Genomic DNA, 55,568 nt, shown 5'->3' on the forward strand with positions numbered 1-55,568 from the left:
TGCCCTGGGCCCCGCCGCCTTCGGCCTTGCCCTGAACATTGCCCTGGACATTGCCCTGGGCCCCGCCACCAGCGGCGTTGCCCTGCACATTGCCCTGAGCGTTGCCCTGGGCCCCGCCGCCTTCGGCCTTGCCCTGAACATTGCCCTGGACATTGCCCTGGGCCCCGCCACCAGCGGCGTTGCCCTGCACATTGCCCTGGGCGTTGCCCTGGGCCCCGCCGCCTTCGGCCTTGCCCTGAACATTGCCCTGGACATTGCCCTGGGCCCCGCCACCAGCGGCGTTGCCCTGAACATTGCCCTGAGCGTTGCCCTGCGCATTGCCTTGGGCGTTGCCCTGGACGTTCCCCTGGACGTTGCCCTGGGCGTTGCCCTGCACGTTGCCCTGCGTGTTCCCCTGGGCGTTGCCCTGCGTGTTCCCTTGCGTGTTGCCCTGGGTGTTGCCCTGCGCTCCGCCGCCCTGGGCCTTGCCCTGGACGTTGCCCTGCACGTTGCCCTGGGCTCCGCCGGTCTTCCCGCCCGTAACCATCCTGCAGTTGGAGAAGGTAGGAGTCTGACCCTCGTTGACGGCGACGACGGTGAAGGACTCGGCCTTGGGGCGGGTCACCTTGAACGCCCCTCCCACGGGGTTCACGGTGATGTTCGTTCCACCGCCTTGGAGCTTTCGCGGAGCCGTGAAACCTTCACCGGTGACGGTGACGTCGTTTCCGGGACCGGGCGTCACCGTGCAGCTTGCGGAGGGCACCGCCTGGGCGGTGCTCGCGAAAGCGAACGCGCCGGACAGTACGAACGAGGACGCGATCAACGCAATCGAGGCGCGTCTGGTGGACAGATGCATGATGGTGCTCCCATCAGGGACTGGCGGGAGAGGCGGGCCGCCGGAAAGCCGCCTCTGCTCATCGCCGGGGCACAGAGCTGTGACCTGGGGGCGGACGGGTGCGCTTTCCCCTGAACCCCGGCCGTCGCTTCATTCCGGCGGCAACCTGAAGGCCGGACGATGCCCTGCCCTTCCCATGCTCCCCCTCCCTTCCCGGGGTGTCGACCGGGGGCACGCTCATGCGGACGGCCCCCGGTCGCGGATCCCGGCCCCGCCTCAGCCCGGCCAGACGATCGACTGGACCTCGCTGTAGGCGTGCAGGGCGTACGAGCCCACGTCACGGCCCACGCCCGACTGCTTGAAGCCGCCGAACGGCGCCTCCATGTTCCGGCCGATCGTGTTGATGCCGACGCCGCCCGCCCGGAGCCGCCCCGCCACCCGGAAGGCGCGCGCCGAGTCCCCGGACCAGACGTAGGACAGCAGCCCGAAGTCGCTGTCGTTGGCCAGCGCGACGGCCTCGTCCTCGCCGCCGTCGAAGGGGACGACCACGACGACCGGGCCGAAGATCTCCTCGCGCACCACGCGCATGTCGTTCGTGCAGTCCACCAGCAGGGTCGGCGCCACCCAGAAGCCACGACCGGCCCCCACCACGGGGCGTTCCCCGCCGTGGACGATCCGAGCCCCTTCCTTGCGGCCGAGTTCGACGTACGACTCCACCCGGTCGCGGTGCGCCGCCGAGATCACCGGCCCGACGACGGTGCCGCGTTCGGCCGGGTCGCCGACCTTCATGAAGGCCAGGTAGCCGGTCAGTTTCTCCACGAGCTCCGCGTACACGGAGCGGTGCACGATGACCCGGGTCGGGGCGGTGCAGATCTGTCCGCTGTAGAAGGAGAAGGTGGTGCCGATGCCCAGGACGGCGGAGTCCAGGTCGGCGTCGTCCAGGACGATCGCCGCGCCCTTGCCGCCGAGCTCCATCAGCTGCCGTTTCATCGTCCGTCCGCACACCTCGGCGATGCGCTGCCCGACGGCGGTGGAGCCGGTGAAGGACACCATGTCCACGTCCGGGGAGTCCACGGCGGCCTCGCCGACCTCCACCGACGTGCCGGAGACCACGTTGACGACGCCGGCGGGGACCCCGGCCTCGTGGAGGGCCTCGGCCATCTTGAACACGGACAGCGGGTCCTGCGGCGCCGGCTTCACCACGACCGTGTTGCCCATGGCCAGGGCCGGGGCGACCTTGCCCGCCGGGTTGGCCCACGGGTTGTTGTACGAGGTGACGCAGGTGACGACCCCGACGGGCCGGCGGACCTCCAGGGCGCCGAGGATAGCCGCCCGCCCCATCGGTCCGGCCTCGGTGACCTGCGGGGGCAGTGCCTTCTCGACGGGTTCCAGGGCGCCCCGGGCGTACCGCCGGAACCGGGACACCCCCACGCCGACCTGCATGCCGCGCGCGATGCCGGTGGGCGCCCCGGTCTCGGCCCGCGCGAGCGCCGCCCAGGGTTCGTACTCCCGCTGCATGATGTCGGCGGCCCGGTCGAGGATCGCCGCCCGCGCCTCGGGCGTCGTGCGGGACCAGGCGCCGAAGGCCTCCGCCGCCGCCCGGCAGGCCTCCGCCACCTGGGCGCGGCCCGCCTCGGGGGCGAGGCCGACGACGGATTCGTCCGCCGGGTTGATGACCTCGTAGTGCCCGCCGGCGGGCTCGACCCGTTCGCCGCCGATCCAGAGCCGCTGGGGCGTCCCGCTCGCGTCCGCGCTCATCGGGTGCTCACCGTCCTGGTGTGCCGGCCGGAACGGAGCACGGTGCCGGGGACGGCGCCCGTCACCTCGTCGTCGCGGATGGTCTCCACGCCGTTGACGCGTACGGAGACGATGCCGATGGCCCGGGCGTCCAGGCGCGGGCTGTCCCCGGGCAGGTCGTGCACGAGCGTGGCCGGGCCGGCCTCGATGCGTTCGGGGTCGAACAGCACCAGGTCGGCGTGCCAGCCCTCGGTGACGCGGCCGCGTTCGCGCAGCCCGAAGAGCTGCGCGGGGTCGTCGGTGAGCATCTTGACGGCCTGTTCCAGGGGGACGAGCTTGCGGCCGCGCAGGCAGTCACCGAGGAAGCGGGTCGTGTACGGGGCGCCGCACATCCGGTCCAGGTGGGCGCCGGCGTCCGAGCCGCCGAGCATGACGTCCTCGTGCTGCCAGGTTTCGGCGCGCAGGGTCCAGCTGGCCGGGTCGTTGTCGGTGGGCATCGGCCACAGGACGGTGCGCAGGTCGTCGTTGGCGCAGATCTCGACCAGGCAGTGGAAGGCGTCCAGGCCGCGTTCGGCGGCGATGTCGTCGACGACGCGGCCGGACAGGCCCTCGTTCTCCTTGCTGTACGTGTCGCCGATGACGTAGCGGCCGAAGTGTGCGAGCCGGCGGAAGACGCCGGCCTCCTTGCTGTCGGCGCGGCGCAGCATCTCGGCGCGTACGTCGGCGTCGCGGAGCTTCGCGATCCGTTCGGGGACGGGCAGGCCGAGGACCTCGCCCCAGCCGGGGATGAGGTTCAGGGCGCAGAAGGTGCCGAGCGACATGTTCATCGGGGTGAGGATCGGCATGGTCAGCGCGACGATGCGGCCGCCGGCCTGCCGGGCGCGGGTGCTGGGGACGAGCTGGCGGGGGACGCGTTCGGGGACGGAGGCGTCGATGGTCAGGACGTTCCAGTTGAGGGGCCTGCCGGCGGCCGCGCTCATGTCGACGAAGAGGTCGATCTCCTCGTCGGAGAACTGGTCGAGGCAGCCCGCGACGATGGCTTCGAGCTGGGTGCCCTCGTGCTCGGCGACGGCGCGGGACAGCGCGAGGAGTTCGGCGGGTCCGGCGTGCCGGGAGGCGACGGGCTCGCCGGCGCCGTCGGAGTGCGTGGAGGACTGGGTGGTCGACAGGCCCCAGGCGCCGGCGTTCATGGCGTCGTGGAAGAGGTCGAGCATCTGCCGGAGCTGCTCGGGGGTGGGTTGGCCGCCGACGGCGTCGGCGCCCATGACGTGCCGGCGCAGGGCGCAGTGGCCGACCATGAAGCCGGCGTTGACGGCGATGCGCCCTTCGAGGGCGTCGAGGTATTCGCCGAAGGTGGACCAGGTCCAGTCGACGCCCTCTTCGAGGGCCTTGAGGGCCATGCCCTCGACCTTGCTCATCATGCGGCGGGTGTAGTCGGCGTCCTCGGGGCGGTCCGGGTTCAGCGGCGCCAGGGTGAAGCCGCAGTTGCCGCCGGCGACGGTGGTGACGCCGTGGTTCATGGAGGGCGTGGCGTACGGGTCCCAGAACAGCTGGGCGTCGTAGTGGGTGTGCGGGTCGATGAAGCCGGGCGTCAGCACGAGGCCGGTCGCGTCCTCGGTGGTGCGGGCCTCTTCGGTGACGGTGCCGGGGGCGCCGATGGCGGCGATCCGGCCGTCCCGTATGCCGACGTCGGCTACGCGCGCGGGGGCGCCGGTGCCGTCCACGACGGTGGCGCCCTTGATCAGGTGGTCGAGCATGGCGTCCCTTCAGCGGGTGCGGTGTGGTCGCGGCGTGCGCCGCCGCCGGAGCGGCGGGGTGCGCGTGCGGCGTGCGCGCCGCTGCCCCGGCCGGAGGGCGCCGGGCCGGCCGCGGCCCGTGGCGACCTCCGGCCGGGGCCGGTGCGGGGTGGCGGTCCGGGAAGACGCCGCCCCCGTGCGGTGGGTGCCGTCAGGAGCCGGCGGCCTCGCGGAAGCGGGTGGTGCGGTGGACGGGGTCGGTGTCGATCTCGGGGATGACGTGTTCGCCGAGGAGCTTGATGGTGGTCATCGTGTCCTCGTACGACACCCCGGTCGGCAGTCCGAAGGACAGCTGGTCGGCGCCGGCCTGTTCCCAGCGCTTGCACTGCTGGAGGACCTCGGAGGGGTCTCCGCAGATCATCAGCTCTTCGGCGATCAGCAGCTCGATGATCTCCGCGTTGTACTCGGGGAGCAGCTCGGGCCACTGCGGTATGGCCTCGGGCCGCGGGAAGGTGTCGTGGTAGCGGAAGACCAGCGACTGGAAGCGGTTCATGTTCGCGTTGACGGCGATCTCGACGGCCTTGTCGTGGGTCTCGGCGCAGATCGCGGTGGAGGTGACCATGACGTTGTCGTTGACGAAGGCGCCGATGGCCTTCGCCTCCTGGATGGCCGTCTTGTACTGCTCCAGCACCCACTCCATGTCGGAGACCTTCTGGACGCTGAACCCGAGGACGCCGAGGCCCTTCTTCGCCGCCATGGCGTACGAGGAGGGGGAGCCGGCGGCGTACCACATGGCCGGGTGCGCCTTGCCGTACGGCTTGGGGAAGATCTTGCGCGGCGGCAGCGACCAGTGCTTGCCCTGGAACCCCTCGTACTCCTCCTGGAGGAACATCTTGGGGAATTCCGCGATGGTCTCCTCCCAGATCTCCTTGGTGCCGTTCATGTCCTCGATGCCGGGCAGGAAGCCGAGGATCTCGTGGCTGCCGGCGCCGCGGCCGGTGCCGAACTCGAAACGGCCCTTGGAGAGGTGGTCGAGCATGGCGACCTTCTCCGCGACCTTCACCGGGTGGTTCACCGGGGCGAGGGGGTTGAAGATGCCGGAGCCGAGGTGGATGCGCTCGGTGGCGTGCGCGAGGTAGCCGAGGAACACCTCGTTCGCGGAGAGGTGGGAGTACTCCTCCAGGAAGTGGTGTTCGGAGGCCCAGGCGTACTTGAAGCCCGACTTGTCGGCCTGGATGACGTACTCGGTCTCCTCGATCAGCGCCTTGTGCTCTGCCTCGGGGTCGACCCTGGACCGTGACTCGGCCACGTATCCCTGCACGAAGAGCCCGAATTCCAAGGGGGTTCACCGTCCTTTAATTTCTGACGCTGCGTCAGATTCGATGTCCCGACTGTTCCACCGCCGGGGCGTGAGCGTCAATACCTGACGCTCCATCAGATACGGGGGCCGTGGCTAGAGGATGCTGACGCCCGCCATCCAGCCGCCGTCGATGACGAACGGCTGGCCGGTGATGTACGAGGAGTCCTCACCGGTCAGGAACAGCGCCAGCCGGGCCACCTCCTCCGGCCGCCCCACCCGGCCCATCGGCACGACCCGCTTGTACAGCTCGGCCATCGCGTCCCTGGCCTCGTCCGTGATCCCGGCCGGGTCCAGCAGGCCCGGATTGGCCATCGGGGTGTCCACCGCCCCCGGGCACATGGCGTTCACCCGTATCCCCTTGGCCGCCAGCTCCAGCGCCGCCACCCGGGTCAGGCCGAGGATCGCCGCCTTCGTCGCCGCGTACGTGCCGACGTACGCCATGCCCGTCAGCCCCGTGTACGACGAGGTGTTGACGATGGTCCCGCCGCCCGCCGCCGCGATCTCCGGGGCGACCGTCTTGATGCCGAGGAAGGCCCCGACCTGGTTGACCTGGACGACCTGCTGGAACTCCTCCAGCGGGGTCGCCGTCAGCTCGTTGAACCGCAGGATGCCCGCGTTGTTGACCAAGCCGCTCACCGGCCCGAACGCCTCCTTCGCGGCGGCGATCGCGGCCGCCCAGTCCCCCTCGCGGCTCACGTCCAACCTGACGTAGCGCGCCCGGTCCTCCCCGATCTCCTTGGCGACGGCCGCCCCCTGCTCGTCGAGCACGTCGCCCAGCAGCACCTTGGCGCCCTCGGCGGCGAAGAGCCGCGCCTCCTGCTCGCCCTGTCCGCGCGCCGCACCCGTGATGATGACGACGCGCCCGTCCAGCTTGCCCATGCCCGTGCCCCTAGTCGTTGAGGAGCGGAGCCACCTCGGCCCCGAAAGCGGTGATCTGGTCCACGAGTTCGTTCCGGTCACGGCTGCGGAAACGGACCTGGATCTGGTCCACGCCGAGCGCCGCGTACTCGCGGAGGGACTCCGCGAGCGCCTCCGCCTTACCGGTGAGGGCCCGCCGGCCGGTGTCCCAGCCGGGCTCGCCGACGTAGAGCGCCTCGGTGATCGCCCCGATCTCCAAGGGCCCGGTGACGCCGGCTGCCTCCCTCAGCTCGCGGATGCGGGCGACCTGCCCCGGGATCTTCTCCCGCGGGTCCCCCTGCGGGAGCCAGCCGTCGCCGCGCACGGCGGCCCGGCGCACCGCGGCCGGCGAGGAGCCGCCGATCCACACGGGGATCCGCGCCTGGGCGGGCCGGGGCAGCTGGCCGAGGTCGCGGAAGGAGAACCGCTCGCCCGCGAACTCCGGGTACTCCTCGGGGCCCAGGGCGGCGCGCAGGGCGTCCAGGGTCTCGTCGAGCACCGCGCCGCGGCGCTCGAAGTCGACGCCGAGCACCTCGAACTCCTCCTGGACGTGACCGGCCCCCACCCCGAGGATGAGCCGGCCCCCGCTGAGGTGGTCGAGCGTCGCGTACTGCTTGGCGGTGACCAGCGGGTGGCGCAGGCCGACGATCGCGACGTGGCTCAGCAGCCGCACCCGCTCGGTGATCCCGGCGAGGAAGGCCAGGGTGGCCACCGGGTCGTACCAGACGGTGCTCATCGGGCCGGCGAGGCGCCGCGGGACGGCCACGTGGTCGCAGGTGGCCACGTACCCGAACCCGGACCGGTCCGCCGCTCGGGCCACCTCGGCGAGGTCGACCGCGCCGGCGGAGGCCTCCCAGGGTTCGGCGTAGATGGTGCTCTGCGACTGGATCGGGAGCTGCATCCCGTACGCCAGCCGGCCTTCCGGAAACACGCGTGTCATGCCGGACCCGCCTCGCCTTCGTCTGCCGGTTGTCTGCCGGCGCCTGCCGGTCGTCCGCCGGTCGTCCGCCCCGGCGCGCTGTCGACGCGGACGGCGACGCGCGCGGCGAAGCGGACGGCGACGCGCGCGGCGAAGCGCGCCGTCGACGCGCCCGGGGGCTGCGGGGCCATCGTCGTAGCTGACGGTTCGTCAGGCAAGAGGGGCGGCGCGGTCCCGGCGGAAACGGAGGGGGCCGCGGAGGTGCCGGCGTACGGGTGCGCGGGCTCGGCGCGGTGGTGCGATCGGGGCGGGCGCGGGGCGCGGACGGAGCAGGCGGAGCGGGCGGAGCGGGCGGAGCGGGCGGAGCGGGCGGAGCGGGAAACGGACGGGCCGGGTGCGGCGTCGCGCGACGCCGCACCCGGCCCGTCCGTACGGTCAGAAGCCCTCGGGGCCCATCGCGATGATCGGCTTCGCCGCCGGGTCCAAGGTCGTCAGGAGGGTCCGCATCGCGTCCTTCGGGATGCCGACGCAGCCCTGCGAGGGGCCGTCGTGGTCCACGTGCAGCCAGATGTTGCCGCCCTTGCCCTCGCCGTCCGGCTTCTCCGGGTCCAGCGGGGACACGCCCTGCTTGCGGTTGAAGTCGATCGCCACGACGTAGTCGAAGGAACCCGCCAGGGACTCGCCGTTCACGCCCCGGCCCGACGCGACGAACGAGGCGTCCCGGTCGTACGGCAGCCGGGTGCCGGGCGGGGCGGGCAGCAGACCGCCCGCGTCGGTGAGGGAGAACACGCCCTGCGGGGACGTCAGGTCCCCGTACGCGCGCTCCGTCGACCAGCCCTTCGCGCCGTTGCGGCCCGCCCACTGCGCGGACCGCGTCCAGTCCGCGCCCGGCGCGGGCCGCGTGTACAGGGCGACCGCCGACTCCGAGGAGCCCTTCGCCTTGCCCGTGACCAGCACCAGCTGCCGGGAGTCCGCCGGGATCCGGGCGCGGGTGTCCGCGCTGATGCCGGGCAATCCCTGGAACGGGTCGGTCCGCTGCACGGTCCGCGCCGCCCGGTCGGCGGTCTGCGGGCGCGCGTCCGAGCGGGTCTGCGGAGCCGGGGCGCCGGGCGGCTCGTGCAGCGCGTACAGCCAGCCGGCGCCGAAGGCCAACAGTCCGAGGAACGCGGCCACGGTGACGGCCCGTTGCGGTCGGCCTGCGGCGGACGGACGCGTACGGGTGCGGGAGCGGGCTCGGGCGTGCTTGCTCATTGAACCGACCGTACATCAGGTGATCTTCAGATCCGCCGAACGCCCGCCCTCCCGGGTCCCGGTGCCACCGGAAAGCGGACCCGTACCGTCAGCCCGCCCTCGGGCTCCGGGTTGGCCCGCGCGAGCAGCTCCGCGCCGTGCGCCCGCGCGATCGAGGCGACGATCGACAGACCCAGACCGGCGCCCTCACCAGCGGTATGACGCCGCTCGGCCCGCCGCCGGAACGGCTCCAGCAGCCGCGGCACGTCCGCCGCCGCGATCCGCGGCCCGGTGTTCGACACCGTCAACACCCCGTCGGCGGAGGTCGCCACGACCACCCGACCGCCCGCCCGGTTGTGACGTACGGCATTCGCCACCAGGTTCCGCACCAGGTGCCCGAGCAACGCCCCGTCCCCGCTCACGGTGAGCGGCGCGAGGTCCCGTACGAGGACCAGGGCGGGCGGGGCGTTCCCCGGCCCGGTGGCGGCGGCCGGCGGCCCGTCGGAGGTGCTCGGCGCGGCGTCCGGGACGTCCCCCGGCCCGGGGCCCGGGGCGGGGGCGGGCGGGGCATTCCGGGTGGTGCCCTGCGCCGTGCCCGGGTCCGCGCCGGCCGGCTCGCCCGGGAAGGCCGCCGCCAGTTCCGTCGTCGCGAGCGCCGCCAGGTCCACCGGCTGCGCCGACTCCAGGCCCTCCTCGGAGACCGCCAACAGCAGCAGCGACTCGATCAGGTGCTCGCTGGAGTCGGCCACCGCGATGAGCCGCTCGCGGATCCGGGCCACCTTCTGCGGCTCCGGATCCCCCGCCAGCCCGATCTCGGCGGCCGCCCGCTGCACCGCGACCGGCGTCCGCAGCTCGTGCGCCGCGTTCGCGGCGAACCGGCGCTGCGCCGTGACCAGACCCTCCATCCGGTCCAGCATCCCGTCGAACGTGTCCGCCAGCCGCTTCAGCTCGCCCGGCGGGCCCCGCAGGGCGATCCGCTCGTGCAGGTTCGCCCCCGACAGCCGGCGCGCCTTCTCGGTGATCACGCCGACGGGGCGCAGCACCCGGCCCGCCATCCACCAGGCCAGCCACACCGACAGCACCGCGAACAGCGCGAGCGCGACCAGGGACACCACCGTCAGCTCGTGCAGCGCGGCCTGTTCGGCGGCGCGGGACACGTTGCGCGTCGCCGCCCACCGCGCGAGCTGCGCCTCGGTCGGGGCGACGCCCGGCGGCAGCTTCTGCGCCGGTACGAACACCGTCTCGCCCGTGGCGGGGTCCCGGCCGTCGACCGGGATGCCGGGCATCACGGTGGTGACGGCGCCGCTGACCCGCGATCCGAGCCCCTTGCGCAGCAGCACGTTGACCAGCGCGACCAGCCCGCCGCCCGCGAGCACGAGCAGCGTGCCGTAGAGCGCGGTGAGACGGGCGCGCTCGGAGTGGAGCACCGCTCTCATCGCGGACCGGTGATCCGGTAGCCCGCGCCCGGGACCGTCTCGATCAGCGGCGGCTCGCCCAACTTGGCACGCAGCTTGCTGAGGGTGACCCGGACCGCGTTCGTGCTGTAGCCCGTGCCCTCCTCCCACACCCGCTCGATCAGGTCGTCGCTGCTCAGCACCGCGCCCTCGGCGCGCAGCAGCGCCTCCAGCACGGCGAACTCCTTGCGCGAGAGCGCCAGCCGGTGCCCGTCGCGGGCGGCGGAGCGGCGGGCCGTGTCCAAAGCCAGCCCGGCCCGTTCCAGGACCGGCGGCAGCGCCGGCCGGGCGCGCCGGCCGAGCGCCAGGACCCGGGCGAGGAGCTCGTCGTAGGCGAACGGCTTGGTGAGGTAGTCGTCGGCGCCCAGCCCCAGACCCTCTACGCGGTCGCGGACGGTCCCGGAGGCGGTGAGCATCAGCACCCGCGTCAACAACCGTTCGCGCACCACCTGACGGCAGACCTCGTCGCCGTGCAGCCCGGGCAGGTCGCGGTCCAGGACGAGGACGTCGTAGTCCCCCAGTCGCAGGCGGTTCAGCGCCTCCAGGCCGTCGGCCGCCTCGTCGACGGCCAGCGCGTCACGGCGCAGCCCCTCGGCGATCATCTCCCGGAGGAACGCCTCGTCCTCCACCACCAGAACTCGCATGGCGTCCTCTCTACAGGAGGAGAACATTTCGCCGTTGTAAGCGGACTGCGAGAGAGAAGCGAAATCCCCCTTTCCCGCACGCTCGGGCCATGAAGCGATCCCTGACCATGACCACGGCCGCCGCGCTGACCGGCCTGACCCTCCTCGTCACCGCCTGCACGAACGGCGGCACGTCCGGCGGGAGCGACGGCAAGGACGGCGACGGCAAGGGCGGTTCCGCGAGCGGCGGCAGCGCAGGCGCGGGCGTCGGCAGGACCAACGGCGGGGCCGACGCGGACGCGGCCGTGAAGATGCGCCAGTGCCTGCGCGAGCACGGCATCGACGCGCCGGACCCGGAGCCGGGCCAGAACCCGAACGGCATGACGGTCGGCGGCGGCGCGGACCCGCAGAAGATGGAAGAGGCGATGAAGGCCTGCGGGATGAACGCCCCCGGCGCCGGCAAGGAGCCGACGCAGGAGGAGAAGGACAAGGAACTGCGCTGGATCCAGTGCATGCGCGGGAACGGCGTGGACCTCAAGGACCCCGAGTACCTGCCCGGCGGCATGAAGTCGGGCATCGAGATCCCCAAAGGACAGGAGAAGGCCTTCGAGGAGGCCCAGAAGAAGTGCGAAGCGGCCTGATGGCGCGGCGCGGCAGGTGGCTGACGGGCACCCTGGCGGTCGTCCTGGCCGCCTCGGGCGGCGGGTACGCCGTCCTCGCCCAGCCCCGGGACGACGGCGGACGGCAGGAGCGCGCCGACGGGCTTCCCCCGGCGACCGCCCCCGTACAGCGCGGCGACCTCGGCGCGGGCCTCCAGGTGGAGGGCACCCTCGGCTACGCGCTGGAACGCAAGCTGAGCGCGCCCGGCCCGGGCGTGCTGACCTGGACCTCCCCGGAGGGCTCGGCGGTCGAGCGGGACGCGAAGCTGTACGAGATCAACGGGAAGCCGGTGCGGCTGATGTACGGGTCCACGCCCATGTACCGGCCGTTGAAGGCGGGCGACAGGGGCGACGACGTCAAGCAGCTGAAGCGGAACCTGATCGCCCTCGGCTGGGGGACCGGTCTCGACGCCTCGGACGGCACCTTCACCACGGGCACGACGGCTGCGGTGAAGCGCTGGCAGAAGGCCCACAAGGTGCCGGAGACGGGCGAGGTCGCGAGGGAGGACATCGCCTTCGCGAGCGGCCCCCAGCGCATCAAGCGGAACGACTCGGCCGTCGGCGACGAGGCGGGACCGGGCAAGCCGGTGCTGACCGTGACCGGGACCGAGCGGATCGCCCGCTTCCAGTTGGAGGCGGCGAAGGCGGAAGCGGCGCGGATCGGCGACAAGGTGACCGTACGGCTGCCCGGCGGCGCCGGCGCCTCCGGGAAGATCGACGCCGTCGGCGGCACGGCCGGCACCGACGACCCGAACGGCGGCGCGGGCGGCGGCGGGGGCGGGGGCGGTGCGGGCGGCGGCGACAAGAAGGCCAAGGTCGAGGTGAGCGTCACCTTCGACAGCCCGGGCGACGTCAAGGGCCCCGACCAGTCGCCCGTGTCGGTGCGGCTCACCGGGGAGACCCGCAAGGGCGTCCTGTCCGTACCGGTCAACGCGCTGCTGGCGCTGCCCGGCGGAGGCTTCGGCGTCCAGGTCGTCGAGGACGGGCGCGCCCGCGACGTCAAGGTCGAACTCGGCATGTTCGGCAACGGCCGCGTCGAGGTGACCGGCGACGCCCTCAAGGAGGGCATGCGGGTGGGGGTGCCGAAGCTGTGACGGAACCGATCACCGAAGCGGTCCCGGGGGCCGGGGCCGTCCGGGCGGGGGAGGCGCACGCGCACCCCGTCGTCGAACTGGCCGGGGTGACCAAGGAATACCCCGGCGGGGTCACCGCCCTGCGAGGCATCGACCTGACCGTCATGAACGGTGAACTCCTCGCCCTCGTCGGCCCGTCCGGCTCCGGCAAGTCCACCCTGCTGCACATCGTCGGCACCCTGGACCGGCCCACCGCCGGCCGCGTCGCCATCGCGGGCCACGACATCGCGACCCTGTCCGACCGGGCCCTGTCGGCGCTGCGCTCGCGCCACGTCGGGTTCGTCTTCCAGTCCTTCCACCTCGTACCGGGCCTCAGCGCCCTCGCGAACGTCGCCGAGGGCCTGCTCTACTCCGGCCTGCCCCGGGCCGAACGCGGCCGCCGCGCGGCGGCCGCCCTGGAGCGGGTCGGCCTCGGCGACCGTACGGACCACCGGCCGCACGAACTGTCCGGCGGGCAGAAGCAGCGCGTGGCCATCGCCCGCGCGGTGGCGGGCCGGCCCGACCTGCTGCTCGCCGACGAACCGACCGGCGCCCTGGACACGGCGTCCGGCCGGTCGGTGATGGAGCTGCTGCGCGAACTGAACGAGGACGGGGCCACCATCGCCGTGATCACCCACGACCACGGGATCGCGGCGAGCCTGCCCCGCCAGGTCCGCATCCGCGACGGCGGGATCGTCGCCGACGTGTGGAACCCGTCCGGGACGGAGGCCGCCTGATGGGCTCCCTTACGAGGACCCGTGCGGGCCGGCGCGCCCGACTCGTCCCGCCCCGACTCACCCCGCGGGACGTCCTGCACGCGGGCTCGACGGGGCTGCGCTCGCGGCCGATGCGGGTGTTCCTGTCGGCGCTCGGCATCGCGATCGGCATCGCGACGATGATCGCGGTGGTCGGGATCTCCTCGTCCAGCCAGGCGAAGCTGCTGCGCGAGCTCGACAAGCTGGGGACGAACATGCTCGTCGCGACCCCGGGGCAGGGCATGTTCACGGGTCAGGACACCACGCTCCCCCCGGACGCCCCCGCCATGATCGGCCGGATCGACGGGGTCCTGTCGGTCGGGACGACCGGTGACGTGGCGCAGTCCGTCCGCCGGTCGGAGAACATCCCGGCCGGTGAAACGGGCGGCATCGCGGTCAAGGCCGTCAAGGACGACCTGCTCGGCACCCTGCGGGCCCGCACGGGCAGCGGCGCCTGGCTGAACGGCGCCACCGGCCGCTACCCGTCGGTGGTCCTCGGACACGTCTCGGCGCAGCGGCTGGGCATCACCGCGCCGGGGCAGCAGGTCTTCATCGGCGGCCGCTACTTCACGGTGACCGGCATCCTCGAACCGGTGCCGCTGGCCCCGGAGATCGAACGCTCGGCCCTGGTCGGCTGGACGGCGGCGGAGGAGCTCCTCGGCTTCGACGGCAACCCGACGGCGGTGTACGAACGCTCGGCGGACGACCGGGTGGCGGAGGTCCGCGACCTCATCGCCCGGACGGCGAACCCCAAGACCCCGAGCGCGGTGTCGGTGACGGACCCGTCGGCCGCGCTCCAGGCGAAGGCCGCCACCGAGGGCGCCTTCAGCACCCTCCTGCTCGGCCTGGGCGGCATCGCCCTCCTGGTGGGCGGGGTCGGGGTGGCCAACACCATGATCATCTCGGTGCTGGAACGCCGCCACGAGATCGGCCTGCGCCGCTCGCTCGGCGCCACGAAGGGCCACATCCGGATCCAGTTCGTCACCGAATCCCTCCTCCTGTCCGGCCTCGGCGGCCTCGCGGGCATCGCCCTGGGCGCAGCCGCGACGGCCGCATACGCCCGCGCGGGCGACCTCCCCTGGGTGCTCCCCCCCTGGGCCGTGACGGGCGGCTTCGCCGCCACCCTGGCGATAGGCACCCTGGCCGGCCTCTACCCGGCGGTCCGCGCCTCCCGCCTCTCCCCGACGCTGGCCCTCCGGACGGGGTAGGGGCGGCGGCACGTGGGGTGGCGGGGTCGGGGGTGGGGTCGCTCGGGGCGGGGCCCCCTCCCCCAAGACCCCGCCCACGCCCCCCACCCACCGCACCCCGCGACCGCACACCCCTCCCTCTCCCCGGCCCCCCGGTCGTACGCTGAACCGATGAGAACTCCACGTCAGGCGGCCCGCATTGTCGTTCTCTCCCCGAGCGGATCGGTGTTCCTGTTCCGGGAGAACAACATCGAGGTCGGTATCCACTGGCTGCCGCCGGGCGGGGGGATCGATCCGGGCGAGACGCCCGAGGAGTGCGTGCGGCGCGAGTTGCGCGAGGAGACCGGGTGGACCGATCTGGAGCCGCAGCGGCTGCTGTGCACCTGGGAGCACGACTTCACCCACCAGGGCGTTCCGGTGCGCCAGCACGAGTACATCTACGTCACCACCGGCCCCACCCGTGAACCCGTGCTCGAAGCCCCCGACATCCACTGGCAGTGGGTATCCCCGGAGCGCCTGGCCACCCTCGGCGAGCCCCTCTGGCCCCCGCTGCTGCCGGCCCTGCTCTCCGACCGGGCCCTGGAGCCCGTCCATTTGGGCCTGTTGGCCTGATCGGCGGAGCCGTCACGCACCCCGTCCGCTCCGGCACCCCGCCGGACCGGTACCGGGCCCCGCCGCGCATCGACCCATCCACCCGCCCACCCGTGTCAGGTCGGGCGGCGGGCGGGTCAGCCGGTCGTGTTGGTGGCCTTCTCGTAGAGCTGGGCGGCGTAGTCGCCCAGGATGGTGCTCGTCGAGACGTCGTCGGTGTCGCCGCCCGTCAGGATCCCGATGATCTCGCTGTCGCGGCTGATCCAGGCGCTGCCGCTGGTGCCGCCCGGGAAGTCGGCGCAGTCGAAGCGCTGTTCCGTCGGGCTGAGCCGGACGGTGGTCGACGTGCAGGTGCGGGGCACCTTGCGGTCGGACGGGTAGCCCGTCACCGTGACTTCCTCGCCGGCGCGGCCGGAGGCGTCCAGGGCGGCGGCGCCGGTGACGTCCTCGATGGAGCGACCCTTGTCGTCGGGGGCGAGGCGGGCGAAGGCGAGGTCGTAGTCGTCGTTCGTGTCCTCGGCCCAACGGTCGTCCTCGAAGACCTCTTCGATCTTCCACGTCCCGTACGGGGCAACGCCGTTCGCGTACGCGGGTGCGAAGACGGCTCCGCCGGCGCTGTCGCGCTGCTTGCCCGCGAGGAGGCAGTGTCCGGCGGTGACGATCAGGTTCCTGCCGGGGCTCCGGACCACGGTCGCGGTGCAGAAGTGCTGGCCGTCCAGGCCACCGGTGAACAGGGCGCCGGTGTAGGCGGCGGGTCCGCCCGGCTGCGGGGTCACGGCCGGCGGCAGTTGGTCCGCCAGCAACGGTTTCGACGCTTGCGATCGCGACGGCCCGGTCGGGGTTCCCGAGGGCGCGCCCGAAGGCGCGGCCGCCTTGGCCCGGGCGGACGGTGCCGCTTCGGGTGGTGGCGCCAACTCCGCCACCGCCGCGGAGGCGCCCAGCGCCGCCAACGCGCACAGCACCGCAGTCACCACGGTCCGCTTGTCCACCGCCACGATCCCTCCCCGCTTTGCCCCGGCGAAGCATGCCCCGGGGGCGGCCCGAGGTGCAAGATCGGAGGCCTGCGGCCGGCCCGATCCCGCCGCCACGGCCGGAACGGCCGCCCCATGACGGCCGACACCCGGCCGTCACCCGACACCCCGAGAAGGTCAGTCCGCCGTGCCCGCCGGGACGACCCAGCGCGTGGGCTGGCCGGTGACGGCGGCGATCATGTCGAAGTCGCCGTCGTAGTGCAGGACGGTGGCTCCATGACGCTCGGCGGTGGCCGCGATGATCAGGTCGGGGAGCGATACGGCCTTCCAGTTCCCCGCCACGATCAGCTGTTCCCGCACCCTCAGCGCCCGGTCCCAGGCCTCGTCCGGCGTCGACAGCCAGTCGAAGGCGCCGAGACCGGCGCGGACGCGGTCCGCGTCGGCCTTGGACCGGGCGCTGGACATCACCTCCAGCTCGACCGCACCACAAACGGCAAGGACGCCGGCCGTATGGAGCGGATGGATGACCTCGTTGACGGGCGGCTTGGGATACCGGGCAAGGGCTGACTTGTCGATCAGGAAGCGCTCGGTCATGCCGCCCTGTCCCGCACGCGCTCGGTCTCGACGACCGCCTCTTCCACCGGGCCGGTCAGGTCCGGCAGCCCGCCCTCGGCGAGCCAATTGAGGAACTCCTCGCGCTTGCGGCGCTTGACCGCGTCCTCCAGGGCCGCGTTCACCGTGGCGACCTTCGTCTTCGTGCCGAAGATCTTCGCGGCCTCCGCCAGCAGGTCGTCATTGACGTCGATCACGGTTCGGGCCACGGGGAACCTCTTCCGTAGGGGCGGACCTGACCGGCCACACTTAAACGATATCAAGATCTACGTCAAGAGATATCGTTTCTGCAGCCCGACCCGGCCGCCCCCAGCCCGCCCCCTCGCCCGAGCCCCCTACGCCCCCGGACCCGCCCACAACCCGTCCGGGGTCAGCCCCAGCAGGTCGATAGCGTTGCCGCGCACGATGCGGTCCACGACGTCCGGGTCCAGGTGGCCCATCTGGGCTTCGCCCACCTCGCGGGACTTCGGCCAGGTGGAGTCCGAGTGGGGGTAGTCCGTCTCGTAGAGGACGTTGCCGACGCCGATGGAGTCCAGGTTCTTCAAGCCGAACGCGTCGTCGAAGAAGCAGCCGTGGACGTGCTCGGCGAACAACTCGGACGGCGGGCGCAGCACCTTGTCGGCGACCCCGCCCCAGCCGCGGTTCTCCTCCCAGACCACGTTCGCGCGCTCCAGGATGTACGGGATCCATCCGATCTGGCCCTCGGCGTACATGATCCTGAGTCGGGGGAAGCGTTCGAACTTGCCGCTCATCAGCCAGTCGACCATCGAGAAGCAGCAGTTGGCGAAGGTGATGGTGGAGCCGACGGCCGGCGGCGCGTCCGCCGAGGTGGACGGCATCCGCGACGAGGAGCCGATGTGCATGGCGATGACGGTGCCGGTCTCGTCGCACGCTTCGAGGAACGGGTCCCAGTCGTCGGTGTGGATCGACGGCAGGCCCAGGTGCGGCGGTATCTCGGAGAAGGCGACGGCGCGCACCCCGCGGGCCGCGTTGCGGCGGACCTCGGCGGCGGCGAGGCGGGCGTCCCACAGCGGGACGAGGGTCAGCGGGATCAGTCGGCCCCGGGCTTCGGGGCCGCACCACTCCTCCACCATCCAGTCGTTGTAGGCCCGTACGCCGAGCAGGCCCAGCTCACGGTCCTTGGCCTCGGTGAAGGTCTGGCCGCAGAAGCGGGGGAAGGTGGGGAAGCAGAGGGCGGACTGGACGTGGTTGACGTCCATGTCCGCGAGGCGTTCGGGAACCGAGAAGGAGCCCGGGCGCATCTGGTCGTAGGTGATGACTTCCAGCTTGATCTCGTCACGGTCGTACCCGACGGCGGTGTCGAGGCGGGTGAGCGGCCGGTGCAGGTCCTCGTACACCCACCAGTCGCCGACGGGTCCGTCGTCGCCGGGGGCTCCCATGACGGGGGCGAACTTGCCGCCGAGGAAGGTCATTTCCTTGAGGGGGGCGCGGACGATCCGGGGGCCGATGTCCCGGTACTTGGACGGGAGCCTGTCCCGCCAGACGTGCGGGGGCTCCACCGTGTGGTCGTCCACCGAGATGATCTTCGGGAAGGTCTCCATGCCTCACACCGTAGCGCCGATCTGACGAACCGTCAGCTAGTTGGCGGCGGAACGGTCCGCTGCGGACTGACGTGTACGCGCAAGACAGGGCAGACTGGCCCCCAAACGACGGAAGGCAGGGGGACGACCGATGGACGGCATACCGGCCATCCCGCACCAGCGGAACCACCCCGAGGCGGCCCGGACGACCTCCGGCCCGGCCGGACCCGCGCCGTCCGGCCCGGCGCCGGCCGCCTCCGCCCCCTCCCCCGCCCCCTTCCTCGCTCCCGCTCCCGCCGCTCCCCAACCCGCCCCCGGCGACGACCGGTTCGCCGTCCTCGGGCCCGTACGGGCCTGGCGCGGCGGGCAGGCGCTGCCCTCCGGGAGCCCCCAGCAACGCGCCCTGCTCGCCGCGCTGTTGCTGCGCGACGGCCGCACCGCCACCGCACCCGAGCTGATCGACGCCATCTGGGGCGAGGACCCGCCGCAGCAGGCCCTGGCGACCATCCGCACCTACGCCTCCCGGCTGCGCAAGGTCCTCGATCCCGGGCTGCTCGTCACCGACGCCGGCGGCTACGCGATCCGGCTGCGCCGGCCCGAGGCCCTCGACCTCGCGATCGCCCGCGGCCTCGCCGCCGACGCCGACCGGGCGCGCTGCGCCGGGGACCGCGCCCTCGCCCTGACCCTGCTCGGCCGCGCCCTGGACCTGTGGGACGGCGAGCCCCTCGCCGGAGTCCCGGGCCCACACGCCGAGACCGAGCGGACCCGGCTCGCCGAATGGCGCCTCCAGTTACTGGAGGCCCGCCTCGACCTGGACCTGGAGGTCGGCCACCACGCCGAGGCCGTCTCCGAGCTGACCGCCCTCACGGCCGCGCACCCGCTGCGGGAGCGGCTGCGCGAGCTGCTGATGCTCGCCCTGTACCGCAGCGGCCGGCAGGCCGAGGCCCTGGCCGTGTACGCCGACACCCGCCGACTGCTGTCCGACGAACTCGGCGTCGACCCCCGCCCCGAGCTCGCCGCCCTCCAGCAGCGGATCCTGCGCGCCGACACCGAGCTGGCCCGCGCCGAGGACCCGACGCCGGCCGCCACCCCCGTCGCCGTGCGCCCGGCCCAACTGCCGGCCACCGTACCGGACTTCACCGGCCGGGCCGCCTTCGTCAGCGAACTCGGGCACATCCTCGCCGGGGCCGGGGGCGAGGTCATGGCCGTCTCCGCGCTGGCCGGCATAGGCGGCGTCGGGAAGACCACCCTCGCCGTGCACGTCGCCCACGCCGCCCGGCCGTTCTTCCCCGACGGCCAGCTCTACATCGACCTGCAGGGCACCGACCCGCGCCCCGTCGAGCCCGAAGCCGTCCTCGGCTGCTTCCTGCGCTCGCTCGGCGCCCCCGACAGTTCCATCCCCGACTCCCCCGCCGAACGCGCCGCGCTCTACCGCTCCCTCCTCGACGGACGCCGCGTCCTCGTCCTGCTCGACAACGCCCGCGACGCCGCCCAGGTCCGTCCGCTGCTGCCGGGCACCGCCGGCTGCGCCGCCCTCGTCACCAGCCGGGTCCGCATGTCGGGGCTCGCCGGGGCGCACCTGGTCGACCTCGACGTGATGAGTCCGGACGAGGCGTTACAGCTGTTCACCCGGATCGTGGGGGGCGAACGGGTGGGCGCGGAACGGCAGGCCGCCCTCGACGTCGTCTGCGCCTGCGGTTTCCTGCCGCTCGCCATCCGCATCGCCGCCTCCCGGCTGGCCGCCCGCCGCACCTGGACCGTCTCCGTCCTCGCCGCCAAGCTCGCCGACGAGCGTCGCCGCCTCGACGAACTCCAGGCCGGGGACCTCGCCGTCAAGGCCACCTTCGAGCTGGGCTACGGCCAGCTCGAACCCGCCCAGCAGCGCGCCTTCCGCCTGCTGGGCCTCGCCGACGGCCCGGACATCTCCCTGCGCGCCGCGGCCGCCGTCCTCGACCTGCCCGAGCACGACACCGAGGACCTCCTGGAGGCCTTGGTCGACTGCTCCCTGCTGGAGTCGGCCGCGCCCGGCCGCTACCGCTTCCACGACCTCGTACGCCTCTACGCGCGGGCCTGCGCCGACCGCGACGAGCGGTCCCCGGACGCGCCGGACGCCGCCCGCGACCGGCTCCTGGACTTCTACCTGGCCACCGCCTCCCGGGTGTACGAGCTGGAGCGCCCCGGCGACCGGCTCCCGGCCCACCTGTCCGCGACCCGACACCCGGGCCTGGTCCTGGCCGCCCCGCGCGCCGCGCTGGACTGGCTGTTCGCGGAGGCCGGCCCGCTGCTGGCCTGCGTGCGCCAGGCCGCCGTACGGGCCGCCGCGCAGGCCGCGGACGGGCCGGGCGCCGGGGCGCGGGCCGACCACCGGCCGGGCGCCGGGGCGCCCCACGGCCCGCGCGGTGACGCGCTGCGCCGGGCCGTGGACCTGCTGTGGGCGGCGAAGGACCTCGCCGAGTCGGGCGCCAACTCCAAGCAGTACGAGTCCGCCGCCCTGACCCTGCGCGAGGCCGCGCGGACTGCCGGCGACCCGCGGGCCGAGGGCCGCGCCCGCACCACGCTGACCATGGTCCACCTGTTCGCGGGCCGGTTCGCGGAGGCCGACGACGAGGCCCGGCAGGCCATGGACCTGGCCCGCGCGGCCGGGGACCCGCTGCCGAACTGCTGGGCGCCCAACGACCGCGGCATCATCGCGCTCTACCAGGGCCGGTACGCCGACGGCGAGCGCTACCTGCTGGAGGCCATCGAGAACTTCCGGGCCGACGGCAACCGCGTCGGCGAGGCCAGCGCCCTGTGCAACCTCTCCCGCATCCACGTCGGGCTGGGCCGGCTGTCCAGCGCCATCGACCTCGCGCAGCAGGGCATCGCCGTCTACGACCGGATGGGCCTGACCCTGCGCCTGGCCAACGGCCGCTACGCGCTGGGCATCGCGCTCACCCAGGCGGGCCGGCTCACCGAGGCCCTGTCACAGCTCGGCGAGGCCCTGTCGCTGTTCCACGAGAACCGGCAGCCGTTGTGGGAGGGCGTGACCCATTTCCGGCTCGCCGAGACCCACTTGGCGGCGCAGCGGCCCACGCAGGCGGCCAAGCACGCCGAGCAGGCCATCGCCCTGCGCGGGATCGGTGGGGAATGGCGCCGGGCGACGGTGCTGACCGTCCTGGGCAAGGCGCTGCGCTCCCTCGGGCAGGCCGACCGGGCGCGGGCCTGCTGGCGGGACGCGGAGACCGTCTTCGCCCAGCTGGGCTCCGCCGAACTGGCCGAAGTACGGGCCCTGCTGGCGACGGAAGTCGCCGCCTGACCGGCGCCGACCAGGGCTTTTCGCCGGATGGACGCGGCGTTCATCGTTCGTTTATCGCCGCCCGGCACGATGGGTTCATCGACCCGGAGCACCCGGGGGGGAATTCGGGTCGACGATGGAGGACCACCCGTTCGGCGGCCGCGGGGGAATCGCCGAACGGGTCCGACCCACCCCCAGGAGAGCCGATGACGACGCCCGAGAACGCCTCACCGCTCGACGATGACATCAGACCGCTCGACAACCACGCCTCGGGCATCGGCAGCAAGCCGCCGGTGGACCCGTCGGCGCAGCCGCCGCTCGACGCCTCGGCCGAGGCGGGCGGCGAGGAGATCGTGACGCTGGACAACCACGCGTCCGGCACACGCCCGTAGCGGCAACGCACGGGGCACGACCGCACGACGTACGGGGGAAACGTACGGGGGGCGTGCGGAGCAAACCCCACGGGGGACGTGGGGGACGTACGGGGGAAACGTACGGGGGACGTACGGGGGACGTACGGGGGAACGGCGGCCGCGGTGGCCAGGAGGGGGACCACCGCGGCCGCCGCACGTCCATGTCCGGAACGGCGGACGGCCGACGGCGGACGGCGGACGGCGGACGGCCGAGAACCGATGCCCGCCGGCCAACACCGCCGACCGACGCCCGACCCCCACCGACCGCCCTCCCGCCGCCGCGCGGCCACGCGCCCTAAGGTGGGGGCGTGTTCACCTCACAGGGCCCGAGCCTGGGCGAACTGGCCGTGCAGGCCCTCTCCTCCGTCGAGCGCGGCTACGACCTCCTCGCGCCCAAGTTCGACGGGACGCCGTTCCGCACCCCCGACCGGATGCTCGACGCCGTCGAGGAGACGCTGGCCCGGTACGAGGGCTCCTTCGGCTCCGGGCTGGACGTCTGCTGCGGCACCGGCGCCGGCCTGCCGATGCTGCGCCGGCTGTGCCGGGACCGGGTCACGGGCATCGACCTCAGCGCGGGCATGCTGGCCGAGGCCGCGCGGGCGCACCCCGAGGGGGTGGACCTCGTACGGGCCGACGCGCTGGCGCCGCCGCGCTCGCTCGACGGCTCCTACGACCTCGCGGTGAGCTTCGGCGCCTTCGGCCACTTCCTGCCGGCCGAGCGGCCCGCCCTGTTCGCCGGCGTGCGCCGGACCCTGCGCCCCGGCGGGCTCTTCGCCTTCCCGATCGGCGCCCCGATCCCGCCGAGCTCCCCGGTGTGGTGGGCGGTCACGGGCTTCGACGCGGCGATGCGGGTGCGCAACGCCGTGTGGCGGCCACCGTTCGTCATGTACTACCGCACGTTCCCGTTCGGCCCGGTCCGCGCGGACCTGACGGCGGCGGGCTTCACCGTGGGGACGGTCCCCCTGGAGCACTTCGGGCGGCGGCCGGACGGCAGCCCGCGCCGGCGCCTGGTGCTGGCCCGGCGGCCCGCCGCGCCGGCCGGCTGATCAGCCGATCCGGTCGAAGGTGAGCCGTACCCTCTCCTGGTCGCTGACGTCGCTGCCGGTGCGCAGACGGGCCCGGTCGTTCGCGGACAGGGCGCGCCCGTAGATCCGTACGTCGTCCAGGGCGCCCGCGTAGAAGGCCTTCTGGTCGGGCTGCGTGCCGAGGTGGATGGTGAAGGCCCCGGTGGGGCGGAAGTCGAGCCTGCCGGGGGGTTGTTCGGTGACGGCGGGGGTGTCGTCGTCGACGGAGAGTTGGAGTCGACCGCCTTCGCGTTGGAAGACGACGTGGTGCCAGGCGTCGTCGTCGACGGCGTCGCGGGAAGCCACGGAGACGGGTCCGGTGCCGCCGTTGAGGGTGCCTTCCAGGCGGCCGGTCTCCGGGTCGGCCTCGATGCGGAACTGCGGGGCGTCGGGACCCTGGCCGTAGCCCCACACGAGGGGCAGGCGGGCGCCGCCGTCCCGGTCCTGGCCGCGGGTCTTGTACTTGACCCAGGTGGCGACGGCGAAGTCGCCGTCGCCGAGGCGGAGTTCGCCGGGGCAGTCGATCAGGCGCAGGAAGTCGTCCTTGCCGTCGAAGCGCATGGTCCTGCCGCCGCCGGGCCGGTTCCCGAGGCGGGGTCCGCCGTGCACGACGGCGTGGTTGCGGTACGGGGTGGCGTCGGGGGTGAGGCGCGGGGTGAGGTCCTCGGCGGCGGCGGCCAGCGCCCGCGGGGTGAAGGCGGTGAACTTGACGTAGCCGTGCGGGGTGCCGTTGGCGGTCTCGTAGAGCATGCCGATCTCGCCGGTTGGCAGCACCGCCATGTCGGAGTACCCGGCGCGTTCGCGCAGGACGACGGCCCCGTCGGTGGACCAGGTCCGCCCCTGGTCGGTGGAGGTGCGCACGGCCAGCGTCCAGCGGTCGGAGAACTCGGCGCCGGGCCGGCTGGGCGCCGACAACAGCAGCGGGCCATGCGGCAGTTGGAGGAGCGAGCCGGAGGCGGGCGGGGCGGTGAGGCCGGCGACGGGGGTGAAGCCGGGGGCCGGGAAGTCGGGCGCGGCGGGGTCCTCGACGAGGGCGGACATCCGGTGGTCGGAGGTGCCGCAGGTGGCCGTGGAGCGGGCGTTGACGTAGATCCGGCCGTCGGGGAGCTGCGTCAGGGCGGGCTCGTTGGGGGCGGGCGTGCCCTCGGGGGCGCCCCAGCGGGCGCCGGCCGCCCAGGTGAGACCGCCGTCGTCGCTGTGGAGCAGCTGGGCGCCGGATTCGTTGGACTCGGTGCGGTAGTCGGCGCTGACGACCATGCGGCCGGGCCGGTCGGGGGCGGTGGGGGTGAGTTGGATTCCGTGGCCGGGGCCGACGGAGATCCAGGCCAGGCCGGGTGCCTTCAGGTGGGGTTGGGGGTTGGGCTCGGCGCTCCAGGTCGCGCCGCCGTCGGTGCTGTGGGCCAGGCGCAGTTCGCGCGGGCCGCGGACCCGGTTGCCGGTGTCGTCGTAGGCCCAGGTGCTGTAGGCGTGCAGCAGGGAGATCCGGCCGGAGGCGGAGTCCACGACCGGGACGGGGTTGCCGTGGGCGCCGGGGTCGCCCGCGCCGCGGACGACCTCCATGGGGCCCCAGGTACGGCCGTGGTCGGTGGAGCGCTTCATGACGAGGTCGATGTCGCCGATGTCGTCGCAGCCCGCGGTGCGGGCCTCGGCGATGGCGAGCAGCGCGCCGCCCTTGGTGGTGGTGAGGGTGGGGATCCGGTAGCAGTCGTAGCCCTCGGTGAAGGCGCTGAACGGCGTGGACAGGGCGGCCGTCAGCCCGTTCCCGCGCCGCCCGGCCGGCGCGTCGTCGGCGGCGCCGCCGGGCGGTTCGGCGGGCAGGAGGACGGCGGCCACGACGGCCAGGGCGACGGCCGCCGCGGCCCCGATCGCGATCCGGACGCGGGACGCGAGGAGGAACCGTACGACGGTGGGGTGCGCGCTCACCCGTGCAGGCTAACGCGGCCGGCCGGCGGGTCCCGTCAAACGTGTTGCGGGCGCGCCCTGAGCTGGGCCTTCAGCACCTTCCCGCCGGCGTTGCGCGGGAGCTCGGTGACGAACTCCACGGCGCGGGGAACCTTGTAGTTGGCCATCTCCCGGCGGGACCAGGCGATGAGGTCCTCGGCGGTGAGGGTGGAGCCGGGCCGGCGGACCGCGTACGCCTTGCCGACCTCGCCGAGCCGGGCGTCGGGGACGCCGATCACGGCGATGTCGGCGATGTCCGGATGCAGGCCGAGGAGTTGCTCGATCTCGGCGGGGTAGGCGTTGAACCCGCCGACGATGAACATGTCCTTGATCCGGTCGGTGATGCGCAGGTTGCCCTCCGCGTCGAGGACGCCGACGTCGCCGGTGCGCAGCCAGCCCTCGGGGGTGATGGCGCGGGCGGTGCCCTCGGGGTCCTCGAAGTAGCCGCGCATGACGTGGTGGCCGCGCACCCAGACCTCGCCGGCCGTGCCCGCCGGTTCGGTGTCCCCGCCCGGTCCGACGATGCGCAGTTCGGTGCCGGGGATGGCCCGGCCCGAGGTGGCGGAGACGATCTCGGGCCGGTCGCCGCGGCGGCACATGGTGACGATGCCGCTGGCCTCGGAGAGGCCGTAGGCGGTCAGGACGGTGGCGATGCGCAGTTCGGCGCGGAGCCGTTCGACGAGTTGCAGCGGGACGACGGCCGCGCCGGTGACGACCAGGCGCAGGGCGGACAGGTCGTGGTTCTCGCGCTGCGGGTGGTCCAGCAGGGACTGGTGGAGGGTGGGCGGGCCGGGGAGCACGGAGATCCGCTCGGCGGCGACGTTGGCGAGGACGGTGTCCACGTTGAAGACGGGTTGCGGGACCATCGTGGCGCCGCGCATCAGGCAGGCGATGATCCCGGCCTTGTAGCCGAAGGTGTGGAAGAACGGGTTCACGATGAGGTAGCGGTCGCCCTCGCGGAGTCCGGCGAGTTCGCTCCACACGTCGTAGCAGCGCAGGGTCTGGGCGTGGGTGATGACGGCGCCCTTGGGGCTGCCGGTGGTGCCGGAGGTGAAGATGATGTCGGAGGGGGTGTCGGGGCGCAGCGAGGCGGCCCGCTCGCGCACCCGGGCTGCGGGGACGCCGTCGCCGGCGGTCAGGAAGTCCTTCCAGGTGCGGAAGGACTCGGGGGCGTCCTCGGCGAGGACGACGACCTGTTCCAGGTGGGGCAGGCCGGGCAGCGGTCCGGTGCCGGGGCCTTCGGCGGCGGCGCGGCGCAGGGAGGCCACGTAGGAGGTGCCGAGGAAGGTGCCGGTGACGAACAGCAGCCGGGCCCGGCTGCGCCGCAGGACGTAGGCCGCTTCGGCGCCCTTGAAGCGGGTGTTCAGCGGGACGAGGACCGCGCCCGCGGAGACGGCTCCGAGGGCGGAGACGATCCATTCCAGGGTGTTGGGCGCCCAGACGGCGACCCGGTCGCCCGGTTCGATCCCGGCGGCGAGGCAGGCGGCGGCGGCGCGTTCGACGCGGTCGCCGAGTTGCGCGTAGCTGATCCGGACGCGGCCGTCGACGACGGCCTCCTGGTCGGCGTACCGGGCGGCGGCGTCGCGCACGAGCCCCGCGACGCTGCCCCAGCGCAGGTCACCGCGGCCGTAGAGGCCGTCGGGGGCTCCTGCGTCGGGAGCACCGCCCGAGCCGGCCCGGGCGCCGGCAACCGCGTCGACCCCGGGGCCGACCCCCGCGTCAGCCCCGACACCGAGCCCCGCGTCGACCCCGCTGCCGACCCCGCCCTCGCAGCCGTTCGCGTCCATGACCTCGTGCCCGCCCTCGACCATCGCCCGCCCCTCCTCGCGACCCCATAGCTGACTATCCGTCAGATTAGCTGTAGCCTTCGCGGCTGTCAGTACTGGCGCACCCCCCGGAGGTGGCGATGGCGGCAACGCTCAAGGACGCTACGGCAATCGTCGGCATCGGCCAGACCGCCTTTGCCAAACAACTGCCGAGCACCGAAAAGGAACTGGCCTGCCGGGCCGTCCTGGCCGCGCTCGACGACGCCGGCATAGCCCCCGGCGAGGTCGACGCGTTCGCCTCCTACACGATGGAGGAGACCGACGAGGTCGAGGTCGCCAAGGCCATCGGCGCCGGCGACGTCACCTTCTTCTCCAAGGTCGGCTACGGCGGCGGCGGCTCCTGCGCCACCGTCGGACACCTCGCCGCCGCGATCGCCACCGGCCAGGCGACCGTCGGCGTCGCCTGGCGCTCCCGCAAGCGCGGCTCGGGCCCCCGCCCCTGGAAGAACACCGCCGTCCAACTGCCCACCCCCGGCCAGTGGACCCGCCCCTTCGGACTGCTGCGCCCGGCCGACGAGATCGGCATGCTGGCCCGCCGCTACATGCACGAGTACGGGGCCACCCGCGAACACCTCTTCAACGTCGCGATGGCCTGCCGCAACCGGGCCAACGAGAACCCGGCCGCCATGATGTACGAGCGCCCGCTGACCCGCGAGATGTACATGACCGCCCGCATGATCAGCGACCCGCTCTGCCTCTTCGACAACTGCCTGGAGACCGACGGCGCCCTGGCCTGCGTGATCGTCTCCGCCGAACGCGCCCGGGACTGCCGGCACAAACCCGTCTACGTCCACTCCGTCGCCCAGGGCCTGCCCGCCCAGCACCACGGAATGGTCAACTACTGGAACGACGACCCGCTGACCGGCCCCGCCTGGACCGCCGCCCGACACCTCTGGAAGCAGGCCGACTTCGGCCCGCAGGACGTGGACGTCGCCCAGATCTACGACGCCTTCACCCCGCTCATCCCGCTCTCCCTGGAGGGCTACGGCTTCTGCGGGCGCGGCGAGGGCGCCGCCTTCACCGAGGGCGGCGCCCTGGAGATGGGCGGCCGGCTGCCCATCAACACCGGCGGCGGCGGCCTCTCGGAGGCCTACGTCCACGGCTTCAACCTCATCAACGAGGGCGTCAAACAGCTGCGCGGGATCTCCACCGCCCAGGTACCGGACGCCGCGACCTGCCTGGTGACCGCCGGCGAGGGCGTCCCCACGTCCGCGGTCCTGCTGCGAGCCTGAGGAGACCCCGCCATGACCGCCACCGACGACGCACTGCTGCTCCCCGTCCCCGACGCGGACGGCGCCCCCTTCTGGGAGTACGCCGACCGCGGCGAGCTCCGCGTCCAGGCCTGCGCCGGCTGCGGCCGGCTGCGCTTCCCGCCCCGGCCGTGTTGCCCGCACTGCCAGTCCTTCGACAGCGAGTGGCGCCCGATGAGCGGACGCGGCCGGATCTGGTCCTGGGTACGGCCGCACCCGCCGCTGCTACCCGCGTACGCCGCGCAGGCCCCGTACAACGTCATCCTCGTCGAGCTCGTCGAGGATCCGCTGATCCGGCTGGCCGGGAACCTGGTGACCTCCGCCGACGCGCCCCTCGACTCGGTGGACCCGGCGCGGCTGCGCATCGGGGCCCGCGTCCAGGTCGCGTTCACGCGGACGGGCGGGATGAGCGTGCCCCGCTGGATCCTGGAGAAGCCGTGACGCCCCGGGTCGAGCGGGACGGGGACACCGGGGTCGCGGTCGTCACCCTCGACCGGGAGCACCGGCACAACGCCGTCGACCTGGGGACGGCCGCCGCGCTGACGGCGCTCTGGCGGGAGCTGCGCCACGACGAGGAGGTCCGCGCGGTGGTGCTGACCGGCGCGGGCCGCGCAGCGTTCTGCACCGGCATCGACCGCTCCGCCGAGGTGGCGCAGCCGGCGTCCCCGTACTCGCTCGACGATCCGCTGCTGGGGATCGGCCCCAAGACCTGCGACCTGTGGAAGCCGGTCGTCGCCGCCGTCAACGGGATGGCCTGCGGCGGCGCGTTCTACCTGCTCGGCGAATCGGAGTTCGTCGTCTCCTCCACCACCGCCACCTACTTCGACCCGCACACCTCGTACGGGATGGTCAGCGCCTACGAGGCCGTCTACATGGCGCAGCGGATGCCCTTCGGAGAGGTCGCCCGGATGTCCCTGATGGGCACGGCGGAACGGCTTTCCGCGCGGCGGGCCTACGAGATCGGCCTGGTCTCGGAGCTCGCGGAGCCCGAGGAACTGCTCGGGGCGGCGCTGCGGTCGGCGCGGACCCTGGCCGGGTACCCGACGGAGGCCGTGCAGGGCACCGTACGGGCCCTGTGGTCGGCGAAACGGGCCGCGCTCCAGCAGGCCCTGGACCAGGCCCCGGCCCTGATCGGCCTGGGCAACCTGCCCCCGGAGCGGCAGGCGGAACTCTTCGGGGCCCGGCGGCCCGGAGCGGAGTTCCGCCTGCGCTGATCAGCTGCGGGGACGCTTGGTGGGCTTCGCCGGCGGCTTGGTCCGCCGCTTGGAGCCGTCGTCGTCCGTGTCGGTGGCGCCGGCGCTGGGCGACGGCGAGGCGGACGACGGCACCTCGACGACCGAGGTGATCCGGCAGTCCGTCACCTCGGCGCCCCGCTGCGCGGCGACCAGGGCGATGACCAGGGTGCCGGTCCGGCGGGCCTCCAGGGTCACCGTCGCGCGGGCCGTCTCGACGAGCGCGCCGGCGGCGCCCGTCCGGTCCACGGTCACCTCGAAGGTGGCCGTGCGGTCCAGTCGGGAGGTGACCTCGACGGTCGTGGACGGCTTGCCCGCGCCGACGCAGGTGATCACCACGGCCGTCGCCGGCGTGCCGAGCGGGGACGGGGAGGCGGTCGGGCTGCTCTCGCCGCCGCTGCCGCCGCCGCTGTGGGTCTTCTTGCTCTTGGACTTGCTCTTCGAGCTGGAGCAGCCGCCCCCGCTCTTGCTCTTGCCGCCGCTTCCGCTTCCGCCGCCGCTGCCGCTGCCGCCGCTCGACGAGAATCCCGTGAGCGCCAGGACCACCGCCACGAGTACCGCGGCGAGCCTGACGCGGCTGCCCCTTCCGGTCACCATGTCGCGAACCCCTCCCTGTAGGACGGCGCGACGCTACCAGCCGCCACTTGGCGCCGGAGGGCCCGCGGCGACCCCCGACGGGCCGCCCGACGTATCGGCATTCGCCACCCCACGGCCGGAACGCCCCCCTCCGCTCTCTTCGCCACCAGCGAAGACGCCCCCGCGACCGGCCCCTGACCGGCGAATTCGTGGTTGCATCCCCGGACCGAACCCGGCGGCCGGCCGCAATTCCCCGCGTCCCTTCGGTGAGCACCGACCACCATGAGGAGCACGGCACCAGTGCGCACCATCGCCACCGAGATCGTGATCGACGCGACGCCCGAAGAAGTCTGGGCGACCCTGACCGACCTGCCCCGTTACTGCACCTGGAACCCGTACATCCGCCAGGCGTTGGGCGAGACCGTGCCGGGCGCGCGGCTCGATCTGACGTTGTACTCGCGGGGCGGGAAGCCGACGGCCTTCCACCCGACGGTCCTCGTGGTCAACCCGGCCGTGGAGTTCCGCTGGAAGGGCCGGTTCCTCATCCGCGGCCTGTTCGACCGCGAGCACTGGCTCCGGCTGTCCGAGGGCCCGGGCCGCACCACGCGCCTGGAGCACGGCGAACGCTTCGGCGGCCTGCTGGTGCCCTTCCTCGGCAAGCTCCTCGCGGACACCGCCCGCGACTTCACCGCGATGAACGACGCCCTGCGCGCCCGCGTCGAAACGGCCCGTTCCAAGTCCTGACACGGGCCCCCCGGCCCCCCGACCCCCGCCCGCCCCGTCCGGCGTGCGGGGGCCGGGACCCGGCAGTAGCGTTGCCGATCACGATGTCTACCCGGAAGGCCGGGCATGATCCGCAACGTCCTCGGTTCGCTGATGGGTCTGGCCGGCGCGGCAGCCGCCCTGTGGAGCCCGTACCGCGCCTGGTACGAAGGCCGACGGGGCCGCGACTACCGCGTCGAGGAGCTGTTCTCGGGCTCCGGCATCACCCCCGACGGGGCCGCGCTGCTGGGCTCGCTGATGCTGCCCTTCCTGTGCGCCGCCCTCCTCGCGCTGGCCGCGACCGTCCTGCGCTCGCGGCTGCTGATGGCACTCGCCGGGATCGTGGTCCTCGGCTTCGCGGTGCTGTGGATGGTCCGCCAGGGCCAGGCTGCCGGCAGCCTGTCGGTCGGCGGCGACGGTCAAGGGCTCGGTCCCGGCGTCGCCACCGCCTTCGCCGGCGGCGCGCTGATCCTGCTCGGCGCGTTCGTCATGCGCGGCCGCGTCCGCCGCGACCGGCGCCCATTGCCCCGCGACGCCGGTACGCCCGGCGCCGTCACGGGCTGGCAGGACCGGCCGGTCACCCCGCAGACCGAACCCTGGCACCCGGACGACCGCCCCCGGCGGGACCCCGGACCCCAGGACCCGGGCCCGTACGGCACGGGCCCGCAGCACCAGGGCCCGCAGCACCCGGGCCCGCAGGACCCGCGGCCCCAGTACCCCGGCCAGGGCCCCGGCCCGCAGTACCCCGACCAGGACCCCGGTCAGGGCCCCGGCCCGTACGGCCCCGGTCCGCAGGACCCGGGCCCGCGCGACCCCCGCGCGTAGGCGCCCCCGGGCTCAGGACCCCGGATCCCCGCGCCGCGTACCCGCCCCCACCGGTCCCCGGAAACGGCGGCGGCCCCGACCCCCCTCGACGGGGGGCGGGGCCGACCGGCACGGTGTGGGTCAGGCGGCGTCGACGACGCCGGAGGCCGCGATCTCGACCTTGGCCTTGGGGGCGCCGGACTGGGAGCCCAGGGCCTCGATCTGCTTGACGAGCTCCTGGCCCTCGACGACCTCGCCGAAGACGACGTGCTTGCCGTCGAGCCAGGAGGTGACGACGGTGGTGACGAAGAACTGCGAGCCGTTGGTGTTGCGGCCCGCGTTCGCCATCGACAGCAGGTACGGACGGTCGTGCTTCAGCTCGAAGTTCTCGTCGGCGAACTTCTCGCCGTAGATGCTCTTGCCGCCGGTGCCGTTGTGGTTGGTGAAGTCACCGCCCTGCAGCATGAACTGCGGGATGATGCGGTGGAAGCCGGAGCCCGCGTAGCCGTAGCCGTTCTGGCCGGTGGCCAGCTCGCGGAAGTTCTTCGCGGTCTGCGGAACGACCTTGTCGAAGAGCTCGAAGACGATGCGGCCCGCGGGCTTGTCGTTGATGTTGATGTCGAAGAAAACGTTGCTCATGGGGTCCATCCTGTCACTCCCGGTGCCGTGGGGCAGCTGGAGGGGCCACAGCCCCGCCGTCCGCGCAGGTCATCCGCCCGTACGGGTGCCCGTGCCCTTGGCCGCGTCCAGGGCGTAGACGCACCGGTCCTTGCTGCACGCGTAGACCACTCCCGCCTCCGCGACCGGGGCGCCCGTGATCTCCCCGCCGGTGGCGAGCTTCCAGCGGAGCTGGCCGCCCGCCGCGTCCAGGGTGTACAGGCAGTGGTCCGCCGAACCGAAGTGGACCCGGCCGTCCGCGACCGCCGGCGCGCCGGTGATCCCGCCGCCCGCCGCGAACCGCCACTTCGGCGTGCCGGTCACCGCGTCGAGCGTGTAGAGGGCGCTGCCGGCGCCCAGGTGGACGTTGCCGTTGGCCACGATGACCGCGTCCCCCGAGGGGCGCGGCTCGGTGGCGATGCGCCAGCGGTCCTTGCCGTTGGCCGCGTCCAGGGCGTAGACGGTGCCCAGGTAGTCGACGAGGTAGACGCCGCCCCCGGTGACCGCCGCGCCCGGCGCGAACGCCGGCGGCGCCAGGAAGACCGCCGGGGCCTCGAAGTGCCAGCGGACCCGGCCCGAGGCCCGGTCCACCGACAGGACGCGGGTGCCGGCGGCGACGTACACGTTGCCGTCGGGGGCCGGCGTGACGCGGACCGGGACGTTGCCGCAGGACGCCGCGTCGCCGACCGGGTACGACCAGGCCTCCTGGCCGGAGCGGGCGTCCAGCGCCCGCAGCCGGGCGTCCTGCCACACGTAGACGGTGCCCTCGTGCAGGACGGGGGCGGCCTCCGGGGTCTCGAAGTCGCTCTGCGCGCCGGTCAGCTCCCACAGCTTCTGGCCGTTGGAGGCCTCCCAGCCCTGGACGCCGCCGCCGCGCGTGGCGGTGATCACGGTGCCCCGGTCGGCGCGCAGCGCGTACACCCAGGCCTCGGTGGACAGCCGCCACCGCTCGGCGCCGTCGGCGGCGTCGAGCGCGTACAGGGAGGGCCCGTCGGAGGCGTGGATGCGCCCGTCGGAGACCGCCATGGACCAGGCGACGTCCCGCGTCTTGAACTGGCGGCGGCCGCTGCCGACGTCCAGCGCGTGCACCTCGAAGGAGGTGACGTACAGCAGGTCACCGGCGACGGTGGGGGTGCCCCAGACCTCGTTGGACATGCGGAAGCGCCACGGCCGCCAACGGCCGCTGTCCGGGGACGGACCGGGCGCCGGAACGGTCCCCACGGAGGACGCGGGAGACCCCGACGGCCCCGGAACGACCCCCGAGGGGGCCGGGGAGCCGTGCGGTGGGCGGACCCAGTCCGTCGCCGAGTGCGCGCCCGCGTACCCGACCGGAGCCGCCGCGGTCGCCCGCGGGCCGGGCCCGATCGGCACCGGGGAGGCGCCCAGCCGTACGGGGTCACCGGGCGCGGCCGGTACCGGCGGCCGGTCCGGGCGCGGCGGGGCGGCCTGCCCCGTCCGCGGGTCCACCCACGGGTCGGCGGCGCCGCGCGGCCTGCGGTGCGTGGCCGCGCCGGAGGCGGGCCCGGCGGCCGGAGCGCGGACCGGTCCGCGCGCGGGGACGACGGGCGCGGGCGGCGTACGGTGCCCCGCGCGCCGGGCCTCGATCATCGCGACGGCCCGCTCGGGCAGCCACGCGGACGCGGTACCGCTCTCGTCTCCGCCCTCGAAGAGGTGCGGGGCCAGCTGCGCCTGGAGGTCGGCGGGGGTGGGCCGTTGGGTGGCGTCCATCTGCATGCAGGACTCGATGAGCGGCCGCAGTTCCTCGGGCAGACCGTCCAGGTTGGGGCCCTCGCGCAGCAGCATGAACACCGTCTCGACCGGGTTCGCCCCGTGGTACGGGGGATGCCCGGTCGCGGCGAAGACGAGGGTCGAGCCCAGCGAGAAGACGTCGCTGGCGCCCTTGACGCTCCGCGAGTCCTTCGCCTGCTCCGGCGACATGTACGCGGGCGTGCCGACGGCGACGTTCGTCATGGTCAGGCGGGTGTTGGAGACCCCGCTCGCGATGCCGAAGTCGATCACGCGCGGGCCGTCCTCGACGACCAGGACGTTGGACGGCTTCAGGTCGCGGTGGACCAGGCCGGCGCCGTGGATGGACTGCAGCGCCTCCGCGATCCCGGCGGCGAGCCAGCGCACGGCCTGCGCGGGCATCGGCCCGCACTCGTTGACGATCTCCTCCAGCGAGGGCGCCGGGACGTACGCGGTCGCCAACCACGGCACCGCGGCCCGCGGATCGGCGTCGACGACGGCCGCCGTGTAGAACCCGGACACCGCGCGCGCGGCCTCGACCTCGCGCGTGAAGCGCACCCGGAACAACTGGTCCTCGGCGAGCTCGGTGCGCACCGTCTTGATCGCGACGCGCCGTCCGGACGCCGACCGCGCGAGATAGACCAGCCCCATGCCGCCGGCGCCGAGCCGTCCCAGCACCTCGAAGGGGCCGATCCGTCTCGGGTCGTGCTGCGTCAGCTGCTCCACCACTCGCCTCCACACCTCCCCGTACGGGTCCCCGCCGGACCCGTTCTTCCCTACCCGCGCGCACCGGTACGCAGGAACACGCATCGGCACGCGCACCGGCACGGCGGTCTGCCCGTGCGGCGTCCTTCGCGGGACCGCGCCCCGCCCTCGGGCACCGGCCCGCCGGGGCGGCGTCCCACTCCGTGCAGCGTCTCACCCGGCACAGCCAGGAGTCGCGCAACCTCGATTCTGTCAGGCCCGCGCCTGGTCCGGCCCCGGCTCCGGGTGGGCTTTCACACGTGGCTCCGAAAGGAGGGCGAAGACGGCCCCCTGATTGTCGGCGACGACGGCGATCCGGCCGTACGGCGTGTCGAAGGGATCGGCGGTGACCCGACCGCCGAGCCGGCGCACCGTCGCGACGCTCTGGTCGCAGTCGGGGACGGCGAAGTACACGAGGAAGTGGGCGGGCATGACCTCGGGGAAGGCGTCGGTGATCGGGCTGCGCCCCAGGACGGCGGTGTCGCTGCCGGGGACGCTCCCGGGCGGCGACCAGACGCGGTACTCGTCGCCGGTCGCGGGGTCGTCCTGGTCCTCGGCGACGTAGCCGAAGACGCGGCCGTAGAAGACGTCCACGGCGTCCCGGGCCCGGGTGTACACCTCGGACCAGCAGTAGGTGTAGGGCTCCCGCTGGGCGTCGAAGCCGTGGTGGGTGCCCGGCTGCCACAGGCCGAAGACGGCGCCACCGGGGTCGGCGGCCATCGCCGCGGTCCCGTACGGGCCGACGGGCTGCGGGTCCATGACCAGTTGGCCGCCGGCGGCGCGGATGCGGGCGGCGCAGGCGTAGGCGTCGGAGGTGTACAGGTACACGCCCCAGACGGTGGGCATGCGGCCGTCGGGCTTGGGGGCGAGGGCGGCGACGTTGCGACCGCGGCTGTAGGCCTGCGTGTAGTGGCCGTACGCGGCCCCCGCGCCGTCCCCGAAGGTCCAGCCGAAGAGCTCACCGTAGAAGCGCTTGCCCGCTTCGACGTCGGGGAGCGAGGCGTCGACCCAGCAGGGCGAGCCTTCCGCGAATGCGGCCATGAGCCGGGTCCTTCCGTTGCGCTGGGTCGTGCGGGGAGCCGGGGGTCAGGTGGCTTTTGTTGCGGTTTGCGATCTCCGTGGAGATCGCGGTGGTGCACACCTCTCCGCAATGATCCGCCCGAAAAGTTGTCCACAGCCTGTTCATAAGACTATTCGGGGGATATCCCACGGTACGGCCCGGCTCGTCCCCACAGCGGAGCCGGGCCGCTCCCGCGCGGGAGCGGCCCGCGCCCGGCCGAATTCCGCCCCCGCGGACCGCGCGCGGGCGCTCCCGCGCAGGCCGGGGGCCTCGTCACCCCATTTGCAGGCGGCCGAATAGCGCGCCCATCCCCCCTCGGTAAGCTGACGACATGACAGGACAAGTACGCACCGTCGACGGGCGTGTCGCCGGCCGGCGCGGCCAGGCGACGCGGCAGAAGCTGCTCGACTGCCTCAGCGAGATGCTCAGCTCCTCGCCGTACCGCGACGTCAAGGTGATCGACGTCGCGCGCAAGGCCGGCACCTCCCCCGCGACCTTCTACCAGTACTTCCCGGACGTCGAAGGCGCCGTCCTGGAGATCGCCGAGGAAATGGCCACGGAGGGCGCCCAGTTGACGGCGCTCGTCGAGGGCCGCAACTGGGTCGGCAAGGCCGGCTGGGCCGCCGCCGAGGAACTCGTGGAAGGGTTCCTGGAGTTCTGGCGGCGCAACGACGCGATCCTGAGGGTCGTCGACCTCGGCGCGGCCGAGGGCGACAAGCGGTTCTACAAGATCCGCATGAAGATCCTGAACTCCGTCACCAACTCCCTCACGGAGTCGATGAAGGAGCTCCAGGCCAAGGGCAAGGTCGACAAGGACCTCAGCCCGGCGGCGATGGCCGGCTCGCTGGTGGCGATGCTCGCCGCGGTCGCCTCGCACCAGAAGGGCTTCCAGACCTGGGGCGTCAAGCAGGCCGAGCTCAAGCCGAACCTGGCCCTGCTCGTCCACCTCGGCATCACCGGCAAGAAGCCCACCAAGTAGCGGCGGAACCTCCCGGGGACCGCCGGGGGCCCACCCGGGGGTCCGCCCTGCCCGACCCGCCCTTCCCCCCTGCCCTCCGACCTGGCCTGCGCTCCGACCTGGCCTGAGCTTCCGACCTGCCCGAACCTCCTGACCTGGCCTGCGCTTCCGACCTGCCCGAACCTCCTGACCTGCCCCACCCTCCTGACCTGCCCGAACCTCCCGACCCCGCGACCTGGCGGCTTCGACGGTTGCGACGGCTCCGACCTCTTGGACCGTCTTCCGTACAGGCCCGCCCCCGCCGGCGCTCCCGTCAGCGCCGCTCCAGACGGAAAAGCCTGATCTCGCGGTCGATGCGCGCCTGGTACGTCGCGTACGGCGGCCAGAACTTCAGGACCGCCTGCCACGCCGCCGCGCGCTCCGCCCCCTCCAGCAACCGGGCCCGTACGGCGACGTCCCGCCCCTGCCAGTTCACGTCCGCGTCAGGATGCCTGAGCAGGTTCCCGGTCCAGGCCGGGTGGCCGGGGCGGCCGAAGTTGGAACCGATCAACAACCAGCTCGTCCCCCCGTCCTGCGGCATGCACGCGAGCGGCGTGGTGCGCGGTTCGCCGCTCTTCGCGCCCTTCGCGGTGAGGATCACGCCCGGCAGCATCCGCGCACTGAGCAGCACCTTGCCGCGGGTCAGCCGGTGCACCGCCTTGTCCAGCGCGGGAATGAAGTGCGGTGCGATCCTGGCGAACAGCATGGTCGAGGAGACCTTCTGCATCAGCTTCACGCCGACGCCCTGAGCCACTGCCATCAGACGGCCGCCTTCTCCGGTTCGGTGGGGGTGGTGGTGGGGGTGGTGGTCGCGCCCGTTCCGGCGGGCGGTGCGAACAGGCCCGAGGTGTGCGCCGCGTGCGCCCGCAGCCGGTGGACCGGACCGAAGAGCAGTTCGTCGGCCGCCGCCCGCTTGAAGTACAGGTGGGCGTCGTGCTCCCAGGTGAAGCCGATCCCGCCGTGCAGCTGGATGCCCTCGCCCGCCGCCACCCGCAGCGCCTCCAGCGCCTGCGCGAGCGCCAGCGGGCCCTGCTCCGGGTCCCAGGCCGCGTAGTAGGCCGCGGAACGGGCCGCCTGGACCCGTACGTACAGGTCGGCGAGCCGGTGCTTGACGGCCTGGAAGGACCCGACGGCCCTGCCGAACTGCTCGCGCCGGCGTACGTAGTCCACCGTGCGGGCCAGCGCCTGGTCCGCCGCCCCGACCGCCTCGGCCGCCAGGACCGTGGCGGCGGTGCGCCCCGTCGCGGCGAGCGCGGACAGCACGCCGCCCTCCCCGTCCGCGTCCCCGAGCAGCTCGGCGGGCACGTCGCGCAGTTGGATCCGGCCCTGCGGCCGGGTCTCGTCGAGGGTGGTCTGCCGGGACCGTACGAGGCCGGGCGCGTCCTCCCGTACGAGGAACAGCAGGGTCCGGCTCCGGGCGAACCCGCCGGTGTGCGCCGCGACCAGGAGCAGGCCCGCGCTGTGGCCGTCCAGGACCTGCGCGACCTCCCCGTAGAGCCGCCACCCGTCGGGGGCGGCGGCCGTGTCGGCGCGGGCCTGCACCCCGCCGGCCCGGCCGCCGCCGGCCCACTCCCCGGGGGTGTTGTCGCCGGTCAGCGCGAGCGCGGTGGCCAGCGCGGGACCCGGGACGGCGAGCGCGGCGCCCAGCTCCCCGGAGGCCAGCGCGGGCAGCAGCGCGGAGCGCTGGGCGGCGGTGCCGAGGGCGGTGACCAGGGGCGCCGCCAGTACGGCGGTCGCCAGCAGCGGCGAGGGCAGCAGCGCCCGCCCGGTCTCCTCGCAGGCGAGCGCCAGGTCGGCGGGGGTGCACCCGACGCCCCCGTACTCCTCGGCGACGGCGATGCCCGGCAGGCCGAGCTGCCGGGCGAGCCGCTGCCACAGCTCGCGGTCGTGTCCGGCGGCGGTGCGGGCGGCGGCCTTGACCTCGTCCGGGCCGCAGTGTTTGCCCAGGATCTCGCGCAGGGTGCGGCGCATCTCGTCCTGCTCCGCGGTGAAGGCGGCGTCCATCGTCGGGCTCCTCCCCGTATCTGACGGGCCGTCATGTTAGGGCGACGGCGTCGAGATGCACAGGGGTGGGCGACGGGGGGTTCGGCGGGGAGGTGGGGACGGGGACGAGGGGCGGGGTGTGCGGACGGGGTGTGCGGGCGGGGTGTGCGGGCGGGGTGTGCGGGCGGGGTGTGCGGCCGGGGTGTGCGGCCGGTCCCGCGGGTCAGCCGCGGCCGCGCCGCCGGACCGCCTCGGCGCCGGCGAGGAGGACGCAGCCGACGAAGGTCATGAGCGCGTAGCCGAGGACCTCGTGACCGGCGGGAATGAGGTGCCGGGTGAACCCCAGGAAGCGGATGAAACCGAACCACTCGTGCAGCAGCCCCGTGGCGCCCGCCACCAGCAGGGCGCCGCCGGGCACACCCAGCACCCCGGACCAACCGCCGGAGGAGGTCGAGGGGGACGAGGAGGACGAGGAGGAAGTCATGCGCCGACCGTAGCCACCCCGGAACGCCGCCCGCGTCAGCCGTACGTCGCGGACGGGCGCGACGAAAGAGAACAGGAGGGGGGTGGAGTCGCGGGGGACCGGGGGGCGGAGGCCGGGGGCCGGGGGTGCGGGGTGCGGAGGCCGGGGGCCGGGGTGCGGGAGGCCGGGGGCCAGGGGCCGGGGTGCGGGAGGCCGGGGGCCGGGGGTGCGGAGGCCGGGCGTCCGGAGCGGATCGGGGCGGACCGGGCGGTCGCGGCCGTCCGCCGTCCGGCGTCCGGCATCCGGTGTCCGGCATCCGGCATCCGGCATCCGGCGTCCGGCATCCGGCGTCCGGCGTCTGGCGTCTGACGTGCCGTCAGATATACCGTCGCCTCATGCCTGGACCGTCTGGACCACCCCGACTCCCCTCCTCCCCCACGCCCCGCCGCCGGGTCGCGGTCGTCGGCGTCGCACTCTCCGACTGCGGCCGGGTCGACGGCCCGACCCCGTACGCCCTCCACGCGCAGGCCGCCCGCAGGGCGCTGGCCGACTCCGGCCTGGACCGCTCCGTCATCGACGGCTTCGCCTCCGCCGGCCTCGGCACCCTCGCCCCGGTCGAGGTCGCCGAGTACCTCGGCCTGCGCCCGACCTGGGTCGACTCCACCTCGGTCGGCGGCTCCACCTGGGAGGTCATGGCCGCCCACGCGGCGGACGCCATCGCCGCCGGCCACGCCAACGCCGTGCTCCTCGTCTACGGATCCACCGCCCGCGCCGACATCAAGGCCCGCCGCCGCACCGCGAACCTCTCCTTCGGGGCCCGCGGCCCCCTCCAGTTCGAGGTCCCGTACGGGCACACGCTGATCTCCAAGTACGCGATGGCCGCCCGCCGGCACATGCACGAGTACGGGACCACCCTGGAACAGCTCGCCTCCGTCGCCGTCCAGGCCCGCGCGAACGCCGCGACCAACCCCGACGCGATGTTCCGCACCCCGCTGACCGTGGACGAGGTCCTGTCGTCCGAGATGATCGCGGACCCCTTCACGAAGCTGAACTGCTGCATCCGCTCGGACGGCGGCTGCGCCGTGCTCCTGGCCGCCGAGGACTACGTACCGGACACGGCGAAGGCCCCGGTCTGGGTGCTGGGCGCCGGAACCTCCGTCTCGCACACGACCATGTCCGAGTGGGAGGACTTCACCGTCTCCCCCGCCGCCGTCTCGGGCCGCCTCGCCTTCGCCCGCGCGGGCCTCACTCCGGCCGATGTGGACCTCGCCGAGATCTACGACGCCTTCACGTACATGACCCTGGTGACCCTGGAGGACCTCGGCTTCTGCGCCAAGGGCGAAGGCGGAGCCTTCGTCGAGAAGGGCCGCCTGCTCCGGGAGGGCGACCTCCCGGTCAACACGGACGGCGGCGGCCTGTCGGCCTGCCACCCGGGCATGCGCGGCCTGTTCCTCCTGGTCGAAGCGGTACGCCAACTGCGAGGCGAATCGGGCCCCGGCCAGGTCCGCAGACGCGACGGCCACCTCCCGGAGGTGGCCCTCGCCTCGGGCACGGGAGGCTGGTTCTGCTCCTCGGGAACGGTGATCCTGGGGCGGGGGTGAGGGGGCCGGGCCCAAGTCAGCGGAACCGGAGCGGGTTCGGCGGCTTCCCACCGGCCTCATCGTCTCCCAGCGCCGCGCCGGCCCCTCAGTGACGTGACGAGGGGCCGGGCAGAAGGGTCAGCCCTTCAGCATGCCGACACGCTGGGCCCGCTCGCGCAGATCTCGGACCGCGCGGACGGTGCTGCGGGGGCGCAGCCGGAGGTCATCACCCGCCACGATCCGGCCCGCCCACCCGCTCCCCGGGCCGGTCCTACCGGTCCGGAGAGGGTAAAAGGTTCTGCACACACCCGCCTGCCGGGCGTGGAGAGGTGCTGTGACGTGCCCGTATGCCCTACCGGCCGGCGCCCTCCCCTCGCCCCGCCCCTGGGGGACCCGCCCCTGCCGCTTCTGCCCCGTGACCGTTCTTTTGGGGGACACCCCAAACCCCTCCCTGATCCCGATCAAGGACACCCCGCACACCCCCACCCCCGCCCTAACCTGGTCCCATGACCAGCGACTTCCACGAGACCCTGCACTCCCTGCGGGTGTGGGACACCCCGCTTCCCCGCTTCGACGCCGAGGCCGCGCCGGACGAGCCCCTGCCCCTGTTCCGGGACTGGTTCGTCGGGGCCGCGCGGGCCGGGCAGCCCGAGCCGCACACGATGAGCCTGGCCACGGTGGACGCCGACGGGCGGCCCGACGTACGGACCCTGATGCTGCACGAGGCCGACGACCGGGGCTGGCACTTCGCGTCGCACGCCACCAGCGCCAAGGGGGTCCAGCTGGCGGCCCACCCGGAGGCCGCCCTCGGGTTCTACTGGCCGCTGGTGGGCCGGCAGGTCCGCGTCCGGGGCCCGGTCACGGCCTGCGGGCCCGAGGAGAGCCGGGCGGACCTGGCGGTCCGCTCGCGCGGGGCGCTGGCCGCCGCGCTCACCGGGCGGCAGAGCGAAGTGCTCGCCTCCACCGCCGAGTTGGCGCGGGTCTCGGCGGAGTCCTGGGAGCGGGCCGGTACGGATCCGGACGCGCCCGCACCGACCTGGACCCGGTACGTCCTGACCCCGACGGAGGTGGAGTTCTTCCAGGGTGACGCCGCCCGCCGCCACACCCGCCTGCGCTACCGCCGTCCCACCGACGGCACGGGCTGGGTACGCGAACTGCTCTGGCCGTAGCCCGGACGCCCCCGTCACCCCGGCCGGCGACGCCCAAGCCCCCCGCCTCTACCCTTCGCCGCATGAACGCCCCGGCCCTCGACCCCGACGACCTGGACCGGCGCACCCGGCTGCACGCGGGTTGCGTACCGCCCGACCTGGTCGCGTACCTCCTGGACCACGGACACGCCGACACGGTCCGGGAGTTGGCGTTGGACGGCGAGTGGTTCTGCGCCCGCGCCCGGGCGCGGCTCCTCGGCGCCGAGGGGCGGCAGGACGAGGCGCGCTCCGTGCTGGCCCCGTACGTCGCGACCGGCTGGTGGACGGCCGTCGCGGAGGCCGCCGGGCTGCTCGGCGCGTGGGGTCGCGTCGCGGAGGCCCTGGACCTCGTACGCCCCCGCGCGGCGGCCGGGGAGCACCCCGCGCTACGGGACTTCGCGCTGCTGCTGGCCCGCGCCGGCCGGGCCGAGGAGGCGTACGAGCTGCTGCGCCCGCACGTGGCGGAGCGGCTCCTCGCGGGGCCGCTGGTGGAGGTGAGCGCCGGACTCGGTCGGGACGAGGAGGTGGCGGCCCTGCTGGCGGACCGCATCGCGCCGGGCCGCGCCTGCGCGGCCTGCGGCGACACGGAGTGCGGGGCCCCGTACGTCGAGCCGCCCGACGCGCCGGCGTTGCTGGCGGCGGTCCGGGAGCGGCAGGGCCGGACCGACGAGGCGGTGGCGCTGCTGCGCGCGCACGGGCCCGGCGCGGGGACGGTCAACGGCCGGGATCCGCTGGCCGGGTTGTTGGCCCGGCTGGGTCGGACGGCGGAGCTGCGGGCGTACGCGGCGCAGGAACCCGGCGGGAACGCGGAACGGTTCCTCGCGCGGTGGTTGGAGGAACGCGGGGACGTGGCGGGGGCGGTCGAGGTGTACCGCCCGTCGGCGGCGGCCTCCTCGCACGCCGCTCTGCGGCTGGCGGAGCTGCTCGTCCGGCACGGGCGGGGTGAGGAGGCGATCGACGTCCTGGCGGCGCTGCCCGCCGCGCGGGGCGGGCACTCGGACTGCGTCCTCGACGCCCTGTGCACGCTGTACGTCGACCGGGGCCGCGCCGAGGAGGGGCTGGCCCGCTTCGCGGGCATCGTGGATCCGCCCGACTGCGAGGAGTGGGACCTGCTGCGGATGCGAGCCGCGCTCCTCGCGGCCTGCGGCCGCGTGGACCAGGCGGTGGCGGAGCTCCGGGCGCACCCGGAGGGCGGCAGTACGTACGCGGCGGAGGTCGTGGCCGGGCTGCTGGCCGGCGCCGGCCGGCCGGAGGAGGCCGTGGCCGTCCTGGATCCGGGCGACCCGGACCTCCGCAAGCCCCTCGCGGAGCTGCTCATGGCGTTGGGCCGGATCGGGGAGGCCGTGGCGGTGCTCCGTAGGCCGCTACCGGCCCCGCCCCCGCCCACCGTCTACCGCGAGGCCCCGCCGTGGTGACCGGCGCCGCCACCGGAGCCCTCGTCCCCGTCCCCACCCGCCGGCTCGAAGACCGGTACCCGTACGTCCTCGGTCGCCTCCCGGAACGTGACCCGGAGCGGCATGCCGATGCGGAGGTCCTCGTGCGCGCAGGCGACGACCTCGGTCATCATCCGGGGGCCCTCGGCGAGGTCGACGACGGCGGCCACGTACGGAACGCGGCCGCCGAAGGGGGGCAGGTCGTTGCGGTGGATCACGGACCAGGTGTAGAGGGTGGCGTTCCCGCTCGCCTCCTGCCAGGTGACGCGGTCCTCGCCGGCCCAGCAGGAGGGGCAGAACTCGCGCGGGTAGTGGTGGTGGCGTCCGCAGTCGGCACAGTGGCGCAGCAGCAGGCGGCCGGAGGCGGCGGCGTCCCAGTAGGGCCGGGTGAACTCGTCCACCTCGGGCAGGTCATGACGGACGGCGGCGACGGCGGCGGAGCGGGCGGGGGCGCGGTCGGCGCCCGGGGTTGGAGCACCGGGGGCGGTCACAGGAAGAGTCCGATCAAGGCGTCGAGGGACCAGGCCTGCCAGCTCATGGCGAACAGCGCGACGAGCGAAATCAGCGCCATCATCGCGTTCTGCCCCTGCTCGGCCCAGTCGTGGATCATCAGTACCAGGTACAGCAGGTTCAGCAACAGGCCGCCCACGAGCGCCACCGGGGTCAGGAAGCCGAACACCAGGCCGAGCCCCAGGGCGAGTTCGGCGTAGACGACGACGTACGCGATGAGCCGGGGGCGGGGCTGGACGACCTTCGTGAAGCCGCTCTTGACGAACGACCAGCGGTGTTTGCCGGCGACGTCGGCGGCCCAGGCGATGCCGGTGCCGCGTTCGAACCAGCCCTTCTTGTCCTTGTGCCGCCAGCTCTCCAGCCACCACAGCCCGAGGCCTATGCGCAGCACGGCGAGCCATTCGGCTCCGCTGAGCCAGATGGTCTGCATCGGCAGCCCCCACCCCTCGTCCCTCACCCACACCGATCTGACGGTACGTCAGTTCAGCGGATCGGGGCCGATCCCGCAAGGCCCCGGGAGCCGGTCACGCCCCCGGACCCCCGAAAAGCCGCCCGTACCCGGTGACGCCCTCCGCGGAGGCGCCCGCCGCGCGCAGGGCGGCCCACAGCAGTACCTGGTTGGCGGTCAACACCGGCCGACCGAGGGTGGCCTCCAGGGCCCCGATCACCCCGACGGAACGGAACCCGTTGCCGCCGATCACGACCGCGTCGGCGGTATCGGGCAGCCGCGAGGCCACCCAGTCGTGCAGGGCCTTCGGCCGGACCGCGCGCTGCTCGCCGGGGAGCCCGCACGGGGCGGCGTACGGGACCTCGAACCCGGCCTCCTCGTAGTACCCGCGTCCCAGGTCGTTCAGGGTGGTGTCGAACCACGGCGGGTCGACGAGGCCGATCCGCTCGACCCCCAGCACGCGCAGCGCCTCGACCACGGCGGCGCAGGTGGCGACGACCGGCAACCCGTGGGCCCGCTCCCCGAGCCGGGCCAGCATGTGCGCCTCGCCGCGCGCGCCGATGACGTACGCGGAGCTGGTGAAGGCGTAGCCGATCACGGCCACGGGCGCGGCGGCGAGGAGTTCGGCGGCGGCGTCCACGTGCGGGGGTTCGGCGAAGGCCCGCACCGGGCCGAGCGGGATCGTGGGGGCCATCGCCCCGCCGCCGGCCATGGCGGCGAACGGCACCCGGGCGGCGTGCAGGCCCACCTCGGGCGGGGCCATGGCGCGCAGCTCCGATTCGGGGCCGACGTCGGCGTGCGGGGTGAGGATTCCGAGGCGGACGCGTACGTCCCACCCGTCGGGCTGCCACATCAGGTACTCACCTGCTCCTCTCCGGAACGGGGGCCGGCGCGGGCGGCCGCGAGCCCCCACGGGACGGACGGGCCCCCACTGTGACAGCGGGACACCCACCCCGGCGCGAGGCAACGCCGACCGCGGCGGCCGGGACGCCGACGGCCACGCGAGCCGACGGGCCGACGACCACGGCGGCCGGCGCGACGACGGCCACGCGGGCCGAGGATCACGTCGCCAACGCGGCACCGACACGACACCAACACGGCACCAACACGGCGGACCGAGCGGCCCCACCCCCACGAAGCACCACCCGCACTCCCCCCATAACGGTCAATCCAGCCCCCCGTGATCGTTCCGCAATCGATTCACTCCTTGTCCGAGACCCATCAACTCTGAGTGTCGATACGATCACCCGTCATGCCCGAGCAGCCCGACATGAACACCCAGCCCCGCCCCGTGTACGTGATCGGCGCCGGTCCCGGCGGCCTCGCCGTCGCCGCCGCGCTCCGCGCGCGCGGCGTGCGCGCCGTCGTCGTGGAGAAGTCCGACGCGGTCGGGGCCTCCTGGCGGGGCCACTACGAGCGGCTGCGCCTGCACACCACCCGGCGCCTGTCCGCCCTGCCCGGGCTGGCGGTGCCGCGCCGGTTCGGGCGGTGGGTCGCGCGGGCGGACGTGGTCCGGTACCTGGAGAAGTACGCCGAGTTCCACGAGCTGGAGCTGGTCACCGGGGTCGAGGTGACCCGGATCGAGCGGGCCGCCGACGGCGCCGGCTGGACCCTCCACGCGAGCGGCGGGCGCCTGCTGGCGGCCCGGGCGGTGGTCGTGGCGACCGGCTTCAACCACACCCCGGCGCTGCCCGACTGGCCGGGCGCGGACACGTACACCGGAGAACTGCTGCACGCCGCCGCGTACCGCGAACCGAAGCCGTACGCGGGCCGGGACGTGCTGGTCGTCGGCGTCGGGAACACGGGCGCCGAGATAGCCGTGGACCTGGCCGACGGCGGGGCGTCCCGGGTGCGCCTCGCGGTGCGGACCGCCCCGCACGTCCTGCGGCGCTCGACCGCGGGCTGGCCCTCCCAGCGCACGGGGATCCTCGTCCGCAGGCTGCCCGTACGGCTCGTGGACCGGCTCGGGGCGATCGTCACGAGGCTCTCCGTGCCGGACCTGTCGGCGTACGGGCTCCCGCGTCCCACCACCGGCCTGTACAGCAGGGTCCGGGAAGGGGCGATCCCGGTGCAGGACGTCGGCCTGATCGACGCGGTGCGCGGCGGCCGGGTCGAGCCGGTCGCGGCGGTCGTCTCCTTCGACGGCGCCGAAGTGGTGCTGGCCGACGGTGCGCGGATCACCCCGGACGCGGTGGTCGCGGCGACGGGCTACCGGCGCGCCCTGGAGGACCTGGTCGGCCACCTCGACGTCCTCGACGGGCGCGGTCGACCCCTCGTACACGGCGGACGCAGCCCGCAGGGCGCTCCGGACCTGTACTTCACCGGCTACACGAACCCGATCAGCGGCATGCTGCGCGAACTGGCCCTGGACGCCGAAAAGATCGCGAAGTCCCTGTCCCGCCGCAAGCGTCGGTAGGCCGAAACCGCTCTGGACCACCCCCGAACGGATCTGCCACCGTTCGAACTTCGGGCACACACACCACCTCCACCACCTTTCCTGCGCATCCCTGTTCCTGACGGCGCGTCAGTTCAGTAATCTGACTACGCGTCAGCTATGGACTGCTTCGCGTTCCACCGAAGTACACCGAGGTCCATCGAGGTTCATCGAGCAGGAGCGGGCGGAACGATGCTTGGATCTACTCACGGCACCCTCACCACCGACTTCCGCGCACGTGTCGAGGCCTGCGGGGAGACCCCCAGGACGGCCGTCCACTCCACGGCCGCGCCCTCCTCCGAGGGCGCGATCGCCCTGGACGTCAGCGGACGGCCCCTGCACTCCGATGTGCCCGACCTGGACCGGTTCTTCCGGCCCGAGTCCGTGGCCGTCATCGGTGCCTCCGACGCCGACGGCAGACCCAACACCGGCATCACCCGCCAACTCCTCGCCTGGGCCGAGCGCGTCGGCGCCCGGGTGTACCCCGTGCACCCCACCCGTCCGAGCGTCTTCGGCCTGCCCTGCCTGGCCGCCGTCGCCGACCTGCCCGAACAGGTCGACCTCGCGGTGATCCTCGTCGCCGATCCGCTGCCCGTCGTCGAGGAACTGGCCGAGGCCAAGGTCAGGTTCGCCGTCGCCTTCGCGTCCGGCTTCGCGGAGACCGGCGAGGCCGGCGCCGCCGCCCAGGCGCGGCTCGCCGCCGCCGTACGGCGCTCCGGGCTGCGCCTGCTCGGCCCGAACACCAACCTCAACGCCTTCGAGGAGTTCCGCCAGGACCTCGACGGGCCGGCCATCGCCCTCATCACCCAGTCCGGGCACCAGGGCCGGCCCGTCTACACCCTCCAGGAACTCGGCATCCGGCTCTCCCACTGGGCTCCCACCGGCAACGAGGCCGACCTGGAGACCGCCGACTTCATCTCCTACCTCGCCGAACAACCCGAGGTCGGGGCCATCGCCTGCTACGTGGAGGGCCTCAAGGACGGCCGTTCCTTCCTCCTCGCCGCCGACCGGGCCGCCCGCAACGGGGTCCCCGTCGTCGCCGTGAAGGTCGGCCGCACCGAGACCGGCGCCCGGATGGCCGCCTCGCACACCGGCAAGCTGACCGGCGCGGACACCGTCGTGGACGCCGCCATGCGGCAGTTCGGCGTCATCCGCGTCGACGGACTCGACGAACTCCAGGACACCGCCGCCCTCCTCGCCCGGGCCCGGCCGCCCCGGGCGGACGGCGTCGTCGTCTACTCCATCTCCGGCGGCACCGGCGCCCACTTCTCCGACCTGGCCACCGAAGCGGGCCTCACGCTCCCCACCCTCTCCGAGGCCAAACAGGCGGAACTCCACCAGTGGATCCCGCCGTACCTCGGCGTCTCCAATCCGGTCGACAACGGCGGCCACCCCGTCGGCGACTGGCGCGGCCGCAAGATCATCGACACGATCCTGGCGGACCCGTCCGTCGGCGTCCTGATCTGTCCCATCACCGGGCCGTTCCCCCCGATGAGCGACAAGCTCGCCCAGGACCTGGTGGACGCCGCCGAGCAGACCGACAAGCTCATCTGCGTGATCTGGGGCTCCCCCGTCGGCACCGAGGAGGCCTACCGCACCACCCTCCTCGGCTCCTCCCGCGTGGCCACCTTCCGCACCTTCGGCAACTGCATCACCGCCGTCCGCGCCTACCTCGCCCACCACCGCTTCACCGCGTCCTACCGCTCCCCCTTCGACGAGGCACCCCGCACCCCCTCCCCCTCGTACCGCAAGGCCCAGGCCCTGATGCGGCCCGGCCAGCAGCTCAGCGAACACTCCGCCAAGCAGCTCCTGCGCGCGTACGGCATCCGCGTACCGCGCGAGCAACTGGTGACGAGCGCGGCGGCCGCCGTACGGGCGGCCGGACTCGTCGGCTACCCGGTCGTCATGAAGGCCTCCGGCCCCCAACTCGGCCACAAGACCGAACTCGGCCTGGTCAAGGTCGCCCTCACCTCGGCGAGCCAGATCCGCGACGCGTACCGCGAACTCACCGACATAGCCCGCTACGAGAACATCCCCCTGGACGGGATCCTCGTCTGCCAAATGGTGGAACGCGGCGTCGAGATGGTCGTCGGCGTCACCCAGGACGACCTCTTCGGCCCGACCGTCACCGTCGGCCTCGGCGGGGTCCTGGTCGAAGTCCTGCGGGACGCGGCGGTCCGCGTGCCGCCGTTCGGCGAGGACCAGGCCCGCACGATGCTCACCGAACTGCGCGGCCACCCGCTCCTGGAGGGCGTACGGGGCGCACCCCCGGCCGACGTCGACGCGCTCGTGGAAGTCATCCTCCGCGTCCAGCGGATGGCCCTCGAACTGGGCGACGAACTCTCCGAACTGGACATCAACCCCCTGATGGTCCTCCCCCGGGGCCAGGGCGCGGTGGCCCTGGACGCCCTCGCCATCTGCCGCTGACCTGGCCGGTCGGTACGGGGCCACTCCCCGGCACAACCGGACGCCCGACCCGGACCGCCCGGCGGGGACTCGCAGCCGGGGCTCGGCCCCGGACCCCGAACCCGAACCGGACCCCCACCCCACCCCGCCCCCCAGGAGGCACCCGTGACCCTCACCCCCTCGGACGAGATCCGCCACAGGATCGAGAACAGCGTCTCCTGGATCACCCTCAATCGCCCCGAGGCCATGAACGCCCTCACCCGGGACCAACGCGAACGCGTCATCGCCCTGCTCACCGACGCCTCCGCCGACCCCGCCGTCCGGGCGGTCGTCATCACCGCCACCGGCAAGGGCTTCTGCGCCGGCGCCGACCTCCGCAGCAGCGGCCCCACCCCCGCAACCGCCGGAGGCAACCGCATCGCCGGCGACGTCACCCGCATGATCCGCCTCGGCGCCCAACGCCTCATCACCGCGGTCCTGGACTGCGAAAAACCCGTCATCGCCGCGGTCAACGGCACCGCCGCCGGCATCGGCGCCCACCTCGCCCTCGCCTGCGACCTCGTCCTCGCCGCCGAACCGGCGCGCTTCATCGAGGTGTTCGTCCGCCGCGGCCTCGTCCCGGACGGCGCCGGCGCGTACCTGCTGCCCCGCCTCGTCGGCCCGCAGAAGGCGAAGGAGCTGCTGTTCTTCGGCGACGCCGTCCCCGCCGAGGACGCCGCCCGCCTCGGCCTCGTCAACAAGGTGGTGCCGGCCGACGAGCTGGAGGAAACCGCCCGCGCCTGGGCCGAGCGCCTCGCCCAGGGCCCCACCCGCGCCCTCGCCCTCACGAAGCAGCTGGTCAACGTCTCCCTGGACGGTGACCGGGCCACCGCGCTCGCCGCCGAAGCCACCGCCCAGGAACTCAACATGACCACCGCCGACGCGAACGAGGGCGTGGCCGGTTTCGTGGAGCGCCGCACCCCCAAGTACCTGGGCCGCTGACCAGGAGGGGCCCGCGATCAGCCCCGCGGGTCGGGCTTCAGCAGCGCGAACACCGCCCCCGCCGGGTCGGCGACCCAGGCGATCCGCCCGACCCCGGCGATGTCCTCGGCCGGCATGGGCACCGACCCACCCGCCCCCAACGCCGCCGCGGCGACCCCGTCGACGTCCGGGACGTTGAAGTACGGCACCCACCGCGGGATCCGCCCGCCCTCGTCACCCAGCGGAGCGACCCCGCCGAAGGTGCCCTCCTGCTGCTCCCCGTCGGCGATGGACAGCACCCGGTACGTCATCCCGGGCATCCCCATCTCGGAGTGCCGCCACCCGAACACCCCGCCGTAGAAGGAGAGGGCCGCGAGCGGGTCCGGGACGTGCAGCTCCGCCCACACCAGGCTCTTCTCGGCGGAGGTGAGGTCGAGCCCGCCCGTCCCCCCGGGCTGCCAGCACGCGAACTCGGCGCCCTGCGGGTCGGTGAACTGGGCGAGCCACCCCTCGCCCATGACGTCGCCGGGTTCCATCCGCACCGCCCCGCCGCCGGCCCGCACGGCATCGGTGGTGGCCTGGATGTCGGAGGTCATGAAGTGGAGCATCCACGCGGACGTCGCCCCCTCCTCGGTGAGCGGGCCGAGCGCGGCGACGGTCTTCCCGTCCACCTGGAAGAAGCCGTACCCGCCCGCCTCGGGCCCGGCCGAGGCGAAGTCCCAGCCGAGCGCCGCCCCGTAGAACGCGGCGGCCGCCGCGGTGTCGGGGCTGCCGAGGTCGAGCCAGTTGGGCGAGCCGGTACGGAAGTCGGTGCCGAGCATGGGGTTCCTCCTTGAGGGCGTACGGGGCTGCACGGTCCCGGGCCACGATGCCCCCGCCCGCCGGAGCGCCCCCGCACGAGCCGCCCCGCACGCCCCCGGTTCACCCGAACGCCCGAGCCCCGTCCGCGTCCGCGTCCGACCGGAGGACCTTCAGCACGTCGGCGTCCGGGCCGTACAGCCACGTGAACAACTCGGGCCGCTCGGTCGTGCCCGAGATCCGCCAGGCGGGTACGGATCCGGTACAGGACCGGATGTCGAGCCACACCCCGTCCCGGTTCGCCGGCGCCGCCTCGGGGTCGAAGCTCCACGTCCCGTCGCCCGTGCACCGGTCGATCCCACCGTCGCGGGCCACCACGGGCAGCGCTTCGGCGCTCATCGTGCCGTCCCGGTGGAGCACCAGGCGGGCGCCCCCGTCGCCGGTCCACGTCCCGGCGTACTCGGACGCCGCGAGGCGGGGCGGCCGGTACTCCGGCAGGAGCCCGGCCAGGCCCGCGGCGTGGCCGCCTCCGAGGAGCAGCAGGCCCGCACCCGTTACGCCCGCGGCCCGGCGGATCATGCCCCACGGGCGGACGTCGCGGGCGCGGGCGTAGCGGGCGGCGGCCACCGGGAGCAGCCCGGTCCCCGCCACCCACGCCCAGGTCGGCCCGTAGGGGAGGTCGAACCGCCACCGGCCGGCGGCCGCGTAGAGCGCGGCGAGCGCGGCGGTCAGCAGTACGGCCCAGACGCCGGCCGGTACGCGGCCGCGCCGGCCCAGGGCGTGCGCGGAACCCGTGACGGGCAGGGCGAACAGGGCCGCGTGCAGCAGGCCGAGCACGGGGAGCAGCAGCGGGGAGAGGAGGAGGAGCCCCGTCAGGAGGACGGCTCCGAACGCCCCTTCGCCCCGGTCGTGGTCGTACGGGCCCGCGAGACCGGTGAGGACGAAGGCCGCGGCGAGGAGCAGGAGGGGCTGTCCGGCGGAGATGACCGCCGCCGCGGGAAGTTCCCGGCCCAGGAACGTGGCCGGGCGGACCGTTTCGTCGTGCGTCATGGCGTCGCCCCCGCATCCAGTTTTGAACAAGTTCAATCACTTGCTGCCCGCACCCTACCCCCCACCCGCACCACCACCGGCCGGGACCCCCGCACGACCCCGCACCCCCCGCGCGACCTCAACGCGACCCTTCCCATCTGACGACCCGTCAGCTTCAATCGGGGGTGTGATGGGACACGCAGGGATGGCGGCCACCGTCGTCCGATACCTCAGGTCAGCCGGCGCCCCCGCATCCGCGGCCCCGGAGTCCGTCGACGCTCTGCCCCGGCCCGCGCTGCGGGCCGTCGGTCGGGACGAGCGCGCGCCCGTCGGTCCCGCGGAGTTCCGGGCCGTACTGGGCCGGTTCGCCAGCGGGGTCACGGTCATCACCGCGCCGCCGGGCGAGGGCGAGGACGGCCCGGCGGGCTTCGCCTGCCAGTCCTTCGCCTCGCTCTCCCTCGACCCGCCCCTGGTCACCTTCATGGTGGCCCGTACGTCGACCACCTGGCCGCGGATCGCCCGCGCCGGGGTGTTCTGCGTCAACATCCTGGGCGCCGAACAGGGCGCGCTGTGCCGGGGGTTCGCCGTCAGCGGAGCCGACAAGTTCGCCGGGGTCGGCCACCGGCCGGCGCCCGTCACCGGCTCGCCGCAGCTCGACGACGTGCCCGCCTGGATCGACTGCCGCATCCAGGCCGTGCACACCGGCGGGGACCACCTCATCGTCGTCGGCCGCGTCGCGGCCATGGGCGCCGAGGGCGAGGGCGACCCGCTCCTCTTCCACCAGGGCCGCTTCGGCCGCTTCGCCCCCTGACGGAGGACGACGCCACCTCACGGCACCCCACCCCACACCCCGGTCCGCACCCCACCCCGCACCCCGGCCCCGCCGCCCCCTCCCGGGGCGCGGGGCCGGACCCGTACCCCCCGCTCAGAAGGTGAGCACCCCGCGCGCCACCCGCCCGTGGTGGGCGTCGTCGGCCGCCTTGGCGAAGTCCTCGATCGGGTAGACCTCCGTCACCAGCTCGTCGAGCAGCAGCCGGCCCTGCCGGTACAACTCCGCGTACAGGGCGATGTCGCGCTGGGGGCGGGAGGACCCGTACCGGCAACCCATGATCGTCTTGTCCAGGTACATGGACGAGACGAGGAACGACGCCTCCTCCTTGAACCCCGGCACCCCGAGCAGGATCGCCTGCCCGTGCCGGTCCAGCAGGTCGACGGCCTGCCGGATCAACCTCACGTTGCCCACGCACTCGAAGGCGTGGTCCGCGCCCGTCGGCAGGATCTCGCGGACGGCGGCCGAGGAGTCCCCGGCGGCCGACGCGTCGATGAAGTGGGTGGCCCCGAACCGCCGGGCCACCGCCTCCTTCGCCGGGTTCGCGTCGACGGCGACGATCGTCGTCGCGCCGGCTATCCGGGCGCCCTGGAGGACGTTCAGGCCGATCCCGCCGGTGCCGATGACGACGACGCTCTCCCCCCGGTCGACCTTCGCCCGGTTCAGCACCGCCCCGACGCCCGTCAGCACCCCGCAGCCGATGAGCGCCGCCGAGGTCAGCGGCACGTCCCGGGGGATCTTCACGGCCTGCACGGCCTTGACGATCGTCCGCTCCGCGAAAGCCGAGTTGGAGGCGAACTGGAACAGCGGCTTCCCGCCCCGACGGAAGGGCTGACCGGGCATCCCGATCGCCTTGCGGCACATTGTCGGACGCCCCCGGTCGCAGTCCGGGCACGCCCCGCAGTTCGCGAGCGTGGACAGCGAGACGTGGTCGCCCGCCGCCACGTGCGTGACGCCCGCGCCGACCGCCTCGACCACCCCGGCGCCCTCGTGCCCGAGCACCACCGGCGGCGGGAACGGGATCGTCCCGTCGATCACCGACAGGTCGCTGTGACACAGCCCGGCCGCCTTGACGGCGACGAGCACCTCCCCCGGTCCCGGGTCGCGGATCTCCAGATCGTCGACCACTTGGGCCTGCTTGCCGTCGAACACGACGCCTCTCACCTGGGCTCCTTAGGCAGGCCGAGCACCCGCTCGGCGATGATGTTCCGCTGGATCTCGTCCGAGCCGCCGTAGATCGTGTCGGCCCGGGTGAACAGCAAGAGCCGCTGTGCCTCGTCGAGTCCCCGCTCGTACGGGACGTCGGGCGCCCAGGGCACCGGCCCGGCCGTCGCCGCCGCCCCCCGGACCTCGACCGCCAGCTCTCCGAGCCGCCGGTGCCAGCCGGCCCACAGCAGCTTCGCCACGCTCGGCGCCCCCGGGTCACCGGCGCAGCCGAGCGTGCGCAGCGCGTTCCAGCGCATGGTGCGCAGTTCGGCCCACTGCCGGACGAGGCGTTCGCGCAGGACCGGGTCCGGGGCGCCGGCGGCGAGGTGGTCGGCCAGGACGCGTTCCAGTTCGGCGGCGAAGCCGATCTGTTGGACGAGGGTGGAGACGCCGCGTTCCAGGGCGAGCAGGCCCATGGCGACGCTCCAGCCGTTGCCCTCCCCGCCGACGGTCTCGGTGGCGACCGCCCCGTCGAAGAACACCTCGTTGAACTCGGCGGTGCCCGACATCTGCCGGATCGGGCGGACCTCGACGCGGCCCGGCTGGTCCATGGGCACCAGCAGGAACGACAGGCCCCGGTGCCGGCGGGAGCCGGCCTCGGTGCGGGCGAGGACGAAGCACCAGTCGGCGTCCTGGGCGAGGGAGGTCCAGATCTTCTGCCCGGTGACGCGCGGCAGCCCGTCCGCGGGGTCGCGCACGGCGACGGTACGGATGCCCGCCAGGTCCGACCCGGCGTCCGGTTCGCTGTACCCCTGGCACCACAGTTCCTCGCCGCGGGCGATGCCGGGCAGGAACCGGGCCTGCTGCTCGGGGGTGCCGTGGGCGATCAGGGTCGGCGCGAGGAGGTTCTCCCCGATGTGGCCGACCCGGCCGGGCGCGCGCAGCGCCGCGTACTCCTCCGCCCAGACGACCTGGCCGGTGAGGGAGAGCCGCTGCTGCCCGTACGCGCCGGCGGGGACGTCCCAGCCCTGCCCGATCCAGCCGCCGCGACCCAACTCCCGTTCCCAGTCGCGCCGCTGCTGCGTCCCCTCGTACTCGGCGCCCGGCCCGCCGAGGCCGCGCAGGTCCGCGTACGGTCCGTCGAGGCGGGCGGTGAGCCAGGTCCGGGCGCGGGCGCGCAGCTCCTCGTCGCCGGCTCCGAGGCTGAAGTCCATGCGGTCTCCCTGTCAGGCGTCGGCGGGACGGCGATCGGTGGTGCGACGGCGGGGGTCGTCCGTGCTTCGGCCGCCCGCGCCCCTCCCCGGGCCGCGGGTCACGCGTTGGGCCGGTCCTTGGCGGCGGCGGCCCGGGCCATCGCCTCCAGTTGCGCGAGCATCGGCATCGGGTCGGTGCCGACGGTCCCGGGCAGGAAGTCGGCGATCTTCTCGGGGGTCCAGGAGCCTTCGGCGTACCCGGCGCGCAGTTCGCGCGGCTGGGCCCACACGGCGATCTTCGGGCCGGCGATCGTGTACACCTGCCCGGTGATGTTCTCGGCGCGGGCCCGGTCGCTGAGCAGGTAGGTGACGAGGGCGGCGACGTCCTCGGGCTCCCCGATCTCCTTCAGCTCCATCGGGACGCCCGCGGACATCCGGGTGCGGGCGACGGGGGCTACGGCGTTGGCGGTGACCCCGTACTTGTGGAGGCCGAGGGCGGCGCTGCGGACGAGGGAGATGATTCCGCCCTTGGCCGCGCTGTAGTTGGCCTGGGCGACGGAGCCCTGGTGGTTGCCGCTGGTGAAGCCGATGAGCGTGCCCGTGCCCTGCTTGCGCATGACGGCGG

51 protein-coding genes (1 of these 51 cut by a window edge) are annotated in these 55,568 nt (G+C 74.0%); 21 read left to right on the plus strand and 30 right to left on the minus strand.

Annotated elements, in window-relative coordinates:
• The 9 genes from ACZ4XJ_RS33180 to ACZ4XJ_RS33220 form a co-directional block, all read right to left on the minus strand.
• Positions 1-835: hypothetical protein (locus tag ACZ4XJ_RS33180; protein WP_468498330.1), on the minus strand; the 835-nt coding region annotated here is incomplete at its 3' end.
• A 255-nt stretch (positions 836-1,090) separates the two neighbouring features.
• Entirely contained in the window at positions 1,091-2,572 is a 1,482-nt protein-coding gene (locus tag ACZ4XJ_RS33185) for an aldehyde dehydrogenase family protein (RefSeq protein ID WP_468498331.1), read from the minus strand.
• Positions 2,569-4,308: an N-acyl-D-amino-acid deacylase family protein gene (locus ACZ4XJ_RS33190; RefSeq protein WP_362879392.1), complete on the minus strand. Its 1,740-nt coding sequence runs from the start codon at positions 4,306-4,308 to the stop codon at positions 2,569-2,571. The genes ACZ4XJ_RS33185 and ACZ4XJ_RS33190 overlap by 4 nt, the downstream gene beginning before the upstream one ends.
• A gap of 190 nt (positions 4,309-4,498) precedes the next feature.
• Positions 4,499-5,626: an LLM class flavin-dependent oxidoreductase gene (locus ACZ4XJ_RS33195; protein WP_362879394.1), complete on the minus strand. Its 1,128-nt coding sequence runs from the start codon at positions 5,624-5,626 to the stop codon at positions 4,499-4,501.
• Positions 5,627-5,740: 114 nt separating this feature from the next.
• Positions 5,741-6,526, minus strand: a complete 786-nt coding sequence (locus ACZ4XJ_RS33200; protein ID WP_362879396.1) for an SDR family NAD(P)-dependent oxidoreductase — start codon at positions 6,524-6,526, stop codon at positions 5,741-5,743.
• 10 nt (positions 6,527-6,536) lie between these two features.
• Entirely contained in the window at positions 6,537-7,484 is a 948-nt protein-coding gene (locus ACZ4XJ_RS33205) for an LLM class F420-dependent oxidoreductase (protein ID WP_362879398.1), read from the minus strand.
• A 414-nt stretch (positions 7,485-7,898) separates the two neighbouring features.
• Entirely contained in the window at positions 7,899-8,714 is an 816-nt protein-coding gene (locus ACZ4XJ_RS33210) for a hypothetical protein (RefSeq protein WP_362879400.1), read from the minus strand.
• Positions 8,715-8,740: 26 nt separating this feature from the next.
• The gene (locus ACZ4XJ_RS33215) at positions 8,741-10,129 is read right to left on the minus strand and encodes a sensor histidine kinase (RefSeq protein ID WP_468498332.1); all 1,389 of its coding nucleotides are present in this window, start codon (positions 10,127-10,129) and stop codon (positions 8,741-8,743) included.
• Positions 10,126-10,791, minus strand: coding sequence for a response regulator transcription factor (locus ACZ4XJ_RS33220; protein ID WP_362879404.1), 666 nt, complete (start codon positions 10,789-10,791; stop codon positions 10,126-10,128). Before ACZ4XJ_RS33220 ends, ACZ4XJ_RS33215 begins: the two co-directional genes overlap by 4 nt.
• A gap of 89 nt (positions 10,792-10,880) precedes the next feature.
• Between ACZ4XJ_RS33220 and ACZ4XJ_RS33225 the strand changes: the two genes are divergently transcribed.
• The 5 genes from ACZ4XJ_RS33225 (at position 10,881) to ACZ4XJ_RS33245 (ending at position 15,095) form a co-directional block, all read left to right on the plus strand.
• A complete protein-coding gene (locus tag ACZ4XJ_RS33225; protein WP_362879406.1) occupies positions 10,881-11,411 on the plus strand; it encodes a hypothetical protein in 531 nt (176 codons plus the stop codon).
• The gene (locus ACZ4XJ_RS33230; RefSeq protein ID WP_468498333.1) at positions 11,396-12,523 is read left to right on the plus strand and encodes a peptidoglycan-binding protein; all 1,128 of its coding nucleotides are present in this window, start codon (positions 11,396-11,398) and stop codon (positions 12,521-12,523) included. The genes ACZ4XJ_RS33225 and ACZ4XJ_RS33230 overlap by 16 nt, the downstream gene beginning before the upstream one ends.
• Before the next feature lie 77 nt (positions 12,524-12,600).
• On the plus strand, positions 12,601-13,278 hold the full coding sequence (locus tag ACZ4XJ_RS33235; protein WP_468498373.1) for an ABC transporter ATP-binding protein: 678 nt from the start codon (positions 12,601-12,603) through the stop codon (positions 13,276-13,278).
• Positions 13,278-14,504: an ABC transporter permease gene (locus ACZ4XJ_RS33240; protein WP_468498334.1), complete on the plus strand. Its 1,227-nt coding sequence runs from the start codon at positions 13,278-13,280 to the stop codon at positions 14,502-14,504. Before ACZ4XJ_RS33235 ends, ACZ4XJ_RS33240 begins: the two co-directional genes overlap by 1 nt.
• Positions 14,505-14,654: 150 nt before the next feature.
• Positions 14,655-15,095, plus strand: coding sequence for an NUDIX domain-containing protein (locus ACZ4XJ_RS33245; protein WP_468498335.1), 441 nt, complete (start codon positions 14,655-14,657; stop codon positions 15,093-15,095).
• 116 nt (positions 15,096-15,211) lie between these two features.
• Here ACZ4XJ_RS33245 and ACZ4XJ_RS33250 read toward each other — a convergent pair whose 3' ends face one another.
• The 4 genes from ACZ4XJ_RS33250 to ACZ4XJ_RS33265 all read right to left on the minus strand — a co-directional run bounded on the left by ACZ4XJ_RS33250 (position 15,212) and on the right by ACZ4XJ_RS33265 (position 18,219).
• Complete coding sequence (locus tag ACZ4XJ_RS33250) at positions 15,212-16,063, minus strand: trypsin-like serine peptidase (protein ID WP_468498336.1); 852 nt, start codon at positions 16,061-16,063, stop codon at positions 15,212-15,214.
• Between the two features lie 159 nt (positions 16,064-16,222).
• Positions 16,223-16,639, minus strand: a complete 417-nt coding sequence (locus tag ACZ4XJ_RS33255) for a PIN domain-containing protein (RefSeq protein ID WP_468498337.1) — start codon at positions 16,637-16,639, stop codon at positions 16,223-16,225.
• The gene (locus ACZ4XJ_RS33260; protein ID WP_362879416.1) at positions 16,636-16,866 is read right to left on the minus strand and encodes a type II toxin-antitoxin system VapB family antitoxin; all 231 of its coding nucleotides are present in this window, start codon (positions 16,864-16,866) and stop codon (positions 16,636-16,638) included. Before ACZ4XJ_RS33260 ends, ACZ4XJ_RS33255 begins: the two co-directional genes overlap by 4 nt.
• A gap of 126 nt (positions 16,867-16,992) precedes the next feature.
• On the minus strand, positions 16,993-18,219 hold the full coding sequence (locus tag ACZ4XJ_RS33265; protein ID WP_468498338.1) for an amidohydrolase family protein: 1,227 nt from the start codon (positions 18,217-18,219) through the stop codon (positions 16,993-16,995).
• A gap of 130 nt (positions 18,220-18,349) precedes the next feature.
• Here ACZ4XJ_RS33265 and ACZ4XJ_RS33270 point away from each other — a divergent pair, with 130 nt between their 5' ends.
• From ACZ4XJ_RS33270 to ACZ4XJ_RS33280, 3 genes are all read left to right on the plus strand, one after another.
• A complete protein-coding gene (locus ACZ4XJ_RS33270) occupies positions 18,350-21,493 on the plus strand; it encodes an AfsR/SARP family transcriptional regulator (protein WP_468498339.1) in 3,144 nt (1,047 codons plus the stop codon).
• A 185-nt stretch (positions 21,494-21,678) separates the two neighbouring features.
• Positions 21,679-21,864, plus strand: a complete 186-nt coding sequence (locus ACZ4XJ_RS33275) for a hypothetical protein (protein ID WP_468498340.1) — start codon at positions 21,679-21,681, stop codon at positions 21,862-21,864.
• A 329-nt stretch (positions 21,865-22,193) separates the two neighbouring features.
• The gene (locus tag ACZ4XJ_RS33280) at positions 22,194-22,931 is read left to right on the plus strand and encodes a class I SAM-dependent DNA methyltransferase (RefSeq protein WP_468498341.1); all 738 of its coding nucleotides are present in this window, start codon (positions 22,194-22,196) and stop codon (positions 22,929-22,931) included.
• Here ACZ4XJ_RS33280 and ACZ4XJ_RS33285 read toward each other — a convergent pair whose 3' ends face one another.
• Together ACZ4XJ_RS33285 and ACZ4XJ_RS33290 are read right to left on the minus strand one after the other, a co-directional pair.
• Positions 22,932-24,872, minus strand: coding sequence for an exo-alpha-sialidase (locus tag ACZ4XJ_RS33285; RefSeq protein ID WP_468498342.1), 1,941 nt, complete (start codon positions 24,870-24,872; stop codon positions 22,932-22,934).
• Positions 24,873-24,907: 35 nt separating this feature from the next.
• Entirely contained in the window at positions 24,908-26,701 is a 1,794-nt protein-coding gene (locus tag ACZ4XJ_RS33290) for a FadD3 family acyl-CoA ligase (RefSeq protein ID WP_468498343.1), read from the minus strand.
• A gap of 95 nt (positions 26,702-26,796) precedes the next feature.
• Between ACZ4XJ_RS33290 and ACZ4XJ_RS33295 the strand changes: the two genes are divergently transcribed.
• From ACZ4XJ_RS33295 to ACZ4XJ_RS33305, 3 genes are read left to right on the plus strand one after another with little or no spacing between them, the layout of a single operon-like run.
• Positions 26,797-27,948 (plus strand): lipid-transfer protein, encoded by a 1,152-nt coding sequence (locus ACZ4XJ_RS33295; protein ID WP_384001234.1) that lies wholly within the window; start codon positions 26,797-26,799, stop codon positions 27,946-27,948.
• 12 nt (positions 27,949-27,960) lie between these two features.
• Positions 27,961-28,407: a Zn-ribbon domain-containing OB-fold protein gene (locus tag ACZ4XJ_RS33300; protein ID WP_362879430.1), complete on the plus strand. Its 447-nt coding sequence runs from the start codon at positions 27,961-27,963 to the stop codon at positions 28,405-28,407.
• Complete coding sequence (locus ACZ4XJ_RS33305; RefSeq protein ID WP_468498344.1) at positions 28,404-29,180, plus strand: enoyl-CoA hydratase/isomerase family protein; 777 nt, start codon at positions 28,404-28,406, stop codon at positions 29,178-29,180. Before ACZ4XJ_RS33300 ends, ACZ4XJ_RS33305 begins: the two co-directional genes overlap by 4 nt.
• Here ACZ4XJ_RS33305 and ACZ4XJ_RS33310 read toward each other — a convergent pair whose 3' ends face one another.
• Positions 29,181-29,795, minus strand: coding sequence for a hypothetical protein (locus ACZ4XJ_RS33310; RefSeq protein ID WP_468498345.1), 615 nt, complete (start codon positions 29,793-29,795; stop codon positions 29,181-29,183).
• Positions 29,796-30,074: 279 nt separating this feature from the next.
• On the opposite strand from ACZ4XJ_RS33310, the gene ACZ4XJ_RS33315 reads away from it, so the two are divergent.
• Together ACZ4XJ_RS33315 and ACZ4XJ_RS33320 are read left to right on the plus strand one after the other, a co-directional pair.
• Positions 30,075-30,518, plus strand: a complete 444-nt coding sequence (locus tag ACZ4XJ_RS33315; RefSeq protein WP_468498346.1) for an SRPBCC family protein — start codon at positions 30,075-30,077, stop codon at positions 30,516-30,518.
• Positions 30,519-30,623: 105 nt separating this feature from the next.
• Positions 30,624-31,361: a hypothetical protein gene (locus ACZ4XJ_RS33320; protein ID WP_468498347.1), complete on the plus strand. Its 738-nt coding sequence runs from the start codon at positions 30,624-30,626 to the stop codon at positions 31,359-31,361.
• Between the two features lie 120 nt (positions 31,362-31,481).
• On the opposite strand, the gene ACZ4XJ_RS33325 is transcribed toward ACZ4XJ_RS33320, so the two are convergent.
• The 3 genes from ACZ4XJ_RS33325 to ACZ4XJ_RS33335 all read right to left on the minus strand — a co-directional run bounded on the left by ACZ4XJ_RS33325 (position 31,482) and on the right by ACZ4XJ_RS33335 (position 35,528).
• On the minus strand, positions 31,482-31,979 hold the full coding sequence (locus ACZ4XJ_RS33325; RefSeq protein ID WP_362879437.1) for a peptidylprolyl isomerase: 498 nt from the start codon (positions 31,977-31,979) through the stop codon (positions 31,482-31,484).
• A gap of 69 nt (positions 31,980-32,048) precedes the next feature.
• A complete protein-coding gene (afsK, locus tag ACZ4XJ_RS33330) occupies positions 32,049-34,472 on the minus strand; it encodes a protein serine/threonine kinase AfsK (protein WP_362879439.1) in 2,424 nt (807 codons plus the stop codon).
• Positions 34,473-34,700: 228 nt separating this feature from the next.
• Positions 34,701-35,528 carry a VOC family protein gene (locus ACZ4XJ_RS33335; RefSeq protein ID WP_362879440.1) on the minus strand — a complete coding sequence of 276 codons (828 nt, stop codon included), beginning with the start codon at positions 35,526-35,528 and terminating at the stop codon, positions 34,701-34,703.
• Between the two features lie 350 nt (positions 35,529-35,878).
• Between ACZ4XJ_RS33335 and ACZ4XJ_RS33340 the strand changes: the two genes are divergently transcribed.
• Positions 35,879-36,526, plus strand: coding sequence for a TetR family transcriptional regulator (locus ACZ4XJ_RS33340; RefSeq protein ID WP_281208757.1), 648 nt, complete (start codon positions 35,879-35,881; stop codon positions 36,524-36,526).
• A 292-nt stretch (positions 36,527-36,818) separates the two neighbouring features.
• On the opposite strand, the gene ACZ4XJ_RS33345 is transcribed toward ACZ4XJ_RS33340, so the two are convergent.
• The 3 genes from ACZ4XJ_RS33345 to ACZ4XJ_RS33355 form a co-directional block, all read right to left on the minus strand.
• Positions 36,819-37,304 (minus strand): nitroreductase family deazaflavin-dependent oxidoreductase, encoded by a 486-nt coding sequence (locus ACZ4XJ_RS33345; RefSeq protein WP_362879442.1) that lies wholly within the window; start codon positions 37,302-37,304, stop codon positions 36,819-36,821.
• The gene (locus ACZ4XJ_RS33350) at positions 37,304-38,548 is read right to left on the minus strand and encodes an acyl-CoA dehydrogenase family protein (RefSeq protein ID WP_468498348.1); all 1,245 of its coding nucleotides are present in this window, start codon (positions 38,546-38,548) and stop codon (positions 37,304-37,306) included. The genes ACZ4XJ_RS33345 and ACZ4XJ_RS33350 overlap by 1 nt, the downstream gene beginning before the upstream one ends.
• 202 nt (positions 38,549-38,750) lie before the next feature.
• On the minus strand, positions 38,751-39,011 hold the full coding sequence (locus ACZ4XJ_RS33355; protein ID WP_468498349.1) for a hypothetical protein: 261 nt from the start codon (positions 39,009-39,011) through the stop codon (positions 38,751-38,753).
• Between the two features lie 374 nt (positions 39,012-39,385).
• On the opposite strand from ACZ4XJ_RS33355, the gene ACZ4XJ_RS33360 reads away from it, so the two are divergent.
• The 3 genes from ACZ4XJ_RS33360 to ACZ4XJ_RS33370 all read left to right on the plus strand — a co-directional run bounded on the left by ACZ4XJ_RS33360 (position 39,386) and on the right by ACZ4XJ_RS33370 (position 43,172).
• The gene (locus tag ACZ4XJ_RS33360; RefSeq protein ID WP_468498350.1) at positions 39,386-40,591 is read left to right on the plus strand and encodes a thiolase C-terminal domain-containing protein; all 1,206 of its coding nucleotides are present in this window, start codon (positions 39,386-39,388) and stop codon (positions 40,589-40,591) included.
• 485 nt (positions 40,592-41,076) lie between these two features.
• Positions 41,077-41,739 (plus strand): pyridoxine/pyridoxamine 5'-phosphate oxidase, encoded by a 663-nt coding sequence (locus tag ACZ4XJ_RS33365; RefSeq protein ID WP_362879448.1) that lies wholly within the window; start codon positions 41,077-41,079, stop codon positions 41,737-41,739.
• Between the two features lie 62 nt (positions 41,740-41,801).
• Positions 41,802-43,172, plus strand: a complete 1,371-nt coding sequence (locus ACZ4XJ_RS33370; protein WP_468498351.1) for a tetratricopeptide repeat protein — start codon at positions 41,802-41,804, stop codon at positions 43,170-43,172.
• Here the strand turns inward: ACZ4XJ_RS33370 and ACZ4XJ_RS33375 are convergent.
• From ACZ4XJ_RS33375 to ACZ4XJ_RS33385, 3 genes are all read right to left on the minus strand, one after another.
• Positions 43,148-43,600 carry a Zn-ribbon domain-containing OB-fold protein gene (locus tag ACZ4XJ_RS33375; RefSeq protein ID WP_362879522.1) on the minus strand — a complete coding sequence of 151 codons (453 nt, stop codon included), beginning with the start codon at positions 43,598-43,600 and terminating at the stop codon, positions 43,148-43,150. The two genes, ACZ4XJ_RS33370 and ACZ4XJ_RS33375, sit on opposite strands and share 25 nt — an antisense overlap.
• Before the next feature lie 77 nt (positions 43,601-43,677).
• Entirely contained in the window at positions 43,678-44,130 is a 453-nt protein-coding gene (locus ACZ4XJ_RS33380) for a DoxX family protein (RefSeq protein ID WP_468498374.1), read from the minus strand.
• Between the two features lie 94 nt (positions 44,131-44,224).
• Positions 44,225-45,001: a maleate cis-trans isomerase family protein gene (locus tag ACZ4XJ_RS33385; RefSeq protein ID WP_468498352.1), complete on the minus strand. Its 777-nt coding sequence runs from the start codon at positions 44,999-45,001 to the stop codon at positions 44,225-44,227.
• Positions 45,002-45,400: 399 nt separating this feature from the next.
• Between ACZ4XJ_RS33385 and ACZ4XJ_RS33390 the strand changes: the two genes are divergently transcribed.
• From ACZ4XJ_RS33390 to ACZ4XJ_RS33400, 3 genes are all read left to right on the plus strand, one after another.
• Positions 45,401-46,564, plus strand: coding sequence for a flavin-containing monooxygenase (locus tag ACZ4XJ_RS33390; protein WP_362879454.1), 1,164 nt, complete (start codon positions 45,401-45,403; stop codon positions 46,562-46,564).
• A gap of 210 nt (positions 46,565-46,774) precedes the next feature.
• A complete protein-coding gene (locus tag ACZ4XJ_RS33395) occupies positions 46,775-49,009 on the plus strand; it encodes an acetate--CoA ligase family protein (RefSeq protein WP_468498353.1) in 2,235 nt (744 codons plus the stop codon).
• 225 nt (positions 49,010-49,234) lie between these two features.
• Positions 49,235-49,969, plus strand: a complete 735-nt coding sequence (locus ACZ4XJ_RS33400) for an enoyl-CoA hydratase/isomerase family protein (RefSeq protein ID WP_468498375.1) — start codon at positions 49,235-49,237, stop codon at positions 49,967-49,969.
• 17 nt (positions 49,970-49,986) lie between these two features.
• Here ACZ4XJ_RS33400 and ACZ4XJ_RS33405 read toward each other — a convergent pair whose 3' ends face one another.
• Entirely contained in the window at positions 49,987-50,769 is a 783-nt protein-coding gene (locus ACZ4XJ_RS33405) for a VOC family protein (protein ID WP_468498354.1), read from the minus strand.
• Positions 50,770-50,869: 100 nt separating this feature from the next.
• The gene (locus ACZ4XJ_RS33410) at positions 50,870-51,796 is read right to left on the minus strand and encodes a hypothetical protein (RefSeq protein WP_468498355.1); all 927 of its coding nucleotides are present in this window, start codon (positions 51,794-51,796) and stop codon (positions 50,870-50,872) included.
• A gap of 169 nt (positions 51,797-51,965) precedes the next feature.
• Here ACZ4XJ_RS33410 and ACZ4XJ_RS33415 point away from each other — a divergent pair, with 169 nt between their 5' ends.
• Complete coding sequence (locus tag ACZ4XJ_RS33415) at positions 51,966-52,586, plus strand: flavin reductase family protein (protein WP_362879528.1); 621 nt, start codon at positions 51,966-51,968, stop codon at positions 52,584-52,586.
• Positions 52,587-52,700: 114 nt separating this feature from the next.
• Here the strand turns inward: ACZ4XJ_RS33415 and ACZ4XJ_RS33420 are convergent, their stop codons facing one another.
• From ACZ4XJ_RS33420 to ACZ4XJ_RS33430, 3 genes are all read right to left on the minus strand, one after another.
• Positions 52,701-53,768, minus strand: a complete 1,068-nt coding sequence (locus tag ACZ4XJ_RS33420) for a Zn-dependent alcohol dehydrogenase (RefSeq protein WP_362879462.1) — start codon at positions 53,766-53,768, stop codon at positions 52,701-52,703.
• Positions 53,765-54,964, minus strand: a complete 1,200-nt coding sequence (locus ACZ4XJ_RS33425; protein WP_468498356.1) for an acyl-CoA dehydrogenase family protein — start codon at positions 54,962-54,964, stop codon at positions 53,765-53,767. The genes ACZ4XJ_RS33420 and ACZ4XJ_RS33425 overlap by 4 nt, the downstream gene beginning before the upstream one ends.
• Before the next feature lie 98 nt (positions 54,965-55,062).
• A protein-coding gene (locus ACZ4XJ_RS33430; protein WP_468498357.1) for an SDR family NAD(P)-dependent oxidoreductase crosses the window boundary here: on the minus strand, positions 55,063-55,568 show its 3' portion. It continues 406 nt past the right edge of the window; the window shows 506 of its 912 coding nt (coding positions 407-912); its start codon lies beyond the right edge, outside the window; its stop codon occupies positions 55,063-55,065.

Source organism: Streptomyces sp. NPDC029836 (genome assembly GCF_055574495.1).

What these genes read in the sequence shown, in the direction of transcription:
- ACZ4XJ_RS33240 (WP_468498334.1), top strand. Translation starts at nt 13,278, where the DNA reads ATGGGCTCCCTTACGAGGACCCGTGCGGGCCGGCGCGCCCGACTCGTC.
- ACZ4XJ_RS33380 (WP_468498374.1), bottom strand. Translation starts at nt 44,130, where the DNA reads ATGCAGACCATCTGGCTCAGCGGAGCCGAATGGCTCGCCGTGCTGCGC.
- ACZ4XJ_RS33325 (WP_362879437.1), bottom strand. Translation starts at nt 31,979, where the DNA reads ATGAGCAACGTTTTCTTCGACATCAACATCAACGACAAGCCCGCGGGC.
- ACZ4XJ_RS33340 (WP_281208757.1), top strand. Translation starts at nt 35,879, where the DNA reads ATGACAGGACAAGTACGCACCGTCGACGGGCGTGTCGCCGGCCGGCGC.
- ACZ4XJ_RS33290 (WP_468498343.1), bottom strand. Translation starts at nt 26,701, where the DNA reads ATGGTCGAGGGCGGGCACGAGGTCATGGACGCGAACGGCTGCGAGGGC.
- ACZ4XJ_RS33255 (WP_468498337.1), bottom strand. Translation starts at nt 16,639, where the DNA reads ATGACCGAGCGCTTCCTGATCGACAAGTCAGCCCTTGCCCGGTATCCC.
- ACZ4XJ_RS33215 (WP_468498332.1), bottom strand. Translation starts at nt 10,129, where the DNA reads ATGAGAGCGGTGCTCCACTCCGAGCGCGCCCGTCTCACCGCGCTCTAC.
- ACZ4XJ_RS33220 (WP_362879404.1), bottom strand. Translation starts at nt 10,791, where the DNA reads ATGCGAGTTCTGGTGGTGGAGGACGAGGCGTTCCTCCGGGAGATGATC.
- ACZ4XJ_RS33390 (WP_362879454.1), top strand. Translation starts at nt 45,401, where the DNA reads ATGCCCGAGCAGCCCGACATGAACACCCAGCCCCGCCCCGTGTACGTG.
- ACZ4XJ_RS33335 (WP_362879440.1), bottom strand. Translation starts at nt 35,528, where the DNA reads ATGGCCGCATTCGCGGAAGGCTCGCCCTGCTGGGTCGACGCCTCGCTC.
- ACZ4XJ_RS33200 (WP_362879396.1), bottom strand. Translation starts at nt 6,526, where the DNA reads ATGGGCAAGCTGGACGGGCGCGTCGTCATCATCACGGGTGCGGCGCGC.
- ACZ4XJ_RS33245 (WP_468498335.1), top strand. Translation starts at nt 14,655, where the DNA reads ATGAGAACTCCACGTCAGGCGGCCCGCATTGTCGTTCTCTCCCCGAGC.
- ACZ4XJ_RS33395 (WP_468498353.1), top strand. Translation starts at nt 46,775, where the DNA reads ATGCTTGGATCTACTCACGGCACCCTCACCACCGACTTCCGCGCACGT.
- ACZ4XJ_RS33190 (WP_362879392.1), bottom strand. Translation starts at nt 4,308, where the DNA reads ATGCTCGACCACCTGATCAAGGGCGCCACCGTCGTGGACGGCACCGGC.
- ACZ4XJ_RS33270 (WP_468498339.1), top strand. Translation starts at nt 18,350, where the DNA reads ATGGACGGCATACCGGCCATCCCGCACCAGCGGAACCACCCCGAGGCG.
- ACZ4XJ_RS33385 (WP_468498352.1), bottom strand. Translation starts at nt 45,001, where the DNA reads ATGTGGCAGCCCGACGGGTGGGACGTACGCGTCCGCCTCGGAATCCTC.
- ACZ4XJ_RS33405 (WP_468498354.1), bottom strand. Translation starts at nt 50,769, where the DNA reads ATGCTCGGCACCGACTTCCGTACCGGCTCGCCCAACTGGCTCGACCTC.
- ACZ4XJ_RS33300 (WP_362879430.1), top strand. Translation starts at nt 27,961, where the DNA reads ATGACCGCCACCGACGACGCACTGCTGCTCCCCGTCCCCGACGCGGAC.
- ACZ4XJ_RS33275 (WP_468498340.1), top strand. Translation starts at nt 21,679, where the DNA reads ATGACGACGCCCGAGAACGCCTCACCGCTCGACGATGACATCAGACCG.
- ACZ4XJ_RS33310 (WP_468498345.1), bottom strand. Translation starts at nt 29,795, where the DNA reads ATGGTGACCGGAAGGGGCAGCCGCGTCAGGCTCGCCGCGGTACTCGTG.
- ACZ4XJ_RS33185 (WP_468498331.1), bottom strand. Translation starts at nt 2,572, where the DNA reads ATGAGCGCGGACGCGAGCGGGACGCCCCAGCGGCTCTGGATCGGCGGC.
- ACZ4XJ_RS33320 (WP_468498347.1), top strand. Translation starts at nt 30,624, where the DNA reads ATGATCCGCAACGTCCTCGGTTCGCTGATGGGTCTGGCCGGCGCGGCA.
- ACZ4XJ_RS33225 (WP_362879406.1), top strand. Translation starts at nt 10,881, where the DNA reads ATGAAGCGATCCCTGACCATGACCACGGCCGCCGCGCTGACCGGCCTG.
- ACZ4XJ_RS33360 (WP_468498350.1), top strand. Translation starts at nt 39,386, where the DNA reads ATGCCTGGACCGTCTGGACCACCCCGACTCCCCTCCTCCCCCACGCCC.
- ACZ4XJ_RS33205 (WP_362879398.1), bottom strand. Translation starts at nt 7,484, where the DNA reads ATGACACGCGTGTTTCCGGAAGGCCGGCTGGCGTACGGGATGCAGCTC.
- ACZ4XJ_RS33425 (WP_468498356.1), bottom strand. Translation starts at nt 54,964, where the DNA reads ATGGACTTCAGCCTCGGAGCCGGCGACGAGGAGCTGCGCGCCCGCGCC.
- ACZ4XJ_RS33410 (WP_468498355.1), bottom strand. Translation starts at nt 51,796, where the DNA reads ATGACGCACGACGAAACGGTCCGCCCGGCCACGTTCCTGGGCCGGGAA.
- ACZ4XJ_RS33365 (WP_362879448.1), top strand. Translation starts at nt 41,077, where the DNA reads ATGACCAGCGACTTCCACGAGACCCTGCACTCCCTGCGGGTGTGGGAC.
- ACZ4XJ_RS33265 (WP_468498338.1), bottom strand. Translation starts at nt 18,219, where the DNA reads ATGGAGACCTTCCCGAAGATCATCTCGGTGGACGACCACACGGTGGAG.
- ACZ4XJ_RS33350 (WP_468498348.1), bottom strand. Translation starts at nt 38,548, where the DNA reads ATGGACGCCGCCTTCACCGCGGAGCAGGACGAGATGCGCCGCACCCTG.
- ACZ4XJ_RS33210 (WP_362879400.1), bottom strand. Translation starts at nt 8,714, where the DNA reads ATGAGCAAGCACGCCCGAGCCCGCTCCCGCACCCGTACGCGTCCGTCC.
- ACZ4XJ_RS33345 (WP_362879442.1), bottom strand. Translation starts at nt 37,304, where the DNA reads ATGGCAGTGGCTCAGGGCGTCGGCGTGAAGCTGATGCAGAAGGTCTCC.
- ACZ4XJ_RS33295 (WP_384001234.1), top strand. Translation starts at nt 26,797, where the DNA reads ATGGCGGCAACGCTCAAGGACGCTACGGCAATCGTCGGCATCGGCCAG.
- ACZ4XJ_RS33355 (WP_468498349.1), bottom strand. Translation starts at nt 39,011, where the DNA reads ATGACTTCCTCCTCGTCCTCCTCGTCCCCCTCGACCTCCTCCGGCGGT.
- ACZ4XJ_RS33400 (WP_468498375.1), top strand. Translation starts at nt 49,235, where the DNA reads ATGAACGCCCTCACCCGGGACCAACGCGAACGCGTCATCGCCCTGCTC.
- ACZ4XJ_RS33415 (WP_362879528.1), top strand. Translation starts at nt 51,966, where the DNA reads ATGGGACACGCAGGGATGGCGGCCACCGTCGTCCGATACCTCAGGTCA.
- ACZ4XJ_RS33370 (WP_468498351.1), top strand. Translation starts at nt 41,802, where the DNA reads ATGAACGCCCCGGCCCTCGACCCCGACGACCTGGACCGGCGCACCCGG.